The organism is Salinisphaera hydrothermalis C41B8, from assembly GCF_000732535.1.
GTDB classification, from domain to species: domain Bacteria; phylum Pseudomonadota; class Gammaproteobacteria; order Nevskiales; family Salinisphaeraceae; genus Salinisphaera; species Salinisphaera hydrothermalis.
In genome coordinates this window covers 1-44,589 of sequence record NZ_APNK01000029.1, presented here as the reverse complement: position 1 = coordinate 44,589, position 44,589 = coordinate 1, and the positions used below count along the sequence as shown (strand labels likewise).

At 66.1% G+C, this 44,589-nt stretch carries 37 protein-coding genes, 1 pseudogene and 1 riboswitch; of the genes and pseudogenes, 12 read left to right on the top strand and 26 right to left on the bottom strand.

What is annotated here, in order from left to right; genetic code table 11:
- Nucleotides 1-1,085: 1,085 nt before the first annotated feature.
- Nucleotides 1,086-2,396 carry a phosphoribosylamine--glycine ligase gene (purD, locus tag C41B8_RS14985; RefSeq protein WP_037339979.1) on the bottom strand — a complete coding sequence of 437 codons (1,311 nt, stop codon included), beginning with the start codon at nucleotides 2,394-2,396 and terminating at the stop codon, nucleotides 1,086-1,088.
- Between the two features lie 195 nt (nucleotides 2,397-2,591).
- On the opposite strand from purD, the gene C41B8_RS14980 reads away from it, so the two are divergent.
- Nucleotides 2,592-3,119: an NUDIX hydrolase gene (locus C41B8_RS14980; protein WP_037339945.1), complete on the top strand. Its 528-nt coding sequence runs from the start codon at nucleotides 2,592-2,594 to the stop codon at nucleotides 3,117-3,119.
- On the opposite strand, the gene C41B8_RS19790 is transcribed toward C41B8_RS14980, so the two are convergent.
- The gene (locus C41B8_RS19790) at nucleotides 3,097-3,723 is read right to left on the bottom strand and encodes a 4'-phosphopantetheinyl transferase family protein (RefSeq protein ID WP_156962556.1); all 627 of its coding nucleotides are present in this window, start codon (nucleotides 3,721-3,723) and stop codon (nucleotides 3,097-3,099) included. The genes C41B8_RS14980 and C41B8_RS19790 overlap by 23 nt on opposite strands.
- A gap of 80 nt (nucleotides 3,724-3,803) precedes the next feature.
- Here C41B8_RS19790 and C41B8_RS14970 point away from each other — a divergent pair, with 80 nt between their 5' ends.
- Together C41B8_RS14970 and C41B8_RS14965 are read left to right on the top strand one after the other, a co-directional pair.
- Nucleotides 3,804-5,129: a cytochrome P450 gene (locus C41B8_RS14970; RefSeq protein ID WP_198025229.1), complete on the top strand. Its 1,326-nt coding sequence runs from the start codon at nucleotides 3,804-3,806 to the stop codon at nucleotides 5,127-5,129.
- 37 nt (nucleotides 5,130-5,166) lie between these two features.
- A complete protein-coding gene (locus C41B8_RS14965; protein ID WP_037339976.1) occupies nucleotides 5,167-7,119 on the top strand; it encodes a non-ribosomal peptide synthetase in 1,953 nt (650 codons plus the stop codon).
- 21 nt (nucleotides 7,120-7,140) lie between these two features.
- Here the strand turns inward: C41B8_RS14965 and C41B8_RS14960 are convergent, their stop codons facing one another.
- The 6 genes from C41B8_RS14960 to C41B8_RS19785 form a co-directional block, all read right to left on the bottom strand.
- Entirely contained in the window at nucleotides 7,141-8,553 is a 1,413-nt protein-coding gene (locus tag C41B8_RS14960) for an FGGY family carbohydrate kinase (protein ID WP_037339939.1), read from the bottom strand.
- The gene (locus C41B8_RS14955) at nucleotides 8,550-10,073 is read right to left on the bottom strand and encodes an amino acid permease (protein ID WP_037339937.1); all 1,524 of its coding nucleotides are present in this window, start codon (nucleotides 10,071-10,073) and stop codon (nucleotides 8,550-8,552) included. The genes C41B8_RS14960 and C41B8_RS14955 overlap by 4 nt, the downstream gene beginning before the upstream one ends.
- 40 nt (nucleotides 10,074-10,113) lie before the next feature.
- The gene (locus C41B8_RS14950; protein ID WP_037339933.1) at nucleotides 10,114-11,349 is read right to left on the bottom strand and encodes an NAD(P)/FAD-dependent oxidoreductase; all 1,236 of its coding nucleotides are present in this window, start codon (nucleotides 11,347-11,349) and stop codon (nucleotides 10,114-10,116) included.
- Entirely contained in the window at nucleotides 11,339-12,745 is a 1,407-nt protein-coding gene (locus C41B8_RS14945; protein ID WP_037339973.1) for an NAD(P)/FAD-dependent oxidoreductase, read from the bottom strand. The genes C41B8_RS14950 and C41B8_RS14945 overlap by 11 nt, the downstream gene beginning before the upstream one ends.
- 232 nt (nucleotides 12,746-12,977) lie before the next feature.
- Nucleotides 12,978-13,742 carry a DeoR/GlpR family DNA-binding transcription regulator gene (locus tag C41B8_RS14940; protein WP_037339931.1) on the bottom strand — a complete coding sequence of 255 codons (765 nt, stop codon included), beginning with the start codon at nucleotides 13,740-13,742 and terminating at the stop codon, nucleotides 12,978-12,980.
- 76 nt (nucleotides 13,743-13,818) lie between these two features.
- On the bottom strand, nucleotides 13,819-14,532 hold the full coding sequence (locus tag C41B8_RS19785; RefSeq protein ID WP_051883611.1) for a lysophospholipid acyltransferase family protein: 714 nt from the start codon (nucleotides 14,530-14,532) through the stop codon (nucleotides 13,819-13,821).
- Between the two features lie 159 nt (nucleotides 14,533-14,691).
- Here C41B8_RS19785 and C41B8_RS14930 point away from each other — a divergent pair, with 159 nt between their 5' ends.
- From C41B8_RS14930 to C41B8_RS14910, 5 genes are all read left to right on the top strand, one after another.
- Nucleotides 14,692-16,161: a nicotinate phosphoribosyltransferase gene (locus C41B8_RS14930; RefSeq protein ID WP_051883617.1), complete on the top strand. Its 1,470-nt coding sequence runs from the start codon at nucleotides 14,692-14,694 to the stop codon at nucleotides 16,159-16,161.
- On the top strand, nucleotides 16,158-16,784 hold the full coding sequence (pncA, locus tag C41B8_RS14925) for a bifunctional nicotinamidase/pyrazinamidase (protein ID WP_037339929.1): 627 nt from the start codon (nucleotides 16,158-16,160) through the stop codon (nucleotides 16,782-16,784). The genes C41B8_RS14930 and pncA overlap by 4 nt, the downstream gene beginning before the upstream one ends.
- A gap of 89 nt (nucleotides 16,785-16,873) precedes the next feature.
- Entirely contained in the window at nucleotides 16,874-18,745 is a 1,872-nt protein-coding gene (gene thiC / locus C41B8_RS14920) for a phosphomethylpyrimidine synthase ThiC (protein ID WP_037339925.1), read from the top strand.
- Nucleotides 18,746-18,813: 68 nt separating this feature from the next.
- On the top strand, nucleotides 18,814-19,191 hold the full coding sequence (locus C41B8_RS14915) for a DUF3015 family protein (RefSeq protein ID WP_037339923.1): 378 nt from the start codon (nucleotides 18,814-18,816) through the stop codon (nucleotides 19,189-19,191).
- Between the two features lie 51 nt (nucleotides 19,192-19,242).
- Nucleotides 19,243-20,130 carry a histone deacetylase family protein gene (locus tag C41B8_RS14910; protein WP_084189063.1) on the top strand — a complete coding sequence of 296 codons (888 nt, stop codon included), beginning with the start codon at nucleotides 19,243-19,245 and terminating at the stop codon, nucleotides 20,128-20,130.
- A 52-nt stretch (nucleotides 20,131-20,182) separates the two neighbouring features.
- Here the strand turns inward: C41B8_RS14910 and C41B8_RS14905 are convergent, their stop codons facing one another.
- Complete coding sequence (locus C41B8_RS14905; protein ID WP_051883610.1) at nucleotides 20,183-20,776, bottom strand: hypothetical protein; 594 nt, start codon at nucleotides 20,774-20,776, stop codon at nucleotides 20,183-20,185.
- Between the two features lie 153 nt (nucleotides 20,777-20,929).
- Here C41B8_RS14905 and C41B8_RS14900 point away from each other — a divergent pair, with 153 nt between their 5' ends.
- Nucleotides 20,930-21,550: a LysE family translocator gene (locus C41B8_RS14900; protein ID WP_037339920.1), complete on the top strand. Its 621-nt coding sequence runs from the start codon at nucleotides 20,930-20,932 to the stop codon at nucleotides 21,548-21,550.
- A gap of 49 nt (nucleotides 21,551-21,599) precedes the next feature.
- On the opposite strand, the gene C41B8_RS14895 is transcribed toward C41B8_RS14900, so the two are convergent.
- The 13 genes from C41B8_RS14895 to C41B8_RS14835 form a co-directional block, all read right to left on the bottom strand.
- Nucleotides 21,600-22,535 carry a cobalamin-binding protein gene (locus C41B8_RS14895; RefSeq protein ID WP_232226089.1) on the bottom strand — a complete coding sequence of 312 codons (936 nt, stop codon included), beginning with the start codon at nucleotides 22,533-22,535 and terminating at the stop codon, nucleotides 21,600-21,602.
- On the bottom strand, nucleotides 22,532-23,545 hold the full coding sequence (gene cobD / locus C41B8_RS14890; RefSeq protein ID WP_037339917.1) for a threonine-phosphate decarboxylase CobD: 1,014 nt from the start codon (nucleotides 23,543-23,545) through the stop codon (nucleotides 22,532-22,534). The genes C41B8_RS14895 and cobD overlap by 4 nt, the downstream gene beginning before the upstream one ends.
- Nucleotides 23,542-24,483 (bottom strand): adenosylcobinamide-phosphate synthase CbiB, encoded by a 942-nt coding sequence (gene cbiB, locus C41B8_RS14885; RefSeq protein WP_037339915.1) that lies wholly within the window; start codon nucleotides 24,481-24,483, stop codon nucleotides 23,542-23,544. The genes cobD and cbiB overlap by 4 nt, the downstream gene beginning before the upstream one ends.
- A complete protein-coding gene (cobS, locus tag C41B8_RS14880) occupies nucleotides 24,474-25,244 on the bottom strand; it encodes an adenosylcobinamide-GDP ribazoletransferase (RefSeq protein ID WP_037339912.1) in 771 nt (256 codons plus the stop codon). Before cobS ends, cbiB begins: the two co-directional genes overlap by 10 nt.
- Complete coding sequence (locus C41B8_RS14875) at nucleotides 25,241-25,861, bottom strand: histidine phosphatase family protein (protein ID WP_198025227.1); 621 nt, start codon at nucleotides 25,859-25,861, stop codon at nucleotides 25,241-25,243. Before C41B8_RS14875 ends, cobS begins: the two co-directional genes overlap by 4 nt.
- On the bottom strand, nucleotides 25,854-26,915 hold the full coding sequence (gene cobT / locus C41B8_RS14870; RefSeq protein ID WP_051883609.1) for a nicotinate-nucleotide--dimethylbenzimidazole phosphoribosyltransferase: 1,062 nt from the start codon (nucleotides 26,913-26,915) through the stop codon (nucleotides 25,854-25,856). The genes C41B8_RS14875 and cobT overlap by 8 nt, the downstream gene beginning before the upstream one ends.
- A 646-nt stretch (nucleotides 26,916-27,561) precedes the next feature.
- The gene (cobU, locus tag C41B8_RS14865; protein WP_037339902.1) at nucleotides 27,562-28,104 is read right to left on the bottom strand and encodes a bifunctional adenosylcobinamide kinase/adenosylcobinamide-phosphate guanylyltransferase; all 543 of its coding nucleotides are present in this window, start codon (nucleotides 28,102-28,104) and stop codon (nucleotides 27,562-27,564) included.
- Complete coding sequence (locus tag C41B8_RS14860) at nucleotides 28,097-28,873, bottom strand: heme ABC transporter ATP-binding protein (protein ID WP_051883608.1); 777 nt, start codon at nucleotides 28,871-28,873, stop codon at nucleotides 28,097-28,099. Before C41B8_RS14860 ends, cobU begins: the two co-directional genes overlap by 8 nt.
- Complete coding sequence (locus C41B8_RS14855; protein WP_051883615.1) at nucleotides 28,870-29,847, bottom strand: FecCD family ABC transporter permease; 978 nt, start codon at nucleotides 29,845-29,847, stop codon at nucleotides 28,870-28,872. The genes C41B8_RS14860 and C41B8_RS14855 overlap by 4 nt, the downstream gene beginning before the upstream one ends.
- Nucleotides 29,848-29,873: 26 nt before the next feature.
- Entirely contained in the window at nucleotides 29,874-31,289 is a 1,416-nt protein-coding gene (locus C41B8_RS14850; RefSeq protein WP_051883607.1) for a cobyric acid synthase, read from the bottom strand.
- 19 nt (nucleotides 31,290-31,308) lie between these two features.
- Nucleotides 31,309-31,953 carry an adenosylcobinamide amidohydrolase gene (locus C41B8_RS19780; RefSeq protein WP_051883606.1) on the bottom strand — a complete coding sequence of 215 codons (645 nt, stop codon included), beginning with the start codon at nucleotides 31,951-31,953 and terminating at the stop codon, nucleotides 31,309-31,311.
- A gap of 110 nt (nucleotides 31,954-32,063) precedes the next feature.
- On the bottom strand, nucleotides 32,064-32,672 hold the full coding sequence (cobO, locus tag C41B8_RS14840) for a cob(I)yrinic acid a,c-diamide adenosyltransferase (RefSeq protein ID WP_037339893.1): 609 nt from the start codon (nucleotides 32,670-32,672) through the stop codon (nucleotides 32,064-32,066).
- A gap of 15 nt (nucleotides 32,673-32,687) precedes the next feature.
- A complete protein-coding gene (locus C41B8_RS14835) occupies nucleotides 32,688-34,517 on the bottom strand; it encodes a TonB-dependent receptor domain-containing protein (RefSeq protein ID WP_198025226.1) in 1,830 nt (609 codons plus the stop codon).
- A gap of 179 nt (nucleotides 34,518-34,696) precedes the next feature.
- Nucleotides 34,697-34,924, bottom strand: a riboswitch (cobalamin riboswitch).
- Nucleotides 34,925-35,080: 156 nt separating this feature from the next.
- Between C41B8_RS14835 and C41B8_RS14830 the strand changes: the two genes are divergently transcribed.
- The 3 genes and pseudogenes from C41B8_RS14830 to metH form a co-directional block, all read left to right on the top strand.
- On the top strand, nucleotides 35,081-36,133 hold the full coding sequence (locus C41B8_RS14830) for a homocysteine S-methyltransferase family protein (protein ID WP_037339889.1): 1,053 nt from the start codon (nucleotides 35,081-35,083) through the stop codon (nucleotides 36,131-36,133).
- Nucleotides 36,134-36,157: 24 nt separating this feature from the next.
- Nucleotides 36,158-36,571, top strand: a complete 414-nt coding sequence (locus tag C41B8_RS14825) for a GxxExxY protein (protein ID WP_037339887.1) — start codon at nucleotides 36,158-36,160, stop codon at nucleotides 36,569-36,571.
- A 41-nt stretch (nucleotides 36,572-36,612) separates the two neighbouring features.
- Nucleotides 36,613-39,336 (top strand): annotated as a pseudogene (gene metH, locus C41B8_RS14820) (methionine synthase); the annotation flags it as partial.
- Nucleotides 39,337-39,395: 59 nt separating this feature from the next.
- Here the strand turns inward: metH and C41B8_RS14815 are convergent.
- The 4 genes from C41B8_RS14815 to C41B8_RS14800 form a co-directional block, all read right to left on the bottom strand.
- Entirely contained in the window at nucleotides 39,396-40,868 is a 1,473-nt protein-coding gene (locus C41B8_RS14815; protein WP_037339885.1) for a chemotaxis protein CheW, read from the bottom strand.
- Nucleotides 40,865-42,610: a methyl-accepting chemotaxis protein gene (locus tag C41B8_RS14810; protein ID WP_051883614.1), complete on the bottom strand. Its 1,746-nt coding sequence runs from the start codon at nucleotides 42,608-42,610 to the stop codon at nucleotides 40,865-40,867. The genes C41B8_RS14815 and C41B8_RS14810 overlap by 4 nt, the downstream gene beginning before the upstream one ends.
- A 421-nt stretch (nucleotides 42,611-43,031) precedes the next feature.
- A complete protein-coding gene (locus C41B8_RS14805; protein ID WP_156962555.1) occupies nucleotides 43,032-43,403 on the bottom strand; it encodes a hypothetical protein in 372 nt (123 codons plus the stop codon).
- 88 nt (nucleotides 43,404-43,491) lie between these two features.
- A complete protein-coding gene (locus tag C41B8_RS14800; RefSeq protein WP_051883604.1) occupies nucleotides 43,492-44,496 on the bottom strand; it encodes an MFS transporter in 1,005 nt (334 codons plus the stop codon).
- Nucleotides 44,497-44,589: the final 93 nt, after the last annotated feature.

The window sequence follows — 44,589 nt, the reverse complement described above, 5'->3', positions numbered from 1 at the left end:
CATCAACCACCGATCAGCCGACTGCGGCTCAACGTGAACAATGTGGTGGGTTTACACACCTAGTGCCCCGGTGACTAACCGCCATCGGCGCAATCTGCGTCTATCTGCGGATAAATGTCTTAAGGAACGAAGCCCATACAGTTGCGTAGGTCGGATTAGGTGCTTGCACCGTAATCCGACAGCCGAGCCTTCAAACCCGCGGGTTGAGCGTCGGATTACGCGCTACGCGCTAATCCGACCTACTGCTGCTGGGCAAAAAAATCTGTCCGCAGATCAACACAAATTCAAACAGATGCGGTTGTGCTTTCGCGGCATAGCGGACTCGAGGCGCTAACCAGCGGCGGCGTCGAATGAAGCTTGCGAGTCGGCGGAGCCGATCAGGAACGAAGCCCATACAGCCATTCGCGCCCCGCTCGAACGCGCGCCTGTGACGGCTAACCGCCATCTGCGCAATCCGCGTCATCTGCGGATGAATGCTTTAAGTTGCGTAGGTCGGATTAGGTGCTTGCACCGTAATCCGACAGCCGAGCCTTCAAACCCGCGGATTGAGCGTCGGATTACGCGCTACGCGCTAATCCGACCTACTGCTGCTACGAATCCAGTCCGCCAATGAACACGAATGACGCGAATAGCGGACCGATATTTCGACCTAGACGACGCGGGGCGCCATCATGCTTTTCGGGCTTCGTTCGGCAAAACACCTGTCCGCAGATCAGCACCGATTCACGCCGATGCGGTTGTGCTTTCGTGGCGTAGCGGATTCTGGGCACTAACCGGCGACCGGGTCGGACAAAGCTCTAATTCGCAGGATTCGTTGGGAAGCGAAGCGTCCACAACAGTTCGCGCCCCGATCGCACTCACACCTCCAGCGATTAACCGCCATCTGCTTGGATCTGCGTCGATCTGCGGATAAGCGTCTTAAGAAACGAAGCCTGTACAGCCGTTCGCGCCCCGATCGAACTCGCGCCTGCAACGGCTAACCGCCATCTGTGCAATCCGCGTCATCTGCGGATAAATGCTTTAGGGCGTGTCGTCATGAGGACCGAAGAGATAAAGCCACACGACACCGCGAGGCGGCCGAAGGTTTAGCGAGCGGGGTTGTCCCGATTGATGGCGCGATGACCGATATCCCGGCGATAGCTGACGTTCGGCCATTGAATGCCGGCGACGCCGCGATAGGCTTTTTCCTGGGCCTCGGACACGTCGCGCCCGAGTGCACAAACACACAACACGCGCCCGCCACTGGTCACCACCCGGCCCTCGTCATCGAGCGCGGTACCGGCGTGGAAGACTTCGACATCTTCGGCCACGGCACGGTCGAGCCCTTCGATCACGTCGCCCTTGGCATACGCGCCCGGATAGCCGCCCGCTGCCATGACCACGCCAAGCGCGACGTCCTCGCGCCAGCGCGCCTCGACGGTGTCCAGCCGCCCGGCGATGGCGGCTTCAAGCAGATCCACCAGGTCCGATTCCAGCCGCATCATGATCGGCTGGGTCTCCGGATCGCCCATGCGGACGTTGAATTCCAGCACCCGCGGCGCGCCGTGCTCGTCGATCATCAGCCCGGCGTACAGAAAGCCGGAGAACGGCCGACCGTCGTCGGCCAGCCCGGCCACGGTCGGGCGCATGACTTCGTTCATCACCCGCTGAGCGATATCGTCGGTAACCACCGGGGCCGGCGAATAGGCGCCCATGCCGCCGGTATTCGGGCCGGTATCGCCGTCGTAGGCGGCCTTGTGGTCCTGGGAGCTGGCCAGCGGCAGGATATGCTCGCCGTCGACCATGGCGATGAAGCTGGCCTCCTCACCCACCAGAAATTCCTCGACCACGATACGCGCGCCGGCATCGCCGAAGGCATTGTCCTCGAGCATGTCGCGCGCCGACGCCAGCGCCTCGTCGACGGTATGCGCGAGTGTGACGCCCTTGCCGGCCGCCAGACCGTCGGCCTTGATCACGATCGGCGCGCCGCGTGACTCGATATAAGCCGCTGCGGCGTCATAATCGGCAAACGTGGCGTATTCCGCGGTCGGGATCGCATGGCGCGCCAGAAAATCCTTCGAGAATGCCTTGCTGGCCTCGAGTTCGGCCGCGGCCTGTTTGGGCCCGAAACAAGCCAGACCAGCGGCTTCGAATACATCGACGATGCCGATGGCCAGCGGCGCCTCGGGCCCGACCACGGTCAGGCTCACGGCGTTATCGAGCGCAAAATCGCGCAGCGCATCGAGCTCGTCGACCCCGATGGCGACATTGCTGACATCGGCCATGGTGGCCGTCCCCGCATTGCCGGGCGCCACATACACATGATCGACCCGCGGCGATGCGGCCAGTTTCCACGCCAGCGCGTGCTCGCGGCCACCGCCGCCGACGATGAGAATACGATGTCGTGCGTTGCTCATGATGCGTTGGGCCCAGAGGATTGCTATCGGAACCGCGACCGCCCGCTCCATCGGGCGCGCCGGCGCGGCGCAAGCTTAGCAAAGGCAGCGCGCTACGTGCGGAGCAGAACATACGGCAAAGCTGCCCAGCGCAACGCTCGCCGCAGTCTCGCACAAGCTCTAAACTAGCGCGTCCGATTACATTTGAAGCGCGCAATGGCCGATCATCATACTCTCTACGAAGGCGATTATTTGCGCCTGCAATGCGTTGATACCTGGGAATTTGTCGAACGAGTCAACGCCCGCGGCGCGGTGGTGATCGTCGCCGTCACGCCAGACGATGAACTGCTCATGGTCGAGCAGCCACGCCCGGCGCTGAACGGCCCGGTATTGGAACTGCCCGCCGGCCTGGTCGGCGATATCGCGGGCGAGGAGGACGAGGCTCTGGCCGTGGCTGCCGCCCGCGAACTCGAAGAGGAAACCGGATTCCGGCCGGCCCGGCTCGAATACATGACCGGCGGGCCGCCGAGCGCCGGGCTTTCCGGCGAAACCCTGTGGTTCTATCGCGCCTACGAGCTGGAACGCGTCGGCGACGGCGGCGGCGATGACAGCGAGGACATCACGGTGCACGCGATCGCCCTGAACGATGTCGATGCCTGGCTGGCCGCCCGCGAGGCCGAGGGCCTGCCGGTCGACCCCAAGATCTACACCGGGTTGTACTTCATTCGACGCGAGCGCGGTTAATCAGGGCCTCACAGTTTGTCGTCTCGATCGCTGCCGGCTGCGATTGACGCGGGCCGGCCACGCAGGCGGCATAGCCCGGCACCAGCGACAACCACGTCAGATGCCAGTCGCGATCGTCCAGGCGGGCGATCGCGTCGTCGACCACAACCGCACGGATACGGGCCAGGCCGACGTGCCCGCTGGCCTTCACGGTGGCCTCGCGGGCGCACCAGCGGTCGAAGAAATCGCCGTCGGCGGCCACCCATTGCTGCAGTCGCGGCGAAATCCCCTCGCGACGCTGTTCCACATCGAGCCCCACCACATCGGCTTCATCCAGCGCACAAGCGACCAGCTGCCCGCTGTGCGAAATGCTGAACCCGGGCCCTTCGGCGAATCGCGGCCGGCCGCCAGCGGCGAAGCCCAGGCCGTCAAGATGATCCGGCGCATGCCCGAGCATCCCCAGCCCTTGTTCCAGCAGCCATAGACCGGCCATCGTCCGTGCCCGCGCTTCGCGGCTGCGCATGGCGTCCAGACGCGCGCGATACGCCGCCGGCGCCCATGCCGCCGGGCGTTCGGCAAAAAGCGCCTCGCGCGCTTCGTCGAGAACGATGTACACTACAAGCATAAACGATTCTTTAACGCCATTCCGATGTTTTGTTGTGGTTATCGCGACCGTGCAAGACCGCCACGCCCGGCATGACTTCGATGCCTGAGCCCGCCGGACGATCCGGAAATCATGCCACGGTGCGTACGCTGCCCGGCCCGGCGGCGCCTTTCGAGATCGCGCCCAACGATGCCACGCGCCACCAGCTCCTGGCCTGGCAGCGCGACTATGGGGATCTGTTTGCCGTCCCGTCCGATCGCGGCCCGGCGCACTGGGTGGTCAACGACCCGGCCCTGGCCCAGCAGATACTCGTACGCCGCGCCCAGGGTTATACCAAGGGCATGGGCCTGGATCGGGTCAAGATTCTGCTTGGCAACGGCATCATGGTCAGCGAAGGCGATTTCTGGGCCCGCCAGCGGCGCATGATGCAGCCGGCGTTCCGGCCGCGCAGCCTGGCCGATTTCAACGCCATGATCTTCGAAGAGAATCGCGCGCTCGCCGAGCGCTGGGCGCAGCCCGCGGCAGACGGCGCACCGGTGGAGGCCGAAGCCGGCACCAGCGAGCTGACGCTGGTGATCGTGCTCAAATCCATCTTCGGCGCCGACTACGATCGCCTGGTGGCCGACGGCGAGAACCCGTTCGCGCTGCTCACCGAAGAACCCGAGCGCAATCTGCGCTTCGCGGCCCGTTTCCATCGCCTGAAAAAGACCGTGGGCGACATCATCGAACGCCGGCTGGCCGATAACGGCGAGCGTGCCTTCGATTTCCTCGGCCACCTCCTGACTGCGCGCGACCGCGATGACCAACCCATGAGCCGGGCGGCGCTGATTGACGAGGTGATGACATTGATCGTCGCCGGGCACGAAACCACGGCCAGCGCGCTGGCCTTCGCCTGGTATCTGATCGCGGCCCATCCCGACGTTTGCGCGACGATCCAGGCCGAGGTCGACGCGCTCGACGAGGCCACGCTGCGCGCCAGCGGCGGCAACGACCGTGAAACGCTGGCTTATACCGATCGCGTGATCGCCGAAGTACTGCGGCTGTACCCGCCGGGCTGGCTATTGTCGCGCCGCGCGCTCGTCGACCAGCCCCTGGGCGAGCATACGATCGCCGCCGGCACCCAGGTTTTCATCAGCCCCTATCTCCTCCAGCGTCATGCCGGCTACTGGCACCAGCCCGAGCGCTTCGATCCGGACCGCTTCACGCACACCAACGAGCCCGGCCATCGTCTGGCCTATATGCCGTTCGCGGCCGGCCCGCGGCATTGCGTGGGCGAACATCTGGCGGCCACCGAGATGCGCCTGCATCTGGCGATACTCCTGCGTCGCTTCACGCCCACCTGGCTCGGCAAGGGCGAACCAGCGATCGAATCGGCCATCAATCTAAGGCCGGCGGACGGAATTTATTTACAATTGACCGCCCGCTAACCCAATCGTCGCTCCCGCGACGCGAATGACCAACGTTATGACTTCGTTCAACACGCTGGCCGACGCGCTCGACGCCGCGGCCGAGACCGACGGCGAGATCGGCTTCATCGACGGCGCCAACGACGAGCGCCGCCTGAGCTATCGGCTGCTCAAGCGCGCCGCGCTGCGCATGCTGGCGGTACTGCAGGCCGAGGGCGCGCAACCGGGCGATGCCCTGTTGCTCTACATCCCGGACAACCTGCGCTTCCTGCAGTTCTACTGGGCCGCGATCTACGGCGGCCTGACGCCGGTGCCGGTCGCTGCGGGCGCGACCGACGCGCATCTGGCCAAGCTGGCGAAAGTCTGGGCGCATATGGGCGAGCCGCGCGTGGTCACCGACGCACGCCACATGGAACGCATCCTCGGCTATTTCGAGCACAGCAACGAAGCCGCCGCCGGCGAACGCCTGGCCGAAAACGCGCTATCGGACGAGCCGCCGGCCGTGGAGCAGGCCGCCGAGCGCGCCGCGATCACGCCCGATCAGACCGCTTTCATCCAGTTTTCCTCCGGCTCGACGGGCGACCCGAAAGGCGTGGTGCTCACGCATGCCAACGTGTTGGCCAACATCGCGGCCATCACGGAAGGCTCGCGGTTCGGCGCGCACGAAATCGCGTTGTCGTGGATGCCGCTGACCCACGACATGGGGCTGATCGGCTTCCATCTGACGCTGCTCACCCACGCCTTCAACCATCACCTGATGGCCACCGATCTGTTCGCCCGGCGCCCGATGCTGTGGCTGGACAAGGCGGCTGAAAAGAACGCGACGCTGCTGTGTTCGCCCAACTTCGGCTATCGCCACACGCTGCGCGCGATCGGCGCCAAGGGCCTGCCGGACATCGATCTGTCGCGCGTGCGCCTGATCTACAACGGCGCCGAGCCGATCGCCGCGCCGCTGGCACGTGAATTCCTGGAAACCCTGGCGCCGGTCGGCCTGTCGCCGAACGTCATGTTCTGTGTCTACGGCCTGGCCGAGGCCAGTCTGGCCGCGACCTTCCCGCCCGCCGGCGCGGGTCTGTCGACCATCCGCGTCGCCCGCGGCGAACTGGGCATCGGCGATCCGGTCCGATTCGACGATTCGGATAACGCCATCGAACTGGTCGACCTGGGTTCGCCGGTGGCCGGTGCCGATCTGCGCATCGCCGACGGCGACGGCCAGGCGCTGGGCGAGGACACGGTCGGCCGAGTCTGGATCAAGGGGCCCAACGTCACCGCCGGCTACTACGCCAACGACGACGCCAACGCGGCCGCGCAGGTCGGCGACGGCTGGCTGGACACCGGCGACCTCGGCTTTGTCCACGACGGCGATCTGTTCATTGCCGGGCGCGCGAAGGACATCATCTTCATCAACGGCGCCAATCATTATCCGCAGGACCTGGAGGCCGTGGCCCAGGCCGCCGAGGGCGTGGATCTGAACAAGATCGCGGCCGCCGGCGTGCGCGCGCCCGGCGCCGATGCCGACGAACTGGTGTTCTTCGTCGTCTTTCGCGGCCATACCGAGGATTTCGTGCCCATCGCGCGCGATGTCGCGCATCGTGTGAACCAGGGCACAGGGCTGGCGGTGGATCACGTCGTGCCGGTGCGCCAGATTCCCAAGACCACCAGTGGCAAGCTGCAGCGCGCCGCCCTGGCCCGCGATTACGCTGCCGGCGCGTTCGACGACGTGATCGCCGAGTTGGCCGCGCTGATGCGCCCGGCCGACGCAGCCCCGACCGCCACAACCAACGCCGGAATCGCCGATGAACTCAAGGCGATCTGCGACGAGGTCGCCCCGGACAAGAAAATCGGCGTGGACGACGATCTGTTCGAGATCGGCCTGTCGTCGCTGGAACTAGCCCAGATCCACGAAGGCATCGAAGCCCGCTGGCCGGACACCATCGAAATCAACGATCTATTCGACTACCCGACGATCAACGATCTGGCCGCTTTCCTGGAGAGCGAAACGGCTGCCTGAGGCCCATGGCGGCGGGCGGGATCAGCCGATTTGCGCCCGCCAGTCGTCGCGGAACGCGGCGGCGCGATCGGCCGACCAGCCCGGCTCGTATACCGCGCTCGGCTGCCAGTCGATGACGGTATCGACCAGCCGTGTTTCGTCGTGCGGGTCGAGCGCCATACGCGCCAGCGCGGCCGCGCCCATCGGCGTTGCGTGGGCGTGCGGATACACGTCGAGCGGTATCTGGGTGAGATCCGCTACCGCCTGCATGAGCCGCTGCGACTGGGTGAGCCCGCCGTCGACCCGTAACCGCTCGAGGGGTTGGCCTGCATCCGTGCCGATGAGATCGGTCAGCTCGGCGACCTGAGCCGCGATGCCTTCCAGTACCGCCAGCACCAGATGACCCGGCTTGGTGGCGAGGCTCATGCCCGTGAACCGGGCGCGCGCTTCGGGCCGCCACCAGGGCGCGGCCAGACCGGCGAAGGCTGGCACGCAGAACGCGCCCTGCGAAGTTTCGGCCGCGGCTTGATCCAGGTCCGCGGCCGTATCGATCCAGCCCAGTTCCGCGAGCCAGCGAACGGCCGAGGCCGCGGTATAGACCTGGCCGTCCACGCAGTACTGGTTGCGATCACGTACGCGCCAGGCGGCCGATGTCGTCAGCCCGCGCGTCGACCGCGTCGGTGTCTCACCGATATTGGCGAGCACGAAGGCGCCGGTGCCGAACGTGCATTTGGCCTCGCCCGGCACCAGGCAGTTCTCGCCGACGAGCGCGGCCTGCTGGTCCACCACCAGGCCACCGACCGGCACCGACCCTCCGAAGGCATGGGTCAGGCCCACGATTTCGTCGCAGGCCACGATTTCCGGCAAGCGTTCATCGGCCAGACCGAACCGGTCCAGCAGTTCGCGATCCCAGGCCAGATCGTCCAGACCACAGATCGCCGATCGGCTGGCCGTGGTGACGTCGGTGACGAACGCGCCCGTGAGCTGATGAATCAGCCAGCTGTCGGAGGTCGTGACCACGCCCTCGCGGGTCACGTGTCGCCGCAGCCAGGCCATCTTCGGCGCCGAGAAATAAGGATCGAGCACCAGCCCGGTCTTGTCGGCCAGCCGCTCGGCGTGAGCGGCCAGCTCGCGACAGATGTCCTCGGCGCGTCGATCCTGCCAGACGATCATCTTCGACAGCGGCGCACCGGTATCCGGGTCCCAGGCCAGAACCGTCTCGCCCTGGTTGGCCAGCGTGACGATATCGACGTCGACACCGGCCTCGGCCAGAGCGGCCCGACCGGCCGCGAGTACCGAATCCAGCAGGGCCTGCGGATCCTGCTCCACTATGCCCTCGGCACGATAATCGGGCGTGACCGGCTGTTCGGCCAACCCGCAGATCCGGCCGTCGTCGTCGACAACGACCGCCTTGGTGCCGGAGGTGCCCTGATCGATGGCGAGAACCCGCGTCATACCCCGGCCCCGGCCTTGGCGGCATCGGCCTCCAGCTCGGCGTCCACGGAATGCATATCCGGCATGGCCAGGCCGGCCGTGCCACCGCGGCGCGCCAGCAGCCAGCCGAGATACACCGCGCCGATGGCCACCATGATCGCGACATACACCCAGGAGCTCAAAAAGACGACATCCCGGAAGATGAGCAGTTCGAAGACCAACCAGATCGAAGCCAGCACGATCACCGGCACCTCGAAGCGCCCGAGCGTAAACCCTTTGCTGGGCGGCAGATCGCGGCGCTTGACGATATACAGCAGCACGGTGGCCGCATAAATCACCGACGGCAGCAGCGTGGCCGCCGAGAACAACGCGAACAGCGCATCGGTCTGGAACGCAAAGATCGCCAGCAGCAGTTCGCCGAGCACGAACACCAGCCCGGTGGCCGCCAACGGCGTGCCGAAGCGCGGCGAGATGCGCGACCACAAGGCATGGCCCGGGAACCGGGCGTCGCGCGACATCGCCCAGACCAGGCGCACACCGGTCATGAGAATCACCATGCCACAAGCAAAGATGGCCACCACCACCATGATCAGCAGCGCGGTGCCGACGACCGGGCCGAGCACGCGCGCGATCACGTCCGCGATCGGCGTGGCCGACTGGGCCAGCGCCACCGGATCGCCCGCCAGCAGCGTGACCGCGACCAGGAAGGCAAAGCCCAGTACACCCGAGGCAATCACCGCCTGCGCCATGGCTCGCGGCACCACCCGCGCCGGCTGCTCGGTCTCTTCGGCCAGATTGGCGGCCGACTCGAAACCCACGATGGTGAACGAGCCGAGCAGCGTGCCCATCATCCAGGGACCGACATGGAGCAGGCTACCGAAGCTGAAATACCCCTCGTGGCTGATCGATCCGGTGGATACCAGATTCGAGAAATCCAGCCCGCGCATGATCGCCCCCACGACCAGCAACAGCACCACCAGCAACAGCATGCCGACCAGCTCGGCGGTCACCGCGACATTGTTCACCCGTTCGGTCCAGCGGGTCGAGAACGCCACCAGCAGCGCCTGACCGGCCAGCACGACGGCGGTGATCCACCAGGCGTTGCCCGGCGTGCCGGTGTAGTTCAACAACACCGGCAGCACGGTGGAGGCGATGGTGTAGTCGACCGCGACCACTACGATCGCCAGGAAGGTGAACGAGATCCAGCCCATGATCCAGCCGAGCACCGGATTGGCCAGACGCGACACCCATTGATAGGAATAGCCGGTCACCGGAATACGCGCGGCGAGCGAACCGAACAGCAGCGCGACCATCAGCTGGCCGACCACCGCCACCGGCCAGGTCCAGATGCCGGCCGGCCCGGAGGACTGGAGTACCGCCCCGTAGGTGGTAAAAATGCCGGTGGCGATGGACACGAAAGCAAAGGCGACCGCGAACGAAGCAAAGGATCGCGTGCCGCGTCGCATGGCCTGGGTATAACCGAATTCGGCGACGTCGGCGCCCGGTCCGGCAGAACCTCTCGAAACTCTCTGATCGGTCATGGTTGCCCCCTGGCAATTTTAGGTAAGGAAAACGCCCTGGCTACGGCGGACTCTCGAAACCGATATCGAGCGCCGGCGCGCGTAGAAAAGCCGGATCACCGAGCGGTATGCGGATGCGCCGCTCGGGCAGGAATGCCCCCGAAGCCCGCCATAACGGCCGGGTGCCATCGGAGACCGTCAGCGTGCCGCGGACCGGTTCGGTCACCCGCAGCTGCAACTCGGCCAGCCCGGGGCGCGCGCTGCGCACCAGGCGTTGCGGCACGCAGTACTTCACGGGCGACGCCACGCGCACGGGCACGAGTTCGTCGGGCCCCGGTAAGTCATAGGCCAGATCGGCGGCGATGAAGCCAGCCACGGCCCGCCCTTCGCGCCATGACCAGCCGGCGGTTTCGATCGGCCTCAGAACATTACCGGCGGCGTAGTAGGCGGGATCGCTGCAGCGCCCGTATTGATCCACGACGGGCCCCGAGCTCGCAGTGTCCACCGCCAGATGCGGCGCCAGCCGCGCCAGGCTCGATTCGCTGGTGAAGCGGCCGGTCAGCAGTACGCCGTCGCAGGCGAGCGTCGAGAGGCTGCCGTCGGGCCCGGCCAGTTGGACGCCTTCGACGCGCTGGCGGCCCGCGATGCCGGCGAGTGTCGTATTCAAGTGCACGGGAATACCGCACAGGCGCGGAAACAACGTCAGAGGCCAACGCGCCGTCGGGCGCGGGTTGGGCTCGATCACCGCGACCGGACGAATGCCGGCCCGCCGGCAGCTCATCACCGCCGACAGACTCACCAGCTCGGTACCGACGATCACCGGCGCCTCGAACGGCTTGAAATGCTCGAGATACAGCGCCGATTGCAAAGTCGCGGTATTGATCACGCCCACCGGGCGATCGCCGGAGATCAACCGGGCCGAGCGCGGCGTCTCGCGCGCGCCGGTGGTCAGCAGCACGCGCCGGGCGGTGACGCGCAGCGCGCCGTCGGGCGTGGCCAGATCGAGTCCGCCGCCAGGATGCAGCGCGACCACCGTATGTCGCGTACGGATATCCACCCCGGCGGCTTCGGCCGCCGCGACGTTGCGTCGGGCATAACGCGGCCCGGTCATCAGCCGACCGTATTCGCGCACGCCGTACGGGGGGTGCGCGCAGTGGCGCGGGATGCCGCCGGCTTCGGGCTCGCGTTCAAACACGAGCACGCGATTCACGCCCGCTTGGCGCAACGCGGTGGCCGCGGCCAGGCCCGCCGGGCCGGCACCGATCACCGCCACGTCGCAATCGAGTTCAGTGCTCATGCGCCGCTCCCGTCGACAACGGCGTGGCCAGCGCATCGCCGGCGATCTGGGCCACGCGGGCGCCGCAGTAGAAACCCTGGCAGCGCCCCATGCAGGCGCGCGTACGCCGCTTGAGGCCGCCGATATCGCCCGGCGGGAGAGACGAAGCCAGCGCGGCCTCGATCTCGCGCCGGGTCACCAGTTCACAGTGGCAGACGATCTCGCCGTAACCGGCGGCCTGCCAGTCGCGCGGTCGATGCTCGGCGATGTTCGGGACCCACGGCGTCACCGGCGATGCCAGCGGCTGGTGTTCGACGTACTCGCGATAGAGCGCGTAGGCGTGGGCGGCAATGCCGAGTGCGGCAGTCAGCCCGGTCGAGCGAACGCCGCCGAGCGTGAGCCAGTGGCGCGCCGGCTCGTGACGAATGCGATATTCCTTGTCTTCCGTCGCCGGCCGCAGCCCGGCATAAACCGCGGTCACCGGCATATCGGCCAGCGCCGGCAGACGCTCGGCGCCGGCCGCGATCAGCGCCTCGAGGGTGTCGTGATCGACCCGGGCATGCTCGCGATCGTCCTGCTCCTCGGCGGTCGGGCCGACCAGGACGTTACCGTAGGCCGTACGCGTGACCACCACGCCCTTGGTGCGCGGCTGCGGGACGGGCAACAGAATATGATCGACCAGCGCCGCCGCGGCCTTGTCGAAGACCACGAACTGGCCCTTGCGCGGCCGGATCTGCATATGCGCCTCGCCCAGCAGGCGTTGTTCGACCACATCGCCATACAGCCCGGCACAGTTGATGACTTGCGCCGCGGCGATCCGGCCGCGGCTAGTGTCGAGCTGCCAGGCCGCGCCGTCGAATGCGCCGCCGGTGACCTCGCAGTCGCGCCGTACCTCGGCACCGTTGGCCATGGCCTGAGTGAGATACGCCAACGGGGCCGACCACGGATCGATCACGTGCTCGTCGGGCACCAGCACGCCGCCGCGCACCGCCGGATTGAGCTGCGGCTCACGCGCCAGCACTTCAGCGCGATCGATGCGCCGGACGTTGTCCACGCCGTTGGCATGCGCCCGCGCCACGATGGCATCGAGCTCGGCTTCGTCGTGCTCGTTCCAGGCCGCCACAATGGCGCCGGTGGTCAGTAACGGCAGGTTCAGGGATTCGTGAATCGCGCGGTATTCGGTATAGCCCGCCTGCATGCAGGCCAGCTCCAGACTGCCCTCGGGCGCGTCGAAACCGGTATGCAGGATCGCGCTGTTGCCCTTGCTGGCGCCGGCGAGGATATCGGGCGCTTTTTCGAGCAGGACGACGCGGGCGCCTTCGAGCGTGAAGCGCCGGGCCACCGCACAGCCGACCACGCCGCCGCCGATCACGGCGACATCGTATAGGCCTTCGCTGCGCTCACCCCGGGATTCCACGATCACTCATCAACCAATGTGGCTCTTGTGACCGTTATTTCACAATTCGGTCACCGAGTAAACATAAAAACCACATAAAAAGCGCAAATGCGGCTCATGCGCCACGCGCTGCACGGAAATAGACGCAACGCAGCCGCCCGCCATCGGGCACGCCTGGGGCGGGCGATTCCTTTCGAATCAGGGCAGTAGAGCAAGATCGTCGAATGACGACCCTCGGGCGAGCGGGCTCGGGCTACGCCGCGCCGGCGATGTAGAGCGCCACGCCCGCTTCATCGAGCGCCTCGCGCAGCTCGGCGTCGGGCTCGGCATCGACCACGAGTCGGTCGATGCGTGCCAACGGCATCACCTTGAATAACGCTCGCCGGCCCAGCTTACTGGCATCGGCCAGCACGGTGACGGTGTCGGCCTGGGCGATCATCGCGCGCGCCACGTCGGCTTCGGCGAGCGAGAAATCCATTACGCCGCCCACATCCAGCGCGCCGGCGGTGATCACCACATGCGCCGCATTGAACCGGGCGATCTGATCCTGGGCAAAGGTGCCGACGGCCTCCTGGGCGTCCGGCTCGTATTCGCCGCCGATAAGGAATACCCGATTCTCGGACTCGCCGAGCGCCTGCGCGATCCGCACGCAGTTGGTAATCACGGTCAGCCCGCGCTGGCCGGCCAGCGCCCGCGCGAACAGCAGCGTGGTGGTGCCGGTATCGACGAACAGGCTGTCGCCGGGCGCGAACAGCGCCGCCGCGGTCTCGGCGACCGCCGTCTTGGCTTCGACCTGTTCGTACATCCGGGTCGCGAACGCATTCTCGTAGGCCGGGTTGCCCGGTATAGCGGCACCGCCATGGAATTTCTCGACCAGACCTTCACTGGCGAGCCCGGCGAGATCGCGCCGGATCGTCTCCAGTGACGCGCCGGTCTGCTCCGCCAACCAGGCCACGGTGACCCGGCGCTTCAGGCGCAGCCATTCGAGTATGCGCTGACGGCGATCGAGAGCGTTCATCGGGGGCAAGGCCGATCCATGGAGTTCATGGCGCGCAGTGTAGCCCGAGTGCCGAACGACACGAGCCGCGCCCCGATCAGCGCCCCGCGCAATGTGCATCCGCCTCGGCCGTGATGGCATCCAGGCGTTCGCCGAGCGTGGTGGCGACGGCGTCCGGCGTGTCACCGCGTTCGCAGACCAGCGGCTCGCCGATGACCATCCACACGCGCGCGAACGGCTTGGGGATGATCATCCGATCCCAGGATTTGAGCTGCCAGTAGCGATCGGCGGCAAAACTCACCGGCAGCATCGGGGCCTTGGTCATCTGCGCGAGCATCGGCGTGCCGGGTTTGGCATGAGAGGCCGGCCCATGCGGACCGTCGGCGGCAATAATCGGTGATACGCCTGCCTTGAGCGTGGCATACATATCGCGGAACGCACGCGCGCCGGTCCGGTTGGCCGACCCCCGTATTACGCTGGCGCCGAGGCCACCGACCACGGCGGCGATCAACTCGCCGTCGCGCGACGGCGAAACCAGAAACCCCGGCACCAAGCCGCGCGATCGCGCCGACAGCAGCCAGCCGACACAATACGGCAGGCGTTGATGCCAGCAACACAGCAGCGCCGAGCGCTGGCTCTCGATCAAAGCATCCAGATGATGCACGCCGCGTACGCTGGCAAGGCGGCAGGTTCCGAGCAGCGCGCGCGCCAGCAACCGCAACACCGGCGCGGCGACCGCGATCAGCAGGCGCTGCCGGGGGGACAATGGCGTCCGCCCGGTTTTCTGCTGGTGCTGGCGCGATTCACTCATCGGCTCGTGCCTCATGTTGGAAGCCGCGGATGTCGGTAAACTGGCCCCGCACGTATCGGGGCTATGACCGTCTGGCGGCATACCGCCCGGGTTTTCGCCACACAGCCTAACCGATCGCTCCGGACAAGAGCCGGCGTGGTCGCCTCAACGAACGACGCGATGTCCGCAATCGAGAAACTCTACGGCCGCGCGCCCGCGCTGCTGACCGATCTGTACCAGCTGACCATGGCCTATGCCCACTGGTTCAATGGCACCGGCCAGCGCGAGGCGGTCTTTCATCTGTTCTATCGCCAGGCGCCGTTCGACAACGGGTTCGCGCTGGCCTGCGGGATCGAGACCGCCATCGATTATGTCTGCGCCCTGCGCTTTACCGAGGAGGACATCACCTACCTCCGCACGCTCGTGGACAACGCCGGCGAGCCGCTGTTCGCCGAGGGCTTCCTCGACTACTTACGCGATTTCCGCTTCACCGGCCGGGTCGATGCCGTCCCCGAGGGCACGGCCGTGTTCCCGCACCAGCCGATGCTGCGGGTCACCGGACCGATCATCGAAGCGCAGCTGCTCGAGACGGCGCTGCTCAATCTGATGAACTTCCCCACCCTGGTCGCCACCAAGGCCGCGCGCATCGCGCACGCCGCCGAGGGCGACCGCGTGCTCGACTTCGGCCTGCGCAAGGCCCAGGGCATCGACGGCGGCGTGTCGGCGGCCCGCGCGGCTTATATCGGCGGCTGTGCCGGCACGTCCAACGTGCTGGCCGGGCAGCTGTTCGGCATTCCGGTCTCCGGCACGCATGCGCACGGCTGGGTCATGGCCTTCGATCATGAAATCGATGCCTTCGATGCCTATGCCCGCGCGCTGCCCAACAACTGTGTGTTCCTGGTCGATACCTACAATTCGCTGGAAGGCATCGAAAACGCCATTCGTGCCGGCGAGAAGCTGCGCGAGCACGGGTACGAGATGGCCGGTATCCGCCTGGACTCGGGTGATCTGGCGCAGCTGGCGCGGCGCGCCCGCCGCCGACTGGATGCCGCCGGTTTTCCGCATACCAAGATCGCGGCCAGTTCGAGCCTGGACGAACGCGTGATCGCGGATCTGAAGTCGCGCGGCGCACCGATCGCGCTCTGGGGCGTGGGCACGCGCCTGACCACGGCCCAGCCCGATGCCGCGCTCGACGGCGTGTACAAGCTCGGCGCCATTCGCGAGGATTCCGGGCGCTGGTCGTATCGCATGAAGATGAGCGATACCCCCGGCAAACTGACGCGTCCCGGCGTGCAGCAAGTGCGTCGTTTCGTCGACGCCGACCAAGACCCGGTGGCCGATCTGCTCTACGATGAAGCGTCGTGGTCGACCGCCTGGGCCGGCGGCGTGGCCGAGTACGAGCATCGTTTCAAGGCCGACGCGCCGCATATCGAATTGCTGCGGCCGGTCATCGAGGAAGGAGCACGGGTGGACACCTCGCCCGAGCTCGGCGAGATTCGCGAATATGCCATGGCCCAGTTCGCCTATTTCGCCGACCGGCCGAACTACCCGGCGCTGATTGATCATTATCTGGACGAGTCGACCGACGCTCTGCGCGACTGGCTCGCCCAGCGTCACAACGACGGCCGTCAATCGGAGGGTTCGTCATGACCGATACCTTACTGCTGGTCGATATCCAGAACGATTTCCTGCCGGGCGGCGCGCTCGCGGTGGCCGACGGCGATGCCGTGGTACCGGTCGCCAACCGCCTGATGCCGCTGTTCTCCAGCGTCGTGGCGAGCCAGGATTGGCATCCGGCCGATCATCTGTCGTTCGTCGACCAGCACGCCGGCTTCAAACCGTTTCAGGTTACCGAAGTGGACGGGCTGGAACAGATCCTGTGGCCGGCGCACTGCGTACAGGGCAGCCCCGGCGCGAGCTTTGCCTCGGCACTGGATATCGCGCGCATCGACTACGTGGTGCGCAAGGGCGAAAACCCGCGCATCGACAGCTACTCGGCGTTCTACGACAACGATCATCGCCACCAGACGGACCTGACCGATATCCTGCGCCGGCTGGGTACGGATCGACTGTTCGTGATGGGCCTGGCGGCCGATGTCTGCGTGAAATTCACCGTCATGGACGCGCTGGCCGAAGGCTTCGCGGTGACGTTGATCGTGGACGGCGTGCGCGGGGTCGACATGCACGAGGGCGATACCGAGGCCGCGATTCAGGCCATGCGAGCGGCTGGCGCCGAATGCGTGAATAGCACCGCGCTGGTCGCGCAGGGCTAAACTCGCGCCGATCCGGCCTGTTTTCTTGATCACCCCGGCTTGCTAGATTGCGAGTCGCTTCTCTTACTGTTCTCTCTCGGGGTTCGACCATGAGTGCTGTACCCAAGGATCTGGCTGTGTCCGCGCGTCTGGCAGATGAGATGCGTGTTCCGTTTCCCAATTCGCAGCGGATCTACGTCACGGGTTCGCGCCCCGATATTCGCGTGCCCATGCGCGAGGTCGCCCAGGCCAACACACCGGCGACCTTCGGCGTGGAAAAGAACCCGCCGATCACGATCTACGACTGCTCCGGGCCGTATACCGACCCGGACGCCGCGATCGACCTCACCCACGGCCTGCCGGCGCTTAGAGCCGCCTGGATCGACGAACGCGGCGATACCGAAACCCTCCCCGGCCTGTCCTCGCAGTTCGGCCGCGATCGCGCCGCCGATACCGCGACCGGCCATCTGCGTTTTCCCGATGTACGGGCCCCGCGCCGGGCCAAGGCGGGCGCCAACGTGTCGCAGATGCACTATGCCCGGCGCGGCGTCGTGACCCCCGAGATGGAATTTGTCGCCATCCGCGAGAACGCCCGCATCGACGAGATCAAGGACAGCCGGCTGCTGCGACGCCATCCCGGCGAAGGCTACGGCGCCAACATCCCCGACTACGTCACGCCCGAATTCGTGCGCGACGAGATCGCCGCCGGGCGCGCGATCATCCCCAACAACATCAACCATCCGGAATCCGAGCCGATGATCATCGGCCGCAACTTCCGGGTGAAGATCAACGCCAACATGGGCACGTCGGCGGTCACCTCCTCGATCGCCGAGGAAGTGGAGAAGATGGTCTGGGCCACCCGCTGGGGCGGCGACACGATCATGGACCTGTCCACCGGCAAGCATATTCACGAAACCCGCGAGTGGATCATCCGCAACGCGCCGGTGCCGGTCGGCACAGTGCCCATCTACCAGGCGCTGGAAAAAGTCGATGGCAAGGCCGAAGACCTGACCTGGGAGATGTTCCGCGACACACTCATCGAACAAGCGGAACAAGGGGTGGATTACTTCACCATCCACGCCGGCGTACGACTGCCCTTCGTGCCGATGACCGCCAACCGCGTGACCGGCATCGTCTCTCGTGGCGGCTCGATCATGGCCAAGTGGTGTCTGGCGCATCACACCGAGTCCTTCCTGTATACGCATTTCGAAGAGATCTGCGAGATCATGAAGGCCTACGACGTGGCGTTCTCGCTCGGCGACGGCCTGCGCCCGGGCGCGATCGCGGATGCCAACGACGAAGCCCAGATGGCCGAGCTGCGCACGCTCGGCGAGCTGACACAGATCGCCTGGCAGCACGACGTCCAGGTGATGATCGAAGGCCCGGGCCATGTGCCAATGCAGCGCATCAAGGAGAACATGGACGCCGAGCTGGCGGACTGCCACGAGGCGCCGTTCTATACGCTCGGCCCGCTGACCACCGACATCGGCCCCGGCTACGACCACATCACCTCCGCGATCGGCGCCGCCCAGATCGGCTGGTACGGCACGGCGATGCTCTGCTACGTCACGCCCAAGGAGCACCTCGGCCTGCCGGACAAGGACGACGTGCGCGAAGGCATCGTCACCTACAAGATCGCGGCCCACGCGGCCGACTTGGCCAAGGGCCATCCCGGCGCGCAGATCCGCGACAACGCCTTGTCCAAGGCCCGCTTCGAGTTCCGCTGGGAAGACCAGTTCAACCTGGGCCTCGACCCGCTCAAGGCGCGCGAATTCCACGACGAGACGCTGCCGAAGGATTCCGCCAAGGTGGCGCATTTCTGCAGTATGTGCGGCCCGAAGTTCTGCTCCATGCGTATCTCGCAGGAAGTGCGGGAGTTTGCGGCCGATCGCGGTATCGAAACACCGCAGGATGCGCTCGACGCCGGGCTGGCCGAGAAGGCCGAGGAGTTCAAGGCCGGCGGGCACGAACTGTATCGGTAGGCACGCAGGGTGACCGTTAAGCTCGAGCGGCCGATAATCGATACGAACAACACCGAGGAGACGTCCGCATGATCCGCATACGCTATTCGGCCATCGCTGCGATGGCCATCCTCGGCGGGTTTGTCGCCGCGCCGGCCATGGCCTACAACAGCCACGACTTCACCACGACGGCCAGTACCGCGGGTACCACGGCCTACATCGTCGGCAAGCACAACGACGACGATTTCGCCGCCGCGCACAAGTTCGCCCACAGCCAGCGCGTGGCGCTGCGGCGCGAAGCGGCGTCGGGTGGCGGCGAGAACCTGAACGCGCTGGCCGACCTTCTGGGCGCAACCGACAATCAGGCCTTCGGCCACTGGATGCAGCGCCATTACGGCGCGCTCTATCCGGCCCATCCGGCGCAGGCGAACCTGGTCGATCGCATCGTGGCGTTGCAGCGGAGCTAGCGGGTGTCAACGGCGTATTTCTCACGCCATGATCTGTGTCGCGCCCACGACATGGGGCGCGGACACCCGGAAGCGCCGGGGCGGCTCAAGGCGATCGAACAGGGCCTGGATGTCGTCGGCATTGCCGACCGACTCGACCGACGCGAGGCGCCGGAAGCGCCGCTGGATGCCATCAAGCGGGTCCACGACGAGTTCTATGTCGACGAACTGCTCGCCATCGCCCCGACTACCGGGCGGGTGCCGATCGACGGCGATACGGTACTGACGCCGCATACGCTGGCCGCGGCGCGCCATGCCGCCGGGGCGGGGATCGCCGCGGTTGATGCCGTGCTTGCCGGCGATGCGGCCAACGCCTTCTGCGCGGTTCGTCCGCCGGGCCACCACGCCGAGTATGCGCGGGCCATGGGCTTCTGTTTCTTTAACAACATCGCGATTGCGGCGGCCCATGCGCTGGCCGTCGGCGGGCTCGAGCGCGTCGCGATCCTCGATTTCGATGTCCATCACGGCAACGGCACCGAAGACGTCTTCCGTCACGAACCCCGCGTGCTGTTCTGCTCGAGCTATCAGAACCCGTTGTTTCCGTTCACCAACGACGAGAGCGTGCCCGGGCGCCTGATCAAGACACCGCTGCGCGCGGGGGTCGGCGGCTCGGTATTCCGTCGGGCCGTCGAGCGCGACTGGCTACCCGCCCTCGATGAAGCACGGCCGCAACTGATCCTGGTGTCCGCCGGGTTCGATGCCCATCGCGCCGACCCGTTGGCCGACTTGAACCTCGAGGCCGAGGATTTCCAATGGGTGACCGAGCGCATCACCGAGGCCGCCGATCGATACTGCGACGGCCGCATCGTCAGCCTGCTCGAAGGCGGCTATGCCCTGGACGCCCTCGCGGCATCGGCCGCGGTGCACGTTCAGACCCTGCTACGCGCGGGCGAACGCTGAAGTCGAATCGCGGCCCGGGGCCTGCCCGGGCCGCGATGCTCAGAGGGTGGCCTTACAACCAGAGATGCATGCCGTTGGCGAGATTCAGCACCGCCGCATAGGTCAGATACATCAACCACAGCCCGGTCACGACATGGGCCAGGCCCAACAGGCGCTCGGTGGCCGGTGCGCCCAGCCCAAAGCTGGCAAAGAACTCGAAGAAATAGACCGCGCACAGGCCAATAAACAGGATAGCGACCGGCATATCACCATTCAGCCCCATCGATAGCGCGCCCAGAATCGAGACCAGAAAGAACGCGACCGACATGAAGCCATTGGGCCGCGCATCGCCCTCGACGAACTTGATGATGCCCATCGCCAGCCAGTGAATACCGAACACCGAGAACGCGGTCGCCGCTGCGTAAAGTGCCGCCTCGTGGAAGACGTGAAACCACGTCAGCCCGATGAACAGATAGAACCCGACCAGCGCCTGACACAGGCCGGGCATGAAAAAGCCCCAGACGCCGTTGGAACGGGCCAGCGACTTGTCGCCCGACGGCCAGCCGAACAACTCCTGGGGGCCGAGAATGAGATAGCCGGTGCCCAGGCCGAAAAAGCCGAGCGCGATCGGCGCATAGGGAGACGCGGCGAAACTGATCGAATCCATGAATCACTCAATTAAAAAAACGCATGGATTCACCATACACAATGAAATTGAGCGCAATCGCGCTGTTCGACTTATGGATGAGAGCGAGGTGGCGTTGGTCTAGCCGCTCGCGCGTCTTATAGTGAGCGCCCCCGATCGCGCGCATTCAGGTCCATGACGCTTTCTACCCTCTCGGTATTCGTGCCGACCTTCTTTCTCGTATCGCTCACGCCGGGCCTGTGCATGACGCTGTCGTTGAGCCTGGGGATGACGGTCGGCGTGCGCCGCACCGCCTGGATGTGGATCGGCGAACTGGTGGGCGTGGCCACGGTGGCGGTCGCCTCGGTGATCGGCGTGGCCACGGTGCTGTTGCGCTATCCCGCGGTATTCACAGTATTCAAATGGGTCGGCGGCGCGTATCTGATCTGGCTCGGCATCGAGATGTGGCGCTCTCGTGGCAATCTGGCGATTCCCGAAATCGACGACGACGCACCAGCGCCGCCACGAGCCCAGCTCGCCGGCCAGGGACTGGTCACCGCCATCGCCAATCCCAAGGGCTGGGCGTTCTTCATCGCCCTGCTGCCGCCATTCCTGGATTTCCAGCAAGCGCTCGCGCCGCAGTTGATGCTGCTACTATCGATGATCCTGACCATGGAGCTGACCTGTCTGGCGCTCTATGCCACCGGCGGCTCCGCCGCCCGCGCGCTGCTGGCCAAGCGCTCCAACGTGCGGCTGATGAACCGCGTCGCCGGCACGCTGATCATCGGCGTGGGCATCTGGCTGGCGCTGGATTGACGCATCCGGGCATGCGCCCGATCGACCGGCGGGCGTGGCCGACTTCCGGTTATCGCGCTTTCAGATCCTTACGAACGCGATCCAGCCCCCGGCAGAGTTCCGCCGCTCCATCGGCCAGCCGCACCGTCGGCCGGCTGATCAGATCCGGATCTACGGCCACGAAATGATGATGCGCCACCGCCGGAATCGTCGGCCATTGCTGCCAGTAGGCTTTCCAGTGCGGCTTGGTTTCAGCCACGCCCGAGGCGACGATGGCCTGGGGGTCGCGGGCAATAACCGATTCGATGCTCACCTGCGGCGCCAGGATCGGCGCGTGGCCGAATACGTTGCGCCCGCCGCATAGCTTGATCACCGCGCCGGTCATGCCAGCATCGGATAACGTGCGCAGCGGATCGGACCAGACTTCCCAGAACAACGACACCGGCCGGCGATGCGCATAGCGCTTCCGGAGTCCGGCGATCCGGTGTTCGAACGCCGTCGCCGCGCGATCGGCGGTGCCCTCGGTATGCCCGAGCACCCCGAGATCGCGAATGGTGCGCGCGATACCGGCGAGCCGGCGCGGGTCGTCGACATAGACGGCAATACCGAGGGCGCGCAACCGCTTGATGATATCGGGCGAGCCGCCTTCGGCCCACGCCACCACCAGATCCGGCTTGCGCGCGACGATCGCTTCCAGGCTCAGGCTGTTGTAGCCCCCGACGCGTGGAATATTCTTGGCCGCGGGCGGATAGTTCGAATATCGCACGGCCCCGACCACGCGATCGCCCAGGCCCGCCGAGAACAGGTTTTCCACCAGATGCGGCGTCAGCGCGACGATGCGTCGGGCCGGATGATCGAGCCGGACGCGATGCCCGGTGAAATCGGTGACCGAGACGGGTGCGGCCAGCGCCGGCGAGCCGGCCCACACGCATAGCATCACGAGCAGACCGAGCCGGCCGGCGTTGCGCAGCGCTCGTGGTCCGCCTCCCGCCCAGCGCCGCATCATCGACTGGCTCCGCTCGATCCCGCATGGGCATGCATGTCGCACAACGCACACGACAGCCGCTCGCGCTGGGTCTCGGCGGGCAGGCCGAACCGCAGCCAATGACCGTTATCACCGAGCCGGGTCAGCACGCCGCGCCGGGCCAGCGCATCATGTAGGGCGCCCGCCTCGGCCTCACCCTGAAAAAAAACGGTCACGAACAGGCCGCCGGTTGCGATCGCCCGGCCGGGGAATGCGTCCGTCAGGCAAGCCCGCAGCCAGGTCTCCGTATCGTCGATCCGGGCGCGTTGCCCGCGCTGCCAGTCGGTATCGGCCAGCGCCCGCGTGCCGATCCAGCGCGCCGGATGCGCCACGCCCCAGGGTTCCACGGCCGGCCGAAGCGTGTCGACGGTCGCCGCATGGCCAAAGGCAAACCCCAGCCGCATACCGGCCAGACCAAAAAACTTGCCCACAGAGCGTAGGACGACGGCATCGCTGTCCAGCGGGTCGAAGGACAAGCCATCCGAACAATCGGCAAACGCCGCGTCCACGATCAGCCGGCCCGGCCCGAGCGCGGCGGCCAATCGCCCTAGTCGTTCGGGCGCAGCCCGCTCGCCGGTCGGGTTGTTCGGATCGAGCACCACGGCCCGATCGAGCTCGGAACACATCGCATCGAGCGCGTCGAGATCCGCATACCACATCAAGCGATGCCCCGCCGCGCGCCACGCCGCCGCGTGTTCGGTATAACCGATCGCGGGCACGGCGACCGTGCAAGGCGCGAACAGCCGCGGCAATTCACGAATCGCGAACTGGCTGCCCGGCAATGCCACGAGACGCTCGGGCGGCACGCCGTAGTAATCAGCCGCGGCAGCTATCAAGCCATCGTCGGCCTCCGGCAGCCGCGCCCAGACCGCTGCCGGCAATGGCGGCACCGGCCAGGACCACGGCGCGATCCCGGTCGACAGGTCCAGCCAATCCGGTTCGGCGATGCCATAGCGATTGGCCGCGGCCCGTAGACGCCCACCGTGAATCATGGATAACTCGCTTCACTCACCCGCGCCAAGACCAGCACGCCCACCACGAGTACCGCAAGCGCGCGATCGGCCAGCGCCAGCGCCCGGACGACATCAACATCATCGGGCGAGCGCCGCCCGCCCAGAATCGGACGCTCGCACCAGGCCCCGTGATACCAGGCGCCGCCGCCCAGCCGGATGCCGAGCGCGCCAGCGCCGGCGGCCATCACCGGGCCGGCGTTCGGGCTGGACCACTGGCTCGCCTGCGCCCGCCAGCAGGCCAGCGCCGCGCGCGTATCGCCAACCAGCGCGAACAGCGCCGCGGTCAAGCGGGCCGCCGGCCAATTGAGGCCGTCGTCCAGACGCGCCGCGGCCCAGCCGAACCGGGCAAAACGCGGCGTCCGATACCCCCACATGGCATCCAGCGTATTGACCAGACGATGGGCGATCACGGCCGCGGCCGCCCCCGCCGGGCCAGCGACGACGCCGCCGGCCACAAACCAGAACAGCGAGGCAAAGACTGCATCGCTGGCGTTTTCCAGCACGGATTCGAGCAGGGCCACCCGTACGCCGCTGGCATCGAGGCGCGTGGCATCGCGGCTGACGAGCCAGGCCACGCGTCGTCGCGCCTGTTCGAGATCGCCCGCCACCAGCGGCCGCGCAACCGCTTCGGCGTGTTCGATCAGACCGGCACGGCCGACGGCGAACGTCAGCATTATCGCGGCCACACCCCAGGCGAGGACGGGCGGCAAAACGGCAGCGATCGCGCCCACAATCAACACCGGTGGCACAACAAGGCACAGCATCGCGACCCATCCGTCGCGGCGACGGCCCCGGTTCGCACGCGCCTCGAGACGTTCGGCACAGCGGCCGAAAAGGGCCAGCGGATGGCCCCGGCGTGGCTCGCCCAGCACGGCATCGACGGCCAGCGCCGCCACCAGCGCCAGGCTCAATGCCACAGTGGAGGCCAGGCGGCGGCGACCAGCGCCGCGGTTTCGACCAACTCGATCAAGGCACCGGCCACGTCGCCGGTATAACCGCCGATGCGCATCTGCCAGACACGACGCCATACCCAGACGATCACCGCCGTCAGCAACACCAGCAGCACCGCGAGGCGCAGTGGCAGGGCCAAGCCGGCTGCGATCACCACCGCCAGCGAGACCAGCGCGATCGCAACGCGGGGGCGGGTCGCAGCCTGATCGCGGGCAATGCCCTGCTCGCGCCGATACGCCGTGGTCGCCATCAGCACCGCGGTCGCGGCCCGCGCCAGCATCGGCACGACCAGCAACAGACCGACCAGCGCGCCGCCGTGCGCCAGCAACGTGGCCAGCGCCGTAAACTTCAGCAACAGGACGATCGCGATGGCGACCACCGCCACCGGGCCGGCGGCGGGATCCTTCATCACCGTCAGAATCCGCGTGGCGTCGCGGTGGCCGACGAAGCCAGCGTCGACACAATCGGCCAGCCCATCGAGATGCAGAGCACCGGTTACCGCCACCCAGACGGTCAACAGCAACGCGGCTGCCAGCAGCGGCGTCGCGCCACGAAATAGCGCCTCGGCAACCACCAGCACCACGCCGATGATCAGCCCCACGAGCGGATAGCAGATCACGGAACGCCCCTGGTCGACCGCCCGGATACGCACCGGCAGACGATGGCCGACCGGCAGCGTTGTCAACAACGACAGCGCCAGCAGCAGCGGCGTGGTGATGCGCCTCATGCCTGATCGAGGTTATAGCCCATCAGCCGCGGCATGGCCGATTCGCCGTCGTGGGTGATCTCGATGCGCGCCCGGCAGCCATAGGGCATGCCGAAACGATTGGTCGCCACCAGCGGCAGGTCCAGCACATGCGACACCAGATTACGGATCACCCCGCCGTGGGCCACCAGCAGCACATGACCGCCCCGGTTCACGGCGACCAACTCGGCCCAGCCCTCGGCCACGCGGCCACGGGTCGAGGTCAGCGGCTCGGCATTGGGCGGGGTATGGTTTTCCGGATCGACATACCAGGCACGCGCAGCCTCGGGCTGGCCCGCCCAGACATCGGAGATCAGCACGCCTTCCCAGTCACCGAAGTGCATTTCGCGGAAGCGCTCGTCGACCGTCAGCGGCACATCACGCGCCGTCGACAGCTCGGTAGCGAACTCCCGACACCGCCGCATCGGCGACGTCACGATCGCATCCCAGCCGTCGAGCGGCTCGGTCACACGGCGCAGCCGGGCCCAGCCCTCGTCGGACAACGGCACGTCGGTCGAGCCGCGGAAAATGGACCCGCCCTCGCATTCGGCGTGGCGCAGGATGTCGACCGTGGTCGTGGTCATATCGAAATCAGGCACTGTTGGCGACTCCCGCATCGGTAAAAGTCGCCATTTTCGCGTGAACCGCGAGCGCGGCGCGAATCGTGGCCACCGCCGTCATCGCCCCGCTGCCCTCGCCCAGGCGCATATCGAGATCCAGAATCGGCGTCGCGCCCAGGGCATCGAGCACCCGCGCATGGCCAGCCTCGGCCGACCGATGGCCAAACATCAGCCAGTCGGCCACCCCGGGATTGAGTCGGACCGCGGCCAGCGCGGCCACGCTGCTGATGAAGCCGTCGACCAGAACCGGCACCCCGCGCTGTGCCGCGGCGACGAACGCACCGGTGAGTGCGGCGATTTCGAACCCGCCGACGCATTCCAGAGCCGCCAGGGCCGCCTCCGGCGGCGGGGCGTCCTGCCAGCGCGCGCCATGGCGCGCCAGCCCGGCATCGACCGCCGCCTGTTTATTGGCCAGCCCGGCATCATCCACGCCCGTTCCGCGCCCGACGGTCGCTGCCCCGTCCAGGCCCGCGAGCGCGGCGAACACGGCCGCCGCGCTGGTGGTGTTGGCAATGCCCATCTCGCCGCCGATGAATAGCGACAACCCAGCGTCCACCTGCGCGGCGCCCGTCGACAGCGCGTCCGCCAGCGTGGCGCGATCCATCGCCGACGCCTGAGTAAAGTCGGCCGTCCCCGGCCCGAGATGATGATTGAGCACGCCGGGCACCGTGTCGGTCGGCGCCACCGTGCCGAGATTAACCACCGTCATTTCGGCCCCGGCCTCGCGCGCCAGTACCGCCACGGCGGCACCGCCGGCCGCGAAGTTGGCCACCATCTGGGCGGTCACGGCCTGGGGAAATGCCGACACACCCCGCGCCGCCACGCCGTGATCGGCGGCGAACACCGCCAGCCCGATGCGTGCAAGCTCCGGCTTGGCGTCGCCCTGCCAGGCCGCGAAATCGGTGGCGATCGTCTCCAGCCGGCCGAGCGAACCCGGCGGCTTGGTCAGCTCGTTCTGGCGTGCGACCGCGGCCGCGCGGGCGGTCTCGTCGGGTGCAGCGACTTGTTCGAACAGCCAGTGCATATCAGTCATGGCAAAAAGTCCTTTCGGGGCCAGCGATCCACGCCGTTCGAAAACAGGATTGACGGCGTTGGACGATGAATCGAGGATGGGGTTGCACCACCGGGCGAGTTGAACTCTGGTTTCGCGCTGACGCGCCAACCAAGAAAAGAGCGCCTGCAACGGCGCCGGATACCCGTCGCCGCTGCTCGTCTCCGGCGCCTCAGACGGGCTCGAATACAGACGCGAACGCCCAACCTTCGCGGGCCGTGTCTGTATTCGGGTCCCCTTGAGCGCAGCACCGAGCAGTGGAGGCCGCCAAAGCGGACTGAGTTTTTGCCGCATCCTCCGGGACCGAGCATCGGAGTGGACCCGCGAAGCGGGCGGCTATGAGGGTGTCTTTTCCTTGGGTTACTTTCGCTTGGACAAGCAAACGAAAGTGACTCGCGTTGCAGCGCGAAACCGGCGCCATGTCCGCCCCGTGAGCGAATCAGTGACGTAGGTCGGATTAGGTGCTGGCACCTTAATCCGACAGCCAAGTTTCGGAACTCGCCGATTGAACGTCGGATTACGCGCTGCGCGCTAATCCGACCTACCCCCTGTCGTTTGAACAAACAAACGGAAGGGGCACGCGCACCCACGAAGCCCCAATCTCCCGCCGACTGCGAACGAAAGCAACTCATGACGGCGCCGATGACTTCAAATCCAGCGGCAGCCCGGCCACCACGAGACTGACCCGCGCACAAAGCCCCGCCAACGCCTGGTGCAACCGCCCGGCTTCGTCCACGAACACACGCGACAACTCACCCAACGGCACCACGCCCGAGCCGACTTCGTTGGACACCAGCAGCACACGGCCCCGGCAGGCCGACAACGCCTCGATCAGCCCGGCGCGCTCGGCCTCCCAACAATCCGCGGCCAGCGCATTGCTCAGCCAGAGCGAGAGGCAGTCGACCAGAATCACGGTATCCGGCGCGTCGTGCTGGACGAGCGTCGCGCCCAGTTGGAGCGGCGCTTCGACGGTCTGCCAGCGGGCATCGCGATGGGCGCGATGATGGGCAATACGCGCGGCCATGGCGTCGTCATGCGCCTCGGCGGTGGCGATATAGATGAAGCGTTCCGCGGCGCCCGACGTGGCCAGGGCCTCGCGCTCGGCGAAGGCACTCTTGCCGCTGCGAGCGCCGCCGAGAATCAGATGATGGGGGCGATCGTAATCAGTCATGCAACACCACGGGCGTTCCGGTCACCGGATGCGCGATGACATGGGTATCGGCATCGAAAACCCGTTCCAGCGTGGCCTCGGTGACGACCTGAGAAGGTGGGCCGCTGGCGACGGGCCCGCCATCGGCCAGGGCCAGCATGCCGTCGGCATGGGCCGCGGCCAGAGAAACGTCGTGGGCCACGAACACGATCGCCACACCGGTGGCCGCCACCCGGCGCAGGCCGCGCATGATCAGGCTCTGATGGCCGATATCCAGCGACGCCACCGGCTCGTCGAGCAGTAGCAGCCGGTCGCCGGCATCCTCGGCCCGCCAGACCTGCGCCAGCACGCGGGCCAGCTGCACGCGCTGTTTTTCGCCGCCCGATAACCGGGTATAGGTCCGGTCCAGCAAATGCGCGATATCGGTGGTCGTGGCCACCGCGTCCACGATCTCGGCGTCGCGTATCCGGCCGGTAGCGTGCGGGCTGCGACCGAGCGCGATGACATCACGCACGGTGAACGGAAACGCCAACGGGCTGGCCTGGGCGAGAAACGCGATACGCCGCGCGCGCTCGAGGCGGTCGTAGGTGGCCAGCGACCGACCATCGAACGATACGCGCCCGGCGGAAGGCGGCAGATCGCCGACCAGGGCATGCAGCAGGGTCGATTTGCCGGCGCCGTTGGCCCCGATCACGGCCAGCATCTCGCCGGGCTCGACATGCAACGACACGCCGGCCACCAGCGCGCGTTCGCCGCGTCGAACCGTGATTGCTTCCGCTTGCAGCGTCACAGCGCGTAATCCCGCGTGCCGCGCAGCAGCACAATGAAAAACGGCGCGCCGAGCAGGGCCGTAAGCAGACCCACCGGCAGTTCGGTGGGCGCAACCGCGACCCGAGCCACGGTATCGGCGGCCAGCAACAGCACCGCGCCGGCCAAAGCTGATGCCGGCAGCAGCGCGCGATGATCCGGGCCAATCGCCAGGCGCACGATATGCGGCACCACCAGCCCGACGAAGGCAATCGCTCCAGCCAAAGCCACGGAGACGCCAACGCCGAGCGCAACCAGTGTGATCAGCACGGTCTTGGTCCGGTCCACGGCAAAGCCGAGATGACGCGCCTCGGACTCGCCCAGCAGCAGCGCATTCAGCGCCGTGGCCAGCCGCGGCAGCCCGGCGAGCACGACCACCGCGATGCCGCCCATCAAGGCCACGCGCGGCCAGTTCGCGCCTTCCAGCCCGCCCATCTGCCACAGGCTGATCCGGCGCAGCATGTCGTTCGAGGCATAGAACTCGAGCAGCGAGGTCAGCGAGCCCGCCAGCGCCGAGATCGCGATCCCGGCCAGCAGCATGGTCGCCACCGAGGTGCCGCTGGCACGCGTGGCCAGTGTGTACACCAGCAGCACAGCCGCGGCACCGCCAGCAAACGCCGCCAGGGCGATCGCCGACAGACCGGCCAACCCGGCCAACGCCCCGCCGAACACGATGGCCAGACTGGCACCGGCCGAGGCCCCGGCGGTGACGCCGATCAGCGACGGGTCGGCCAGTGGATTACGAAACAGGCCCTGCATGGCCGCGCCGGAGATCGCCAGAATCGCGCCCACCAGCGCCGTGAGAATAGCCCGCGGCAGGCGGATTTGGTTGACGATGAGGGCCGTCTGATCGGCCGCGGTGCCGACATGGCTCAGCGCTGCAAACACGCCGCCCACGGGCAGCCGCACCGCGCCGAAAACGAGCTCGGCCAGGAACGCCAAAACGGTCAGAACCATCAGCAGCCCGATCAACGCAGCCGGCCTCACGGCAACGCCTCCAGATCGATAGCCGCCTCGACGGCGTCGGCCAGCCGCTCCAGGCTGGCCTCGCGGCGCTCGCTCTGATCGCCCGAACCGGCATCGGCCAGGCCGGCCCAGGCGAGGATGGCGTCACAGCCGGCCGCGGTATCGAACAGACCGTGCAGATAGGTGCCGGCGATCTGGCCGTCGGCCGACAGCGCGCCGTCCGGGCCGTCTTCGAGGTACAAAAAAGGCCGCGCCCGATCGGCGCCGGTGGTCACCCCACAGTGGATGCGATAGCCGGCGACCGCGCCGCCGGCCGCCATTGCTCCGGTCACGTTCTGCAGATGCTTGGCCCGGTCCAGCCGGGTGGCCAGATCGAACAGGCCGAAGCCCGCCGTAGTGCCGGGCGAATCCTCGATGCCGTCGGGATCGGCGATCTCCTGGCCGAGCATCTGATAGCCACCACAGATGCCGAGCACCTTGCCGCCATAGCGCAGATGACGCTTGAGACGATCGCCCCAGCCGGCGGCCTTCAGCCATTCGCAGTCGGCCCGCGTATTTTTTGAACCCGCCAGCACGATCAGATCGGCCGGCTCCGGTATTTCACCCGGGCCGACGAACCGCAGATCGACACGCGGATGAGCGCGCAGTGCATCGAAATCGGTGTGGTTGCTGATGCGCGGCGTGACCGGCACCTGGACGATCAGGGCATCGTCGGCCGTGGTCTGCTGCGTATCGATGGCGTCCTCGGCGTCCAGATGCAGCCCGTGCAGATACTCAAGCACGCCGAACACCGGCTTGCCGGTGCGGGCCTCCAGCCAATCCAGGCCGGGCTGCAGCAGCGCGATATCGCCGCGAAAGCGATTGATGACGAAACCAGCCACCCGCGCCCGTTCCGATTCGGAGAGCAACTCCAAGGTACCGACCAGCTGGGCGAATACGCCGCCCCTGTCGATATCGGCCACCAGAATCACCGGGCAGTCGACCGCCTCGGCAAAACCCATATTGGCGATATCGCCCTCGCGCAGATTGATTTCGGCCGGGCTGCCGGCACCTTCGACCACAACCCGCGCGTAGCTCGCCGCCAGACGCGCATGCGAGGCCAGCACGGCCGCCAGCGCCTGTTTCTTGTACTGGTGATAATCGCCCGCGTTCATCGCAGCCACGGCCCGGCCGTGCACGATCACCTGGGCGCCAACGTCGCTCGACGGCTTCAACAGCACCGGATTGAGATCGGTGGTCGGCGCGATGCCGGCGGCCTGAGCCTGGAGATACTGGGAGCGCCCGATCTCGCCGCCGTCGACGGTCACCGCGCTATTGAGCGCCATGTTCTGGGGCTTGAACGGCGCCACCGCCACGCCGCGCCGGGCCCAGGCGCGGGCCAGCCCAGCCACCAGCGTCGACTTGCCGGCATCCGAGGTCGTGCCCTGGATCATCAGCGTTTTAGAGCCTGTCCTAGCCGGCACGCCGTGCCTCCTCGGCCCCGGCGATCGACGATGCCAACGCGGTCATGACCAGGCGAGCGATGGTTTCGCCAACGAGCGTGTGCTTGCCGCTATATTCGATGGGCGCGCCGTCGGCGCGAGCAAACACCGCCGTGGCGTCGGTGCCGGTGCCGGTGGCCGGTCGGCCGGAGACCGGGCTCTTGATCCCGGCCTGTTGCAGCGCCGCCGCCTTGGCTTCGGCGATCGTGGCCACCGTTTCGACCAGCGCGGCATCGGTCAGCGCCACGTCGGCAATCAGCGCCACGTTGATCGTGCCGGCGGGCCCCGGCGATGCCCGCAAGCTGCGCATTTCGGCCGTATCGCCGGCCGTTCGGGCGTTGGCCAGCCCGGCGGTCAGCACCAGCGTGAATCGCGCGGCTTCGATCTCGGCCGTCGCCAACCGTAGCGACGTCATGGCGGCCCCGGTCATCATGGCGACCGTATCGCAGGCCAGGCCGCGTTCGGCGGCACGACGCGCCAGCACCGCAGCCGGGCCGGCCGGGTCGAGCGGCGCATCGTGACGGACATGCGCGTTGTACCAGGCCGAGGCTCGCCCCAGGCCGCCGCCGAGCGAGGCCGAGGACAACACTCGCCGCGCCGCATCGGCGACCAGCACCGCGCCCTCGGGCGTGACTTCGCCGCGCCAGCCCGGCGGCAGACTCGCGTCGGGCAGCGCGACCGCGGTGGCGTCCGGCGGCGCCCAGCAGTTGGCGAGCGGCGTGTCGATCAGTAGTCCACCCCGGCGCGGGCCTTGATGCCGGCCGTGAACGCGTGCTTGACGTTATCGACTTCGGAGACCGTATCAGCCAGTTCGCGCAGGCCCGAACCGCCGCCGCGACCGGTCACGACTACCGATTGTTCGACGGGCCGGTTGGCGATGGCATCCAGCACGCGCTGCTCGTCCAGATACTTGTAGCCGAGCATATAGGTCAGCTCGTCGATCACGACCAGGTCGTACGACGGGTCCCGCAACATCGGCTCGACCTGAGCCCAGGTGCGCTCGGCGGCTTCGATGTCGCCCGAGCGATCCTGGGTGTTCCACGTGAATCCCGTGCCCATCTGATAGAAAGTCACCTGTGGACAGTGATCGCGCAGATAGATCTCCTCGCCGGAGAGCTGCACGCCCTTGATGAACTGCACCACCCCGACTTTCTGGCCGTGGCCGAGCGCGCGCATCACCATGCCGAAAGCCGAGGACGATTTCCCCTTGCCCTTGCCGGTGATGAATACGAATACGCCGCGTTCGGTGTCGGCGGCCTCGATCGCCGCGTCCACCTTGGTTTTCTGTTTTTCCATCGCCGCCTTGTGGCGGGCATCGCTCTTGGATTCGCTCATGGGGCGCTCCGTGGATCAGATCTGGCCGGGCGAGTAGCGCACCGTGACGTACACGGCCCGGCCCGGCTGGTTGTAGAAATCGACCGTCTGATAATGACGATCGAACAGATTCGATAGCTTGGCCTGGATTTTCCAGGCCGAGGTGACCCGCATCTCGCCGCGCAGGCCGAACAGGGCATAGCCGCCGAGCTTGTCGGTATTGGCCAGATCGTTGTAACTGGAGCCCACCAGCTTGGCGCTAGCGCCCGCCGAGAAGCGCGAGAACAGGTCGCGGTCGATCTGCAGCGACGCCGAATAATCCGGCCGACGCGCCAGATCATTACCAAAATTCGCACCGTGCTCCCGGTTTTCGGCCTTCAGCCAGTCGGCATTGGCGCCGATGCGCCAGCGCCCGAGATACGCCGTCGCTTCGCCTTCGATGCCGCGGATACGCGCCGAATTCACGTTCTGCGGCGTGTAGTTGGCGTCCAGCGTGATCTCGTCGTCGATATCGGTCTGATAGGCATGAATGGCCCAATGGCCCCAACCAGGCGTGGCCTTAATGCCGATTTCGCCCGTGCGCGATTTCTCGGGTTTCAGATCCGGGTTCGAGGCCGGCGGGTAGCCCGGCGTGTCCGGGTAATAGAGATCGTTGAAGGTCGGCGCGTTGAAGGCATTGCCGTAGGACGCGGTCAGCGTATAGGTCTGGTTCAGGTGGTAGCCGTAGGTGACCGAGCCGGTGGCATGTTCGCCGTAGGCCTGATTGTCGTCGCCGCGGGCGGCCAGATCGATCTCGTGAGCACCGAAGCGGCCCTGGTATTCGCCGAACACGCCGGTGTTGTCGCGTTTGTTCTGCTTGTAATCGGCCGAACTGGTGACGGCATCCTGGCGATGATCGACGCCAAGCGTGGCGCTCTGACGCTTGGCGAGCACGAAGTCGTTCTGCCAGCTCACGCTGTCGCGCCGGGTATCGAAGCGGCTGACATAGTCGCCGTGGAGATAATTTTTCGACAGATCGCGGCTGCGCGACAACGACAGCTTCGAGCGCCAGAATTCGGTCAGCGGCGCGTCCACGCTCAGGCCATAGATTTCCTGCACCGAATGCGAACTGTCGGTGGTGCTGCCGTCGTACTGGGTGTTGCCGTCGGACCGCAGATAGTGGCCGTTGATCGACCAGCCGTTGTCGAAGGTATAGCCGACGTTGGCGGATCCGTCCTCGCGGTGATAACCGTCATGATCCGGCTGGTTGGCATAGCAGCCCGCGCCGCCCTTGGGCGACGAAAACGGCCGGCCGGTACAGGCGTTGAAGCCGCTCGTGTAGTCGCCGGATACACTGAAGTTGTAATGCAGGCGCTTCGTTGCGCCGGACACGCCGGCCTGACCTTTCCAGGTATCGTAGCTGCCGCCGGTGACCGAGAAATACGGCGTCGGACCCCGGCCTTTGGCGCCCTCGCCGTTGCGGGTGAAGATCTGGATCACCCCGCCGACCGCATCGGCGCCGTACAGCGAGGAACGCGGGCCGCGTACGATCTCGATGCGCTGGATCTGGGAGACCGGAAAATCCTGGATAGCAGCCTGGCCGCTGGTGGCCGAGCCCCAACGCACGCCGTCGACCAGCACCAGCACCTGGTTGGCGTCCGTACCCCGGAGATGGATCGCGGTCGCCTTGCCCGGGCCGCCGTTGTTGGCGATCGACAGACTGGGCGTATCGCCCAGCAGTTCGGCCAGACTCTGGGCCTGGGTGCGTTCGATATCGGCACGCGTAATGACCGTGGTCGCGGCCAGCGTATCCGCCGCCGACTGCGGCGTGCGCGTCGCAGTCACCACGACATTCTTGAGATCGGTGGTCGTCGCGGGCTGTGCCATCGCCAGCGCGGACCATGCCCCTAACGTGGCAGCCAACACGGGCCGCCGGACATATCGCTGCATTAGTGTTCTATCTCGATTGGCGGCACGCCCGTCCGCGTACCGAAATCGGCAGCCGTCGCATGGCAGGACGAGCGCGACGAACCCTCGGGCTCGAAAGCGCGCATCGCGGGTAGCAACGGCCTCCCCTGACCCAGGCCGGTCTCCGGACTCGCCGACGGATCGCTAAATCCGCGCGCTGGCCTTCCCGACGCATCGCGTCAGTGGCTCGAGCAGCGACCACGACGAAAAATCGTCGTGCGGCCTACCGTTGCGGGGGCAGTGTCGGCTTGGCATACCGCAGCATGCGCACCGACTTCCCGTTTCACCGCATCCGTGGATGCGACACCTGAGTTGGCCTCGATGCTAGGCGGGCCCCGAATCGCCGTCAAGACAGCGTTTTCGGCGCACAGGGGTTGGACACGGCCAAAGCCCGCGCCACATAAGGGCTGAACGATTTTTCGCTTATCCGGATAAGCGGATATACTCCCGCTCCTATTCGCCGGCAGTATGGATTACGCGACATGAGCGACACGCGACAGGCCATCGAGAGCGTTTTGTCCGAACGGATCCTGGTGATCGACGGGGCCATGGGCACGATGATCCAGAATCACGACCCGTCCGAGGAAGACTATCGGGGCGAGCGCTTCGCCGACTGGGCCTCCGATCTCAAGGGCAACAACGACCTGCTGACGCTGACCTCACCGGAGCTCATCAAGGGCATCCATCGGCAATATGCCGAGGCCGGCGCGCACATCATCACCACCAATACCTTCTCCTCGACCACGATCGCCCAGGCCGACTACCACATGGAAGATCTGGCCCACGAGCTGAACGTGGCGGCGGCCAAGCTCGCCCGCGAAGTGGCCGAGGAATTCGATAGCGCCGAAAACCCGCGCTACGTCGCCGGGGTGATCGGCCCGACCAACAAGACCGCCTCGATTTCGCCAGACGTCAACGACCCGGGCAAGCGCAACACCGATTTCATGGAGCTGGCCGGTGCCTATGGCCAGGCGGCCGAAGCCCTGCTGGAAGGGGGCGTCGATATCCTCCTGATGGAGACCATCTTCGACACGCTCAATGCCAAGGCCGCGATCTATGCGGTGCGCAAGCTGATGCGCGAGCGGGGTGTGGATATCCCGTTGATGATTTCGGGCACGATCACCGATGCCTCCGGCCGTACCCTGTCGGGCCAGACGACCGAGGCCTTCTATAACTCCATCTCCCACGCCCGGCCGCTGACCGTGGGCCTGAATTGCGCGCTGGGCCCGGATGCGCTGCGCCAGTACGTCGCCGAAATGTCGCGGATCGCGCCGTGCTACGTGCATGCCTATCCGAACGCCGGCCTGCCCAACGAATTCGGCGAATACGATCTGACGCCGGACGAAATGGCCGAACACATCGGCGAATGGGCCGAGTCGGGCCTGCTCAACATGGCCGGGGGCTGCTGCGGCTCCACGCCCGAGCACATCGGTGCCATCGCCCAGGCCGTCGCCGGCAAGGCCCCACGCCAGCGACCCGATATCCAGCGTGCCATGCGTCTATCGGGCCTGGAGCCATTCACGGCTTCTGCTTGATTTTTGATCCGCAGATGAACGCCGATGACCACAGATAAAACAACGGATCGCGATCCGCAGACATATCAGGTCATCGGCGCAGCAATGGAAGTTCACGGCATTCTCGGCACCGGATTTCTCGAGCCGGTCTATCAGGAAGCTCTGGCTCGTGAATTCGGTGACCGTGACATTACCTTTACACGCGAGCCGGCTCTGCCGATCGCGTACAAGGGAAAGACACTCGAATGTCGCTATCGCGCCGACTTCATCTGCTACGACGAGATCATCGTTGAAACCAAAGCGATCGACCGACTCAGCACAATCGAAGAAGCACAAGTACTGAACTATTTGAAAGCGACGGGGCTGGAACGCGCGCTCCTGATTAATTTCGGGCAGACGCGGCTGCAGTACAAACGCCTAGTCCGGTCTCGCTTAAATCATTCATCTTCATCCGTATGAATCTGCGGCCATCGGCGTCCATCTGCGGATAAACAAAGTTTTTGCCTATGACCTCAGCAACCAACTTCATCAACATCGGCGAACGCACCAACGTGACGGGCAGTGCCCGGTTTCGCCGGCTGATCAAGGAAGAGGATTACGACACCGCGCTGGAAGTCGCCCGTAATCAGGTGGAGAACGGCGCCCAGATCATCGATGTGAACATGGACGAGGGCATGCTCGACTCGGTCGAAGCCATGCGCAAGTTCCTGAATCTGATGGCCGGCGAGCCGGACATCGCGCGTGTGCCGGTGATGGTCGACTCTTCGAAGTGGGAGGTCATCGAGGCCGGGCTGCAGTGCATCCAGGGCAAGGGGATGGTCAATTCCATCTCGCTCAAGGAAGGCGAAGAAAAATTCCTCGAACAGGCGCAGGCGTGCCTGGACTACGGCGCCGCCGTCGTGGTGATGGCCTTCGACGAAGACGGCCAGGCCGATACCGAAGATCGCAAGGTCGAGATCGCCCAGCGTGCCTACAAGCTGCTGACCGAAACGCTCGACTTCCCGCCCGAAGACATCATCTTCGACCTCAATATCTTCGCCATCGCCACCGGCATCGAAGAACACAACAACTACGCCAACGACTTCATCAACGCGACCAAGCGCGTGCGTGAAACCTGCCCCGGCTGTCATGTCTCGGGCGGGCTGTCGAACGTGTCGTTCTCCTTCCGCGGCAACGAACCCGTGCGCCGCGCCATGCACTCGGTGTTCCTCTACCACGCGATTCCGGCCGGGCTGGACATGGCGATCGTCAACGCCGGCCAGCTCGAGGTCTACGACGATATTCCGGACGAGCTGCGCGAGGCCTGCGAGGACGTGGTGCTCAACCGGCGCGGCGATGCCACGGAGCGGCTGCTGGAGATCGCCGAGCAGTACAAGGGCGAAGGCGCCAAGGCCGAAGCCAAGCAGGACACGGCCTGGCGCGACCAACCCGTCGAAAAACGCCTCGAGCATGCCTTGGTCAAGGGCATCGATGCCTACGTCACCGAAGACACGGAAGAAGCCCGTCAGAAGGCCGACAAGCCGCTGGAGGTGATCGAAGGGCCGTTGATGGACGGCATGAATGTGGTCGGCGACCTGTTCGGCGCCGGCAAGATGTTCCTGCCCCAGGTGGTCAAATCCGCGCGCGTGATGAAAAAGGCCGTGGCTTATCTCATGCCTTATATCGAGGAAGAGAAAGCCGAGAACGACAAGGGCTCCAACAACGGCACCATCATCATGGCGACCGTGAAGGGCGACGTGCACGACATCGGCAAGAACATCGTCGGCGTGGTGCTCCAGTGCAACAACTTCGAGGTGATCGATCTTGGCGTGATGGTACCGATGAACGAGATCCTCGATGCCGCCGAAAAACACAACGCCGACGTCATCGGCCTGTCCGGCCTGATCACTCCGTCGCTGGACGAGATGGTCAACGTGGCCGCCGAAATGCAGCGTCGCGGCCTGAACACGCCGTTGCTGATCGGCGGTGCCACCACCTCGCGTGCCCATACCGCGGTCAAGATCGACCCGGCCTACGACGGCGCGGTGATGTGGGTGAAGGACGCCTCCCGGTCGGTGCCGGTGGCCTCGCGGATGGTCAACAAGGCCAGCCGCGAGAAGCTCGTCGCCGAGCTCAAGGAAGACTACGACAAGATGCGCGAGCGGCATGCCGCCAAGCGCCAGACCAAGTTCCTGACGCTGGAGGCGGCCCGCGACAACCGCGTGCAACTCGACTGGTCCGACTATGCCCCGGCCGCGCCGAAACTGCCGGCCGAGACGCCCTACGCCAAGCGCCAGCCGCTAACTTATAAGGGCGCAACCGACGACGGCGTGTCCGGCCTGTATGTGTTCGACGATTTCCCGATCGACGAGCTCATCGACACCATCGACTGGACGCCGTTCTTCCTGTCCTGGGAGATGAAGGGCCGTTACCCGGACATCCTCAACGATCCGAACAAGGGCAAGGAAGCGCGCAAGCTGTTCGACGACGCCCAGGCCATGCTCAAGCAGATCGTCGAAGAAAAATGGCTCACCGCGCGCGGCGTGGTCGGCCTGTTCCCGGCACGCACCGCCACCAACTTCGACGATATCGAGGTGCTCTCCGACGATCGCTCGGACGTGGTCTCGGTAGTGCATCAGCTGCGCCAGCAGGCCGAGCATCGCAAGGGCGTGCCGAACCGCAGCCTCGCCGACTTCGTTGCGCCCGCTGCTTCAGGCGTGGACGACTGGATCGGCGGCTTTGCCGTCACCGCCGGCCTCGGCTCGTCGGAAAAAGTCGAGCAGTTCAAAGCCGAGCACGACGACTACAACGCCATTCTGGTCGAAGCCCTCGCCGATCGGCTGGCCGAATCCTTCGCCGAGTGGATGCATCGCTATGTGCGCACCACGATCTGGGGCTATCAGCCGGACGAAGATCTCGGCAACGCCGAACTGATCGGCGAAAAATACCACGGTATTCGCCCCGCGCCCGGTTATCCCGCCTGTCCGGAGCACACCGGCAAGGACACGCTCTGGGAACTCCTGGACGTCGAGAACAACACCGGCATCCAGCTCACCGAATCGCGGGCGATGTGGCCCGGGGCGGCCGTGTCCGGCTGGTATTTCGCGCATCCGGACTCGCGCTACTTCGTGGTGGGCCGCGTCGCCAAGGATCAGGTCCGCGACTACGCCGATCGCAAGGGCTGGGCGGTGGAAACCGCCGAAAAATGGCTCGGCCCGAATCTCGGTTACGAGCCCGAAGCCTGAGGATTGCCGGCCCGCCGCGCGCACGGCGGGTCGTTCGAATCGCGGCTCGAGACCCTCGGTTAGCCGGCGGCCGATAACCGCGACGGCTCGGCCAGCAGCATGGCGGCCAGATCGCGCAGCCGGAGCACCGACAGAAACTGCTGTCGCGCCGCGGCCCCGAGTCGGACCAGGCGTTTGCAACTCGGCAGGCCATCGCCGTCGGGGCGCGGTCCGGCGTGGTGCTCGTGGTAAGAAGCCGCCGGCGCCTCGATATAGGCGATCGCCTCGACGCTGTCCACGGCAAACCCGACGGACCCGGCATCGACGGTGACGATCAGCACCCGCTCGGCCGCCACCGCGGTACCGCGCCACAACAAGGCCCGTAAATCGGCCAGCATCACCGTGCGACCGCCGTGTACGAAGCGTGCCTGAAATGGGCCGCCCGCCGGGCAGGGCATGGTGTCCTGGGGATAAGCGGTCACCGCGTCGATGTCGTCCACCGCCACCGACAACCGCCCCGCGGCGGTAAAATGCATATAGGCAAAGCGTGTCCAGGCGACTTCCTCGGCACCGGCGTCGTCGCCAGCCGAGGCCTTGGCGCGCGCCGGCGTGCCCTGGGCGAGCGCGGCGTAGGCGCCGATTTCGGTATCGGCCGCGAGTTGCGCGTGGTCGAGCAATAGCAACTGGCCCAGCGCCGCATCCTCGATGAGCGCCGCGACGTGATTTTCGGCGCGGTCCGATGCAGCGGCAGCCAGTCGCCGGGTCTCGTCACAGGCCACGATGCCCAGTGCCTCGTCGACCACCAGCGCCAACCAACCACAATCCAGCTCGACCACGAGAATCAGGGCGGCATCGGCGGATGGCCGCGGGCGGCCGACCAGGGCGGCGAGATCAAGCAGGGCCAGGCGCCGCCCTCGCCAGTCGACATGGCCGGCATAGGCGCGCGCGCCAATGGCCGGTTTGATCACCGTGCCGCGGGGAATGATTTCGTGCACCACCGATAACGCCAGTGCCACACGCAGCTCGCCGCAACGCACGGCCAGCGCCCGCGTCGCCCCGCTGGCCTCCCGAGCCAGCGCCCGCGTCTTTGGCCCGTCGTTGCCGCCAGCGCGCGCTGGGCGCACCCGCAGCAGATTGTCGAGCGCGAACACCGCGTCCAGGTCCAGCACATACACCGCCTCGCCGTCGTCACGCGCGAACATGCGCGGCACCAACCCACCATGCGACTGGGTCACGCTGTGGCAGTCGGCGACCGCAACGCGTAGCACATGGCCAACTGCGTCGACGGCAAAACCGAACAACTCGTTGTCGCGGGCGACGATCGCCACCAGGCGCCGGGCCGACGGCCGATCGCCGCCGAGGCCCAGCAGCTGCGCGAAATCAACCACCGGCACCGGTACGCCCCGCAGCACGAAGCTGCCGAGCGACCAGGCCGGTGCCTGCGGCGCCGGGGCCAGTTGTTCCGGCAACGGGACGACCTCCTGCAGGGCGTTGCTCTCGAACGCGACCTCGGTGTCGGCCAGAACCAGAGTGGCCAGACTCACCGTGGTCATTGCGAGGCCGCCACCTGCGCTTCGCGCCGGGCGCTGGCGCTATCGGTGAGCGCGCTGATGAGCCCGACCACGTGTTGCGCGGTATCGAGCTGCGACTCGGTGGCGCTGGCGATATCCTCGACCGCGCGGGTGGTCGAAACCACGCCCTCGCTGATCCGGCCGAAGGCCTCGCGGGCCTTGTCGGCGACCTGCGCCCCGCTGTCGATGCGGCGCTGCGACTCGACGATCAGGCGATTGATCTGGCGCGTCGCGTCGGCCGATTTTTCGGCCAGCTTGCGCACTTCATCCGCCACTACCGAAAACCCCAATCCATGCTCACCGGCCCGCGCGGCCTCGATCGCGGCATTGAAGGCCAGCAGGTTGGTCTGCGAGGCAATCTCGCCGATCACACCGACGATTTCGGCGATGTCCTCCGAGGATTTGCGAATCGCCTGCATCGCCTCGGTGGAGTCGCCGATCGCCCGCGTGCCGCTTTCCGCCTCGCCGCGGGTGGTTTGCGCCTGCCCCTTGGCATCGCGGGTGTTGTCGACCACCGAACGGATGCTGCCATCCAGCTGGCGAATAGCGGCCGCCATGGCATTGGCCTGCTCGGCGATATGCGCCTCGCGTTCGACTTCCGCCGTGATATCGGTGGCGAATTTCACCACTTTATAGGGGTTGCCGTCGGCATCCAGCACCGGGTTGTACGATCCCTGGATCCAGACCTTCTGCCCATGGCGCCCGATCCGCATGAAGCGGTCGATGAAGAACTTGCCGCGAGCGAGCGCGTTCCAGAAATCGCGGTAGGCGGCACTGGTCACAAATGCGGGATCACACAGCACCCGATGATGCTGACCGAGCAGCTCGTCCCGGCGGTAGCCCATTAACGCCAGAAAATTGTCGTTGGCGGCCAGAATGCTGCCGGACAGGTCGAACTCCACCACCGCCTGCGACCGCTCGATGGCATTCACTTTGCCCTGAAACTCGATGTTGCGAGCCCGGGACTCGGTGACATCGGTGGCGAACTTGACCACCTTATACGGCTGCCCGGCGGCATCGAGCACCGGATTGTAGCTGGCCTGAATCCAGACCTCGCTGCCGTCGCGAGCCAGCCGTCGATACTCGCCGAGCATGAACTCGCCGCTCTTCAAGCGGGCCCAGAACTCACCATAGGCATCGCTACGTGCGTAGTCCGGATCACAAAACATGCGATGGTGACGGCCGACGATCTGATCGAGCGGATACCCCATCGTGGCCAGAAAATGATCGTTGGCGGTCAACACGATGCCGTCGAGATCGAACTCGGCCATCGCCTGCGAGCGGTCGATCGCGTCGAGCTTGCTCTCGAACTCCGCATTGCGCAGCTTGTCTTCGGTAATGTCCGTGGCGAATTTGACCACCTTCCGCACGCGACCGTCGTCGCCGAGAATCGGGTTATAGGTGGCACGCAGCCACACCGACCGCCCATCTTTGGCAATACGGCGGTATTCGTTGCTGTCGTACTCGCCCTTGTCGCCGAGCTTGTGCCAGAACGCCAGGTAGGCGCGGTCGGCTGCGTCCTCGGCCGTGCAGAATAGCCGATGATGCGCGCCCACCACCTCCTGCCGGGTATAACCCATTAAATTCAGAAAGTTGTCGTTGGCCTCCAGAATATGTCCATCCGGGGCAAATTCTATGATGGCCAGCGATCGATCCAGGGCATCGAGCACATCCGCCCGCTGACTGCTATCCATTTCTTCGCGCCGGGCAGGACTATGCGACATCATCTGTCTCCTGAAACAGGCGCCTTCTGGGGCACCCGAAAGTTATTGGTCTGTGATCAATAACGACAGAATCATTTTCAGCTTAATGGTTGCACACAACTTTTTTGTGCGTCGAATTACAACGCGGCTCATCCCCCTCAACGCGAAAACCTGCTCCTGCGGCCGACGGAGCCCACACCACGGGCATCATATTTCGGATACAAGTCGAACATCGCGCCCGGACGTGCAGTACGGCGATGTGCAGCCAGCAATTAATCCGAGCTCAACCGCCACGGATCTCGTCAACGAATTTCAATGCGGTCTTCGCCCGCATCCGGTCTACGACACCCGCAAGCCTGCGTCGACTGGGCTGGCCGAACTTACCGGCGTGCGAAAGCGCCTAGCTTAGCTACTCTCCCGCAGATAACCGTGGGGGAAGTCTCTAACCCTGCTTGGGCGGAATCGTGATCACGTGTTTTTCCGGGCCATTGGCCGCCCCCGCAAATGGCAGCTGAAACCAGCCCCCGACCTGGCCGGCGATGACCACCGTCACGATAAGCGCGACGGTCGGCACCAGCGTGGCCAGAATCAGTTCGCGCCACGTGAGCGCGCTGTTGCCCGTGGCACGGCGGGCGAACACATGAGTGATGTAGATCAGATTGGCGGCGAACGCGACGGCGACCGCGCTCCAGAAACCCAGCTGCGAGGTGTCGTTGTAAGCCAGGGCACAGGCCACCAACGTCGCCGCCATGCCGGCCAGGCCGGCGCCTTCGCAGATCCAGGTCACGAGATTGGATTGACGTATCGCGGGCATGGCGTCGGCGTCGGGCCTTCGAATGAGCGCGCCATGATAGCGCGTGCGCCCCGGCCGACCGAACGCAGGCCGAGGCATGCGCATGTGCTCAGCCGCGGTGGCCGCCCCGATCGATGCGTCGATCGGCCTTCACGCTGAACATGACGAGACCGGCCAGTAGCAGCATGGCGGCCAGGAAGACGGCCGTGCTCAGAAAGCTGCCGCCGCTCGCGTCCTGCAGATAACCGCCGACATACGGCCCGACGAACCCGCCGAGATTGCCGAGGGCGTTGATCAATCCCAACGCACCGCCCAGCACGGCGGCGGGCATGGTGGTCGAGGCCGCCGCCCAGAATGGCCCGTCGTAGGCCAGCGCCCCGCCCATGGCCAGGCAGATCAGCAGGATGGAGACACCCAGAAACGCGTGACCAACCAGCACCGAGGCCACCAACGACACCGAGGCCACGAGCATGGCGGCGAACACATGCCACGCATAGCGTCCGCTTCGATCGGCCAGCCAGCCGTTGAACCACAGCCCGAAGCCCGCCGCGACGTAGGGCAGCGCGGCAATGAGGCCCACGGCGGCGAAACCGCGCTGCGTAAGCGTCTGAATCAGGGTCGGCATCCACAGATTCAGGCCATAGAAACCAATCTGAATAAGGAAGTACACCAGCACCAGCTTCCAGACCGTCGCGCTTTTGAACACATCGCGATAGCCCTTCGCTTCCGGCGCGTTGCGCTGTTCCTCGGCGATGGCCGCCTCGATATAGTCACGCTCTTCCGGCGAGACCCAGCGCGCGTCCGACGGACGATCCGCCGCCAGCCACCACCACAGCGGCGCGGCGATCAAAAAAGGAAAGATGCCTTCGATGACGAACAGCGTGCGCCAATCGGAGAACGAGAGAATCCAGCCCGACAACGGCGACGTGATGATGGACGCGATCGGGATATTGATGATCCACACGCCAAACGCCTGGGCCCGTTCCTCGGCCGGGAACCAGTGCCCGATCATCACCAGAATCGCCGGCCAGATGCCGCCCTCGGCCACCCCCAGCAGAAAACGTACGGTCAACAACTGATCGTAGGACTGCACGAATCCGCTGATCACGGCCATTAGCCCAGGGCGTGTTGAGGTTTCGTGCGAGTCCGCGCCAAGCGCTGTTTTGCGGCAAGACGAGGCGTAGCGAACGTGGCGTAGTTGTTCTAC

What these genes read in the sequence shown, in the direction of transcription:
- cobO (WP_037339893.1), bottom strand. Translation starts at nt 32,672, where the DNA reads ATGAGCGAATCCAAGAGCGATGCCCGCCACAAGGCGGCGATGGAAAAA.
- C41B8_RS14955 (WP_037339937.1), bottom strand. Translation starts at nt 10,073, where the DNA reads ATGACCGATCAGAGAGTTTCGAGAGGTTCTGCCGGACCGGGCGCCGAC.
- C41B8_RS14950 (WP_037339933.1), bottom strand. Translation starts at nt 11,349, where the DNA reads ATGAGCACTGAACTCGATTGCGACGTGGCGGTGATCGGTGCCGGCCCG.
- C41B8_RS14970 (WP_198025229.1), top strand. Translation starts at nt 3,804, where the DNA reads ATGCCTGAGCCCGCCGGACGATCCGGAAATCATGCCACGGTGCGTACG.
- C41B8_RS14850 (WP_051883607.1), bottom strand. Translation starts at nt 31,289, where the DNA reads ATGATCCAGGGCACGACCTCGGATGCCGGCAAGTCGACGCTGGTGGCT.
- C41B8_RS14900 (WP_037339920.1), top strand. Translation starts at nt 20,930, where the DNA reads ATGACGCTTTCTACCCTCTCGGTATTCGTGCCGACCTTCTTTCTCGTA.
- pncA (WP_037339929.1), top strand. Translation starts at nt 16,158, where the DNA reads ATGACCGATACCTTACTGCTGGTCGATATCCAGAACGATTTCCTGCCG.
- C41B8_RS14815 (WP_037339885.1), bottom strand. Translation starts at nt 40,868, where the DNA reads ATGACCACGGTGAGTCTGGCCACTCTGGTTCTGGCCGACACCGAGGTC.
- C41B8_RS14965 (WP_037339976.1), top strand. Translation starts at nt 5,167, where the DNA reads ATGACTTCGTTCAACACGCTGGCCGACGCGCTCGACGCCGCGGCCGAG.
- thiC (WP_037339925.1), top strand. Translation starts at nt 16,874, where the DNA reads ATGAGTGCTGTACCCAAGGATCTGGCTGTGTCCGCGCGTCTGGCAGAT.
- C41B8_RS14895 (WP_232226089.1), bottom strand. Translation starts at nt 22,535, where the DNA reads ATGATGCGGCGCTGGGCGGGAGGCGGACCACGAGCGCTGCGCAACGCC.
- C41B8_RS14805 (WP_156962555.1), bottom strand. Translation starts at nt 43,403, where the DNA reads ATGCCCGCGATACGTCAATCCAATCTCGTGACCTGGATCTGCGAAGGC.
- C41B8_RS14940 (WP_037339931.1), bottom strand. Translation starts at nt 13,742, where the DNA reads ATGAACGCTCTCGATCGCCGTCAGCGCATACTCGAATGGCTGCGCCTG.
- cobU (WP_037339902.1), bottom strand. Translation starts at nt 28,104, where the DNA reads ATGACTGATTACGATCGCCCCCATCATCTGATTCTCGGCGGCGCTCGC.
- C41B8_RS14855 (WP_051883615.1), bottom strand. Translation starts at nt 29,847, where the DNA reads ATGGTTCTGACCGTTTTGGCGTTCCTGGCCGAGCTCGTTTTCGGCGCG.
- cobS (WP_037339912.1), bottom strand. Translation starts at nt 25,244, where the DNA reads ATGAGGCGCATCACCACGCCGCTGCTGCTGGCGCTGTCGTTGTTGACA.
- C41B8_RS19790 (WP_156962556.1), bottom strand. Translation starts at nt 3,723, where the DNA reads ATGCTTGTAGTGTACATCGTTCTCGACGAAGCGCGCGAGGCGCTTTTT.
- C41B8_RS14830 (WP_037339889.1), top strand. Translation starts at nt 35,081, where the DNA reads ATGAGCGACACGCGACAGGCCATCGAGAGCGTTTTGTCCGAACGGATC.
- C41B8_RS14800 (WP_051883604.1), bottom strand. Translation starts at nt 44,496, where the DNA reads ATGGCCGTGATCAGCGGATTCGTGCAGTCCTACGATCAGTTGTTGACC.
- C41B8_RS14930 (WP_051883617.1), top strand. Translation starts at nt 14,692, where the DNA reads ATGTCCGCAATCGAGAAACTCTACGGCCGCGCGCCCGCGCTGCTGACC.
- C41B8_RS14910 (WP_084189063.1), top strand. Translation starts at nt 19,243, where the DNA reads ATGGGGCGCGGACACCCGGAAGCGCCGGGGCGGCTCAAGGCGATCGAA.
- C41B8_RS14810 (WP_051883614.1), bottom strand. Translation starts at nt 42,610, where the DNA reads ATGTCGCATAGTCCTGCCCGGCGCGAAGAAATGGATAGCAGTCAGCGG.
- purD (WP_037339979.1), bottom strand. Translation starts at nt 2,396, where the DNA reads ATGAGCAACGCACGACATCGTATTCTCATCGTCGGCGGCGGTGGCCGC.
- cobD (WP_037339917.1), bottom strand. Translation starts at nt 23,545, where the DNA reads ATGATTCACGGTGGGCGTCTACGGGCCGCGGCCAATCGCTATGGCATC.
- C41B8_RS14915 (WP_037339923.1), top strand. Translation starts at nt 18,814, where the DNA reads ATGATCCGCATACGCTATTCGGCCATCGCTGCGATGGCCATCCTCGGC.
- C41B8_RS14835 (WP_198025226.1), bottom strand. Translation starts at nt 34,517, where the DNA reads ATGGCACAGCCCGCGACGACCACCGATCTCAAGAATGTCGTGGTGACT.
- cobT (WP_051883609.1), bottom strand. Translation starts at nt 26,915, where the DNA reads ATGACTGATATGCACTGGCTGTTCGAACAAGTCGCTGCACCCGACGAG.
- C41B8_RS14825 (WP_037339887.1), top strand. Translation starts at nt 36,158, where the DNA reads ATGACCACAGATAAAACAACGGATCGCGATCCGCAGACATATCAGGTC.
- C41B8_RS14905 (WP_051883610.1), bottom strand. Translation starts at nt 20,776, where the DNA reads ATGGATTCGATCAGTTTCGCCGCGTCTCCCTATGCGCCGATCGCGCTC.
- C41B8_RS14980 (WP_037339945.1), top strand. Translation starts at nt 2,592, where the DNA reads ATGGCCGATCATCATACTCTCTACGAAGGCGATTATTTGCGCCTGCAA.
- C41B8_RS14960 (WP_037339939.1), bottom strand. Translation starts at nt 8,553, where the DNA reads ATGACGCGGGTTCTCGCCATCGATCAGGGCACCTCCGGCACCAAGGCG.
- C41B8_RS19785 (WP_051883611.1), bottom strand. Translation starts at nt 14,532, where the DNA reads ATGAGTGAATCGCGCCAGCACCAGCAGAAAACCGGGCGGACGCCATTG.